Annotated in this window: 50 protein-coding genes and 1 pseudogene (1 of these 51 running past the window's edge); 42 read left to right on the forward strand and 9 right to left on the reverse strand. The window is 43.9% G+C overall.

Going from position 1 to position 57,671, the window contains the following annotated elements; genetic code table 11:
* Positions 1-426: 426 nt before the first annotated feature.
* Positions 427-596, reverse strand: a pseudogene (locus tag MD535_RS13805) (IS110 family transposase); the annotation flags it as partial.
* 626 nt (positions 597-1,222) lie between these two features.
* Between MD535_RS13805 and MD535_RS13810 the strand changes: the two are divergent.
* The 5 genes from MD535_RS13810 to MD535_RS13830 all read left to right on the forward strand — a co-directional run bounded on the left by MD535_RS13810 (position 1,223) and on the right by MD535_RS13830 (position 4,589).
* Positions 1,223-2,017, forward strand: a complete 795-nt coding sequence (locus MD535_RS13810) for a phosphotransferase (RefSeq protein ID WP_265675610.1) — start codon at positions 1,223-1,225, stop codon at positions 2,015-2,017.
* 107 nt (positions 2,018-2,124) lie between these two features.
* The gene (locus MD535_RS13815; protein ID WP_265675611.1) at positions 2,125-2,730 is read left to right on the forward strand and encodes a LysE family translocator; all 606 of its coding nucleotides are present in this window, start codon (positions 2,125-2,127) and stop codon (positions 2,728-2,730) included.
* A gap of 119 nt (positions 2,731-2,849) precedes the next feature.
* On the forward strand, positions 2,850-3,332 hold the full coding sequence (locus tag MD535_RS13820; protein ID WP_265675612.1) for a hypothetical protein: 483 nt from the start codon (positions 2,850-2,852) through the stop codon (positions 3,330-3,332).
* A 251-nt stretch (positions 3,333-3,583) separates the two neighbouring features.
* Positions 3,584-3,847, forward strand: coding sequence for an NAD(P)H-dependent oxidoreductase (locus MD535_RS26315; RefSeq protein WP_390902934.1), 264 nt, complete (start codon positions 3,584-3,586; stop codon positions 3,845-3,847).
* A 193-nt stretch (positions 3,848-4,040) separates the two neighbouring features.
* Complete coding sequence (locus tag MD535_RS13830; protein ID WP_265675613.1) at positions 4,041-4,589, forward strand: sugar O-acetyltransferase; 549 nt, start codon at positions 4,041-4,043, stop codon at positions 4,587-4,589.
* 77 nt (positions 4,590-4,666) lie between these two features.
* On the opposite strand, the gene MD535_RS13835 is transcribed toward MD535_RS13830, so the two are convergent.
* Complete coding sequence (locus MD535_RS13835) at positions 4,667-4,849, reverse strand: hypothetical protein (protein ID WP_265675614.1); 183 nt, start codon at positions 4,847-4,849, stop codon at positions 4,667-4,669.
* 408 nt (positions 4,850-5,257) lie between these two features.
* Between MD535_RS13835 and MD535_RS13840 the strand changes: the two genes are divergently transcribed.
* The 6 genes from MD535_RS13840 (at position 5,258) to MD535_RS13865 (ending at position 9,037) form a co-directional block, all read left to right on the forward strand.
* Positions 5,258-5,545: a carboxymuconolactone decarboxylase family protein gene (locus tag MD535_RS13840; protein WP_265675615.1), complete on the forward strand. Its 288-nt coding sequence runs from the start codon at positions 5,258-5,260 to the stop codon at positions 5,543-5,545.
* 142 nt (positions 5,546-5,687) lie between these two features.
* Entirely contained in the window at positions 5,688-6,026 is a 339-nt protein-coding gene (locus tag MD535_RS13845) for a hypothetical protein (RefSeq protein ID WP_265675616.1), read from the forward strand.
* A gap of 143 nt (positions 6,027-6,169) precedes the next feature.
* Positions 6,170-7,405 carry an MFS transporter gene (locus MD535_RS13850; protein ID WP_265675617.1) on the forward strand — a complete coding sequence of 412 codons (1,236 nt, stop codon included), beginning with the start codon at positions 6,170-6,172 and terminating at the stop codon, positions 7,403-7,405.
* Positions 7,396-7,947 (forward strand): GNAT family N-acetyltransferase, encoded by a 552-nt coding sequence (locus MD535_RS13855; protein ID WP_265675618.1) that lies wholly within the window; start codon positions 7,396-7,398, stop codon positions 7,945-7,947. Before MD535_RS13850 ends, MD535_RS13855 begins: the two co-directional genes overlap by 10 nt.
* Positions 7,948-8,007: 60 nt before the next feature.
* The gene (locus MD535_RS13860; RefSeq protein ID WP_265675619.1) at positions 8,008-8,592 is read left to right on the forward strand and encodes a uracil-DNA glycosylase family protein; all 585 of its coding nucleotides are present in this window, start codon (positions 8,008-8,010) and stop codon (positions 8,590-8,592) included.
* 40 nt (positions 8,593-8,632) lie between these two features.
* Positions 8,633-9,037: a VOC family protein gene (locus MD535_RS13865; RefSeq protein ID WP_265675620.1), complete on the forward strand. Its 405-nt coding sequence runs from the start codon at positions 8,633-8,635 to the stop codon at positions 9,035-9,037.
* A gap of 167 nt (positions 9,038-9,204) precedes the next feature.
* Here MD535_RS13865 and MD535_RS13870 read toward each other — a convergent pair whose 3' ends face one another.
* Complete coding sequence (locus MD535_RS13870; RefSeq protein WP_265675621.1) at positions 9,205-9,537, reverse strand: PBPRA1643 family SWIM/SEC-C metal-binding motif protein; 333 nt, start codon at positions 9,535-9,537, stop codon at positions 9,205-9,207.
* A gap of 204 nt (positions 9,538-9,741) precedes the next feature.
* Here MD535_RS13870 and MD535_RS13875 point away from each other — a divergent pair, with 204 nt between their 5' ends.
* Both MD535_RS13875 and MD535_RS13880 read left to right on the forward strand, forming a co-directional pair.
* Positions 9,742-10,017, forward strand: coding sequence for a putative quinol monooxygenase (locus MD535_RS13875; RefSeq protein WP_265675622.1), 276 nt, complete (start codon positions 9,742-9,744; stop codon positions 10,015-10,017).
* A 71-nt stretch (positions 10,018-10,088) separates the two neighbouring features.
* The gene (locus MD535_RS13880; RefSeq protein ID WP_250619430.1) at positions 10,089-10,385 is read left to right on the forward strand and encodes a YkgJ family cysteine cluster protein; all 297 of its coding nucleotides are present in this window, start codon (positions 10,089-10,091) and stop codon (positions 10,383-10,385) included.
* Positions 10,386-10,709: 324 nt separating this feature from the next.
* Here MD535_RS13880 and MD535_RS13885 read toward each other — a convergent pair whose 3' ends face one another.
* The gene (locus MD535_RS13885; RefSeq protein ID WP_265675623.1) at positions 10,710-10,898 is read right to left on the reverse strand and encodes a hypothetical protein; all 189 of its coding nucleotides are present in this window, start codon (positions 10,896-10,898) and stop codon (positions 10,710-10,712) included.
* 789 nt (positions 10,899-11,687) lie between these two features.
* Here MD535_RS13885 and MD535_RS13890 point away from each other — a divergent pair.
* Together MD535_RS13890 and MD535_RS13895 are read left to right on the forward strand one after the other, a co-directional pair.
* Positions 11,688-12,920, forward strand: a complete 1,233-nt coding sequence (locus tag MD535_RS13890) for a DUF819 family protein (protein ID WP_265675624.1) — start codon at positions 11,688-11,690, stop codon at positions 12,918-12,920.
* Between the two features lie 169 nt (positions 12,921-13,089).
* Positions 13,090-14,205 carry a phosphoserine transaminase gene (locus MD535_RS13895; RefSeq protein ID WP_265675625.1) on the forward strand — a complete coding sequence of 372 codons (1,116 nt, stop codon included), beginning with the start codon at positions 13,090-13,092 and terminating at the stop codon, positions 14,203-14,205.
* Positions 14,206-14,312: 107 nt separating this feature from the next.
* Here MD535_RS13895 and arsB read toward each other — a convergent pair whose 3' ends face one another.
* Both arsB and MD535_RS13905 read right to left on the reverse strand, forming a co-directional pair.
* Positions 14,313-15,371, reverse strand: a complete 1,059-nt coding sequence (gene arsB, locus MD535_RS13900) for an ACR3 family arsenite efflux transporter (protein WP_265675626.1) — start codon at positions 15,369-15,371, stop codon at positions 14,313-14,315.
* Positions 15,372-15,494: 123 nt separating this feature from the next.
* Positions 15,495-15,836, reverse strand: coding sequence for an ArsR/SmtB family transcription factor (locus MD535_RS13905; protein ID WP_265675627.1), 342 nt, complete (start codon positions 15,834-15,836; stop codon positions 15,495-15,497).
* Between the two features lie 363 nt (positions 15,837-16,199).
* Here MD535_RS13905 and gloA point away from each other — a divergent pair, with 363 nt between their 5' ends.
* The 3 genes from gloA (at position 16,200) to MD535_RS13920 (ending at position 18,267) form a co-directional block, all read left to right on the forward strand.
* On the forward strand, positions 16,200-16,583 hold the full coding sequence (gloA, locus tag MD535_RS13910; RefSeq protein WP_265675628.1) for a lactoylglutathione lyase: 384 nt from the start codon (positions 16,200-16,202) through the stop codon (positions 16,581-16,583).
* 11 nt (positions 16,584-16,594) lie between these two features.
* Entirely contained in the window at positions 16,595-17,692 is a 1,098-nt protein-coding gene (locus MD535_RS13915) for an alkene reductase (RefSeq protein WP_265675629.1), read from the forward strand.
* Between the two features lie 176 nt (positions 17,693-17,868).
* Positions 17,869-18,267: a VF530 family protein gene (locus MD535_RS13920; RefSeq protein WP_265675630.1), complete on the forward strand. Its 399-nt coding sequence runs from the start codon at positions 17,869-17,871 to the stop codon at positions 18,265-18,267.
* Between the two features lie 254 nt (positions 18,268-18,521).
* On the opposite strand, the gene MD535_RS13925 is transcribed toward MD535_RS13920, so the two are convergent.
* On the reverse strand, positions 18,522-19,250 hold the full coding sequence (locus MD535_RS13925; RefSeq protein ID WP_265675631.1) for an SDR family NAD(P)-dependent oxidoreductase: 729 nt from the start codon (positions 19,248-19,250) through the stop codon (positions 18,522-18,524).
* A gap of 212 nt (positions 19,251-19,462) precedes the next feature.
* On the opposite strand from MD535_RS13925, the gene MD535_RS13930 reads away from it, so the two are divergent.
* The 18 genes from MD535_RS13930 to MD535_RS14015 all read left to right on the forward strand — a co-directional run bounded on the left by MD535_RS13930 (position 19,463) and on the right by MD535_RS14015 (position 48,118).
* Entirely contained in the window at positions 19,463-21,160 is a 1,698-nt protein-coding gene (locus MD535_RS13930; protein ID WP_265675632.1) for an RluA family pseudouridine synthase, read from the forward strand.
* A 458-nt stretch (positions 21,161-21,618) separates the two neighbouring features.
* Positions 21,619-22,083, forward strand: coding sequence for an aspartyl/asparaginyl beta-hydroxylase domain-containing protein (locus MD535_RS13935; protein WP_265675633.1), 465 nt, complete (start codon positions 21,619-21,621; stop codon positions 22,081-22,083).
* Between the two features lie 185 nt (positions 22,084-22,268).
* Entirely contained in the window at positions 22,269-23,537 is a 1,269-nt protein-coding gene (locus MD535_RS13940) for an SAM-dependent methyltransferase (protein WP_265675634.1), read from the forward strand.
* Between the two features lie 11 nt (positions 23,538-23,548).
* Complete coding sequence (locus tag MD535_RS13945) at positions 23,549-24,499, forward strand: methionyl-tRNA formyltransferase (RefSeq protein WP_265675635.1); 951 nt, start codon at positions 23,549-23,551, stop codon at positions 24,497-24,499.
* A gap of 80 nt (positions 24,500-24,579) precedes the next feature.
* Positions 24,580-25,197, forward strand: coding sequence for a phage tail protein (locus MD535_RS13950; protein ID WP_265675636.1), 618 nt, complete (start codon positions 24,580-24,582; stop codon positions 25,195-25,197).
* Positions 25,198-25,315: 118 nt separating this feature from the next.
* Entirely contained in the window at positions 25,316-33,271 is a 7,956-nt protein-coding gene (locus MD535_RS13955; protein ID WP_265675637.1) for an Ig-like domain-containing protein, read from the forward strand.
* A 402-nt stretch (positions 33,272-33,673) separates the two neighbouring features.
* Positions 33,674-34,276, forward strand: a complete 603-nt coding sequence (betI, locus tag MD535_RS13960) for a transcriptional regulator BetI (RefSeq protein WP_265675638.1) — start codon at positions 33,674-33,676, stop codon at positions 34,274-34,276.
* Between the two features lie 50 nt (positions 34,277-34,326).
* Positions 34,327-35,781: a betaine-aldehyde dehydrogenase gene (gene betB / locus MD535_RS13965; RefSeq protein WP_265675639.1), complete on the forward strand. Its 1,455-nt coding sequence runs from the start codon at positions 34,327-34,329 to the stop codon at positions 35,779-35,781.
* A 76-nt stretch (positions 35,782-35,857) separates the two neighbouring features.
* Complete coding sequence (gene betA, locus MD535_RS13970) at positions 35,858-37,552, forward strand: choline dehydrogenase (protein ID WP_265675640.1); 1,695 nt, start codon at positions 35,858-35,860, stop codon at positions 37,550-37,552.
* Positions 37,553-37,752: 200 nt separating this feature from the next.
* Positions 37,753-38,730 carry a choline ABC transporter substrate-binding protein gene (locus MD535_RS13975; protein WP_265675641.1) on the forward strand — a complete coding sequence of 326 codons (978 nt, stop codon included), beginning with the start codon at positions 37,753-37,755 and terminating at the stop codon, positions 38,728-38,730.
* Between the two features lie 108 nt (positions 38,731-38,838).
* On the forward strand, positions 38,839-39,687 hold the full coding sequence (choW, locus tag MD535_RS13980) for a choline ABC transporter permease subunit (protein WP_265675642.1): 849 nt from the start codon (positions 38,839-38,841) through the stop codon (positions 39,685-39,687).
* A gap of 2 nt (positions 39,688-39,689) precedes the next feature.
* Positions 39,690-40,886: a choline ABC transporter ATP-binding protein gene (gene choV, locus MD535_RS13985; RefSeq protein WP_265675643.1), complete on the forward strand. Its 1,197-nt coding sequence runs from the start codon at positions 39,690-39,692 to the stop codon at positions 40,884-40,886.
* A 182-nt stretch (positions 40,887-41,068) separates the two neighbouring features.
* Positions 41,069-41,323 (forward strand): DUF2999 family protein, encoded by a 255-nt coding sequence (locus MD535_RS13990; RefSeq protein WP_265675644.1) that lies wholly within the window; start codon positions 41,069-41,071, stop codon positions 41,321-41,323.
* A 452-nt stretch (positions 41,324-41,775) separates the two neighbouring features.
* Complete coding sequence (locus MD535_RS13995) at positions 41,776-42,603, forward strand: EAL domain-containing protein (protein ID WP_265675645.1); 828 nt, start codon at positions 41,776-41,778, stop codon at positions 42,601-42,603.
* A gap of 136 nt (positions 42,604-42,739) precedes the next feature.
* A complete protein-coding gene (locus MD535_RS14000; RefSeq protein WP_265675646.1) occupies positions 42,740-43,405 on the forward strand; it encodes a helix-turn-helix domain-containing protein in 666 nt (221 codons plus the stop codon).
* Between the two features lie 450 nt (positions 43,406-43,855).
* A complete protein-coding gene (locus MD535_RS14005) occupies positions 43,856-44,242 on the forward strand; it encodes a thiol-disulfide oxidoreductase DCC family protein (protein ID WP_265675647.1) in 387 nt (128 codons plus the stop codon).
* Positions 44,243-44,434: 192 nt separating this feature from the next.
* Positions 44,435-45,565: a site-2 protease family protein gene (locus tag MD535_RS14010; protein ID WP_265675648.1), complete on the forward strand. Its 1,131-nt coding sequence runs from the start codon at positions 44,435-44,437 to the stop codon at positions 45,563-45,565.
* Between the two features lie 309 nt (positions 45,566-45,874).
* Positions 45,875-48,118, forward strand: coding sequence for a peptidase U32 family protein (locus tag MD535_RS14015; protein ID WP_265675649.1), 2,244 nt, complete (start codon positions 45,875-45,877; stop codon positions 48,116-48,118).
* Positions 48,119-48,269: 151 nt separating this feature from the next.
* On the opposite strand, the gene MD535_RS14020 is transcribed toward MD535_RS14015, so the two are convergent.
* Positions 48,270-50,081, reverse strand: coding sequence for an ABC transporter ATP-binding protein/permease (locus MD535_RS14020; RefSeq protein ID WP_265675650.1), 1,812 nt, complete (start codon positions 50,079-50,081; stop codon positions 48,270-48,272).
* Positions 50,082-50,358: 277 nt separating this feature from the next.
* Here MD535_RS14020 and MD535_RS14025 point away from each other — a divergent pair, with 277 nt between their 5' ends.
* Positions 50,359-51,018, forward strand: coding sequence for a glutathione S-transferase (locus MD535_RS14025; protein WP_265675680.1), 660 nt, complete (start codon positions 50,359-50,361; stop codon positions 51,016-51,018).
* A 7-nt stretch (positions 51,019-51,025) separates the two neighbouring features.
* Here MD535_RS14025 and MD535_RS14030 read toward each other — a convergent pair whose 3' ends face one another.
* Positions 51,026-51,463: a hypothetical protein gene (locus MD535_RS14030; protein WP_265675651.1), complete on the reverse strand. Its 438-nt coding sequence runs from the start codon at positions 51,461-51,463 to the stop codon at positions 51,026-51,028.
* Between the two features lie 517 nt (positions 51,464-51,980).
* On the opposite strand from MD535_RS14030, the gene MD535_RS14035 reads away from it, so the two are divergent.
* The 5 genes from MD535_RS14035 to MD535_RS14055 form a co-directional block, all read left to right on the forward strand.
* Positions 51,981-53,396 carry an undecaprenyl-phosphate glucose phosphotransferase gene (locus MD535_RS14035; protein ID WP_265675652.1) on the forward strand — a complete coding sequence of 472 codons (1,416 nt, stop codon included), beginning with the start codon at positions 51,981-51,983 and terminating at the stop codon, positions 53,394-53,396.
* Positions 53,380-54,684, forward strand: coding sequence for an outer membrane beta-barrel protein (locus MD535_RS14040; RefSeq protein WP_265675653.1), 1,305 nt, complete (start codon positions 53,380-53,382; stop codon positions 54,682-54,684). Before MD535_RS14035 ends, MD535_RS14040 begins: the two co-directional genes overlap by 17 nt.
* A gap of 152 nt (positions 54,685-54,836) precedes the next feature.
* Positions 54,837-55,346, forward strand: a complete 510-nt coding sequence (locus MD535_RS14045; RefSeq protein ID WP_265675681.1) for a polysaccharide biosynthesis/export family protein — start codon at positions 54,837-54,839, stop codon at positions 55,344-55,346.
* Between the two features lie 13 nt (positions 55,347-55,359).
* The gene (locus MD535_RS14050) at positions 55,360-57,561 is read left to right on the forward strand and encodes a GumC family protein (RefSeq protein WP_265675654.1); all 2,202 of its coding nucleotides are present in this window, start codon (positions 55,360-55,362) and stop codon (positions 57,559-57,561) included.
* On the forward strand, positions 57,561-57,671 hold the beginning of the coding sequence (locus MD535_RS14055; RefSeq protein ID WP_265675655.1) for a lipopolysaccharide biosynthesis protein. The gene runs 1,101 nt beyond the window's last position; the window shows 111 of its 1,212 coding nt (coding positions 1-111); it begins with the start codon at positions 57,561-57,563; the stop codon falls past the right edge of the window. Before MD535_RS14050 ends, MD535_RS14055 begins: the two co-directional genes overlap by 1 nt.

Below are 57,671 nucleotides of genomic sequence, written 5' to 3' on the forward strand. Positions count from 1 at the left end.
GCAAGTTAATCGTTAGCGCCACTTAGCAGGGCGTTAGTTGCACTTAGAAATTTAGTGGTCAAATCATTGTCCCTTTAGCTATGCAGCGACAAGCCCCACTGCTTAACTTTCTTTCCGGTGGCAGCGCGAAAGCGTCATTCGCTTTAGCCCTCGAGGTTTCGCGGAACTGCTTTTTGTGTCCGTCCGTGAGCAACGAAAGTAACATCTTCCTCAACCCGTTTTTCAGTGACTTTGGTGGTTTCTTTTTCGCGCCAACTCGCATTAATCGAAAGATGTCAGTTCTGTCAGCTATCAAGTACTGCGTGGTGATAGTAATTTAGTTTGCGGCAAGCAATGAGCATCTTTGGTGCAAATAAGAGAGTAGGGGCGTAGGCAACTAACAAGAGACTATGGCGTCAATCGTTAATTATTGGCGCTGCTCTCGTCTCACATAACCCCATCTCTCAGCATAGAATTGAGAGTCACAACCATCTTTCTCATACCGGCAACTATTGCTCCTTTTCTAGGTTTACCGACGGCAAGTAATCGTCCAGAAGCTACTTTGTAAATAGGGCTGCATTGTCTCGCTGACATCTTGCCATGTACATGACGGTCCTATCCACTCTGTACTACTCGCTTGCCCAATGGTGAGCACTAGAGCAAGTCCCCATACCGATAAGGAAGAGATGTAAATTGGTGAATGTGTCTAAGAGTTTGTTCTTTTTAAGAGTTTTGCGTAGGACGTACTTGCCATATGCATCAGCGCCGTGAATACTGAACACATTCTTGGCGAAGTCAATGCCAATAGTTTGAATGCTGGACATAGTAGCCTACAGTTCTTTTGCGTGTATTGAGTAAATATGGCACGCAGAGTGTCGGGTAGAGGGAGTCATATCATTCGCTAGACCTCAGTACTTTGCGTAGTTAGGGAAAGGAGCCAGAACTAACATAAATAGTCTGTTTAGGTTCACAGCTTTTGTTAACTATTTTATAGAGTTACGCATTGATGTTTATGGAGGGTTTCTGATGGGGACTATAATTGGTTTCGTAATTTTAGCTGTTGTAGATTGGTATCTTGTTCGTAAAACGGGGTTTCATATTCATCAATGGGTTTCTAGAAAGTATGAAGCGTATTTACAGGGCAAGGAAAACAATAAATAGTGTTTGCTTAATATAGCGATCACACAGGCATAATAAGGCGCTTAGTGTTTGTAAGTGCAAGATACATGACACAAGGATACCGATGGAAGAGCTTCAAGGCGGACGCAAAGGTCAGATCTTTCGTTCAAATACTATGATTTATCGACCACGTGGCAAGTGGTCTGAAACCATACATTGCTTATTATCGCATATCGCTAAACGTGGCTTTCATGCAGCGCCTCAGCCTTATGGTTTCGATGGTAAAGGCAATGAAATGCTGTCTTATATCGACGGTGATGTTTTCAATTATCCGCTGAAAGGTCGCATTGCTACGACTCAAGCACTGACTTCTGCGGCTAAACTTCTTCGTTTATACCATGATGCATCTAGCTCGTTTTTATCAAAGTATTCGAATGAAACATTAGCGTGGCCGCTCCCTAGTAGAGAGCCAATGGAAGTGGTCTGTCACGGAGACTATGCGCCATATAATGTTTCACTGTCCGGCTCAGAAACGGTGGGTATTATCGACTTTGATACTGCGCATCCCGCGCCGAGAGTTTGGGATATTGCTTATGCTGTGTATTGCTGGGCTCCATTCAAAACGCATGAATATGATGCGATGGGGAACATAGAGTCTCAGTCTATACGAGCCAAACAGTTTTGCGATGCTTATGGTTTGCTTGACGTCGATCGTCGGGTTTTAGTGAAAGCAATGACTGACAGAATTCAAGCTTTGGTAGACCATATGCACAATGAAGCGAGTAATGGTAACCAAGCTTTTATTGAAAATATCGAAGATGGGCATCACTTGGCTTACCGAGCAGACATTCAATATGTCAAAATCCATGAGCCGTATATTACCAATATATTGTTGGGTGAAAGTGTGTATAACAAGTAAGTTAACGGCGACTCTGTAGTTGATCCGAGACGAGCGGGTATTTTCAGTTCCATATTGGATTTGTGTTTAAAGCGCAATATTTTAGTGTTAGGTCTATGGAGGGCCCTGTGACTATTACAGCAGTAATGACTTTATCTATTGCAATGATCCTATCAGCTGCAATACCGGGGCCTAGTGTACTCGCCGTGGCATCTCGTTCGGTATCTTATGGCTGGAAGCAGGGGCTTCTCGTGGTACTTGGCGTGCTTTTCGCAGATTATGTGTTTATTTTTCTTGCGCTTATGGGGCTATCCGTAGTTTCAACTTTGCTCGGTGAGTTTGCGAACGTGTTGAAATACATTGGTGCTGCGTATCTTTTTTGGCTTGCTTATAAAACTTGGTCTGACAGCGGCGATTCAAATTTTAGAGAAACCAATAACAATGGTTCAAGTGTCGTCGCTGGTTTATTGATGACTCTTTCTAATCCTAAGGCCATTCTATTTTATATGGGCTTTTTCCCTGCATTCGTAGATTTGCAATCCATTAGTGTGATTGACGTGCTCTCAATCATTATAATATCGACATTATCCGTTGGTGGCGTATTAAGCGGTTATGCCATCGTGGCGTCTAAAGCGGGAGGGCTACTGAAGGGTAACCACTCAAAGGTATGGTTAAATAGGATTTCAGGCAGTGTATTGGCAGCGTGTGGTACAGCGTTAATAGTTAAGACATAACCAATTATTTAAGTGGAACCGTAAAGCTTGGCGGATTTGGTTGGAATCTGCGTGAGATTGGTAGTATCAGTCGTCAGCGCTAGGTATTAAGTCGGGAATGGGCGCGTAAAGGGAAATTTATGATAAAAATTATGGCTAGAGTAATGGTGGTGCTGTTTGTAATTGCAGTGATTGGTGCCATTGGAATGGCGTTTTTGCAAGTTTATGTGCGGTTTAAAGGGGCCGAGCAAGATGCTATTGCTCAAACTTACATTAAAGATGTGGTTTGGAGCTTTAATACAGAGGACCTAAGCGAATTTAAACTGCACCTTCACCCGGAGCTTGTCGAATATTTGGAGACTAAAGAAGGGGCTCAAGCAATATCGTTACTAAGTAATATGGGGTCGCTTAAAACGATCGAAGAATCAAAGTGGGTATCTTCGAAATCAGCCGCTTCGACGGCTAAAGGTCAGTATGAGTTCTCTAACTATGAAGTTCAAGCTACTTTTGAAAATGGAAAAGGGGTAGTAAAGGTATCGACTATTCCAAATGGCGATGGATACTATGTAACCAATTTTCAGATATTTTCAAACCACTTTGCCACGCTTATGTCGTCAAATTGAGCTTTATAAGAAAATATATGTATTTTTTCCCAAGTGTTGAACGATAAAGCTGGCTTTAAATTTAAGGGATATAAAGTCTGCCAACAAAAAAACACGCAATGATTGAGAGAGAAATCGACGAGTTAAAATTTAAAAAAGCGCGTATTAAGAATTATCGGAATTCCATTGAGAGATGTATTTACGGCCTTGACTCTGACCTATAGGTTAGAGTTTACACTGAACTTTCTTAATCAGTATGGATAGTAAAGTGTATGAAAAAGGTACTAGTGATCAACGCGAATCCAAAGCGTGCAAGTCTATGTAAATCATTGGCTGAAGAATATGTTGCTGCTGCAACAGGCAAGCATGAAGTGCAACAAATTGACATCCGAGATTTAAACTTCGAGCTCAGTTTAAATGATGGTTACGACAAGACTGTTGCATTAGAGCCAGATTTAGTCGATTTTCAGAGCAAGATAAAATGGGCTGAGCATGCTCGAAGGCTGAAGGTGAGTATGTCGCAGAGATGGTTTTAGTCTATCAAGATGGTCGGTTTTTGGTCGATCATGTCATGGTGTTCTAATGTGATAACTTAATGGCTCAACACGCAGAGTGCCTTAAGTAAGTGTCACTCTTACGTCAATTAGTGGTGATGAGTGACCCATCGCAATGTACATAATGACCAATTCGTTATATTGACGTTGTAATAACCGACCTGGTAGTAACGATATGAATGAATTTGAAAAGATGTGCCTTGGTATTGAGTATGACGCCTACAGCCCAGAGTTCGATATTTTAAGAAAACGAGCATTCGACCTATTGCAAAGTATCAATCAACGACAGTTTGAGCCTGCAAGGCCATATGTCGAACAGTTGTTGAAACAATTGGGTGAGAATAGTGTTGTTTGCCCACCATTTTTATGTGAATACGGCAAAACTATTTCAATTGGTGAAAATACCTATATAAATATGGGTGTGACGATGTTGGATAACGCTCCCATAAGTATTGGTAATAACGTACTCGTCGGTCCAAGTACTCAGTTTTACACGCCAACGCATTCTCTTGATTATCGTGATCGTCGAAAATGGGAGGTGCAATCTCTACCGATTACTGTTGAAGATGATGTCTGGATTGGTGGCAATGTTGTGATCTGCCAAGGTGTGACGATTGGAGCCCGTTCGGTTATCGCCGCAGGTTCAGTCGTCACTAAAGACGTTGAACCAGACTCTTTATTTGGTGGTACACCAGCAAAATTCATTAAAACTCTCAACACATAGCTTAAGGGATTAGGTGTGGTGGATGCACGGTTTGGAAGGGGAAAGAGCTCTAATTATTGAGCTCTTTTGAATAGACACTACACGTGAACGACGAGTTGTTCGTCTTCAGAAATGACTAAGCTGGCTTTATTCTGCTCAATTAATTGCGCGGCATATGAAGGTGTAACAGCTTGGATTTTTCCTTCGGTTCTTAGAGTTAACGCTTCCCAAGCCTGATCTCTATATTTGCCAGCTTGAGTATATTGAATAAGTACTTTCATTTTTTCCACTTCATGTGATTAACGTGCTACTAACAGTAGTGGGTTTGTGATGGTTGCGCATCTGTTAAATGTGAAACATAAGTTTAACCAAATGTAAGGTGCGGAAAAAGTAAGGTGGTCACGGCGCGTATCATTACTCAGACAAGCGCTTTATGGCACGGGTACATTTATTGATATTGCTGGAGGCAGATAATAGCATTCACTATTCACTATTCACTATTCACTATTCACTATTCACTATTCACTATGCACTATGCACTATGCATGAGATAACTAAGTGATGAGCCCAATTAACAAGGCTTTGGTAACAGTTTGTCAAAACCTTCGTTTTCTCACAGAGTGCGAGTGAAGCATTCAGTATGATAGTAATTAATGGTCCTGATTTTCAGGATTGAATATGGAGATTATATGCTAGGAAAGCACCAAGACGCTTATGGCGCATTTTATCGTTCGACTCATAATAACGATCATTTAGATACCAAAACCGAGTTATTAGTGGGTTTATCTGCCGCAATGGCAATGAATTGCTTGCCTTGTACTCGTTATTATTTACTTGAAGCCAAAAAGGCGGGAATAACGAAAGGCGAAATATCAGATGTGACGGCAAAAGTGATGGCGGTTGCTGCTGGTCAGAAGAAGCTACAGATGCAAGAAGTCTTGGATAAATACCATATTGATATCGATAAATTTTCGTAATGCCAGTGTTGTAATCGGCCAGATAAAGGAAACGGTGCTCGCGGCGTTATAGGTTTATATATTTGCAGATTTCTTCGTGCCTGTCCTGTTTGGCGTGAGGCGAGTAACGACGTACATACCGATGAATCACAGTGAGATGACAATGTCCAAGATTTTCATTTTTATAACGCTCTCCAATGCTGCCTCATTACTATTGGTGTTTCTATTTCAGCTGACAACGGGATTGGTTAGGCTCAACTTTGCTAGTGATTATGCTTTCTATACTATGTTAATTTTGTTTGGGCTTGGCGCGTTTTTTTCTTTTTCTGGTCATAAAGTTGGATACAGTGACCCCAATAATGTTGCCGGCGTCGCGGCTAGTCAATTAATAGAAAATACAGATCCTAAGTCTTATATTGTCACCAAATTAGTACGTACAACGCTAAGTACGAAGTTTTTTCTTGCCGGTGTATTTCCGTTGGTATTTTGTGTTTTATATTAGCTTTTCTGTGCTAAATCGCTGTTTCGTTTTGCCGTAAATCCTAATGGTAAAGTACGAATGGCTTTGTTCGGCCCCGTGACGGTTGAGTAGGTTTGGGAGAATGTGACTATTAGAAGTAATATAGATGATTAGAGACAATTAGGATGTATCGTAAATTAACAAAATCCATTTCAATGTATGCAGGGCTTCCTCACTCTGTTTATTATATTGCAATAGCGCGAGCTATTTTAGGAATGGGCAATTTTATTATCCCATTTTTGGTGCTATTGCTTACCGAAAAGCTGGGTTATAGCGCAACCGTCGCCGGCTCTTTGGCTATGCTGGTGACCGCCGCATTCTTAATGGGCGGATTTATTGGTGGAAAGCTCTCTGATCATTTTGGTCATAAGAGGGTTATGGTTGTCGGTGAAGGTGTTGGGTCACTATTTCTGATGATATGTGGTTTCTATCCTGAATCTGTCACTTTAGTGCCCACCTTGTTATTGATGGCGTATTTCTGTCTTGGTATAGCCCTTCCCGCGAGTAATGCGCTAGTGGCCGATCTCTCTTCGCCTACTAATCGAGACGCTGTCATATCATTGAGTTACCTGACTTACAATTTAGGCTCTGCAGTTGGGCCGATCATCGCCGGGTATCTTTTTTGGGCACATACTCGCTGGATTTATTGGGGTAATGGGATAGCGACCTTGGTCGGTATAGCCGTTGTAGCTATGTTGGTTAAAGTCCCTCAAATAGAGCATGCAATTGGGAATAGTGATCTTGAAAAACCCGTTGAAGGGACGGTTTGGTCTGTGCTCAGAGAGCGCCCAAGATTGATTGTTTTTACGTTGTTATGTGGATTGTTGTGGTTTGCGCTAAATCAAATGACGATGGCGAGTCCGCTCTACCTCAGCGCTCTTTACGGTGCTGATGGCCCGGTTATATTTGGCCAGCTTATGACATTCGCTTGTGTCGTGGTTGTGATTTTGACACCTTGGTTGATCACACTAACGTCGTCGAAAACAGAAACGATGAGTTTAGTCTATGCCGGGTTTATGTTTGCGTTGGGTTACGCGTTAATTATGGGAGCCTCGAACATCCCAGTAATTTTTGTCGCTTGGTTTTTCTTGTCGGCTGGTGAAGTGCTGTTATTGACAAAGGAAGGGGTGTATTTGGCGAATCAATCCCCTGTTAGCCATAGGGGACGGATTCAAGGCGTACTAATGACAATGCGCAGTGTGTTACTGATGCCAAGCTTCATTCTAGTCGGTTATTCTATTGATAAGTTTGGGTATGAGTTTACGTGGTATGGGGTGATTTTGGTTGCGTTGTTAGCGGTGGCAGGTTTCATTAGAATGAACGGAAAAGAAAAACCATCGAGGGAAAAAGTATGTTTGTGATGGAAGTGGATGACAACTTAGATCTGGCGTTAGTGGAGCCCAAGTTTGCTCAGTTGTATTTGGATATTGTCGTTTGTGAACGTGATTACTTATCTCAGTGGTTAGCTTGGCCGATACTCGCCCATGATGAGGCTTTTTTCTTAGGTTTTATTCAACGTTCGTTGCACGATTATGCTGAAGGGAAATCTATGACTTGCGCGATGATTTGGCAAGGTAAAGTGGTTGGCAATACTAGCTTTAACACCATTAATCGGAGTTTAAAAAAGGTTGAGATTGGGTATTGGCTTAGTGCGGAGTATCAAGGCAACGGTATTGTCACAAAATCAGTGGCTAAACTGATAGAGATCGCTTTTTTAGAGTTAGCGATGGAAAAAGTGGAAATATCGGCTGCGATAGAGAATGAGGCTAGTCGAGGTGTCGCTGAACGTTTAGGTTTCGTACATGAAGGAACTATTACCCGTAGTGAGAACTTGAACGGTAGAATTATTGATCATGCGGTTTATGGTCTAAGCCGAACAGCATGGGCTTTACATAGACATTGAGCCCATGTCGCCTGCAGTTGTAGCGGGATAATTTGATGATTTGTAGGGGGAGGCGACATCATGAAGTCAAACGAAATACTGATTCGAGATATCCAGCAATGTTCAGTTTGCATTGATTCGTTGCCTTTAGGCCCTAACCCTATTATTCAAATGAGTGAGACGTCGCGAATTCTTATTGCTGGTCAAGCGCCAGGAAAGCGCGTGCATGAAACCGGATTGCCATTTAATGACCCAAGTGGTGAACGATTAAGGGAGTGGCTGGGTGTCTCTAAGGAGACGTTTTATAACCCTGACTGCTTTGCCATTGTACCCATGGGGTTTTGCTACCCAGGGACAGGAAAAACAGGGGATTTACCGCCTAAACCAATTTGCGCCGCGACGTGGCGAGCGTTAGTGTTGGCGTCATTACCTAATGTCGAGCTAACCCTTGTGATTGGTCAGTATGCGATGGCTTATCACCTCCCTTCGTCGCGTAAGACTTTGACAGAAGTCGTCAGTCACTGGCAAGACTATTGGCCTGATGTGCTGCCATTACCTCATCCAAGCCCTAGAAATAATCGATGGTTAAAGCGCAACCCGTGGTTTAAAGATACGGTGATTCCACGGCTTCGACAGAGAGTGACAGAAGTGTTAACTCATAATTAGTTGATGGGTAAAATAAGATAACTTTAATATGGGAACGAAAATGACAGCATCTATTAAACAGCAGATTGGTAATGTGGCATTAGTTGTTGAGAGTTACGACGATGCTATCGAGTTCTATACAAAAAAACTGCAATTCACAGTTGTTGAAGACACCGATTTAGGAGGGGGCAAGCGTTGGGTGCAAATTTCGCCACCTAATTCAGACGGAACCAATCTGTTACTTGCGCAAGCAAGTGGTGAGCATCAGCGCCAGGCTGTAGGCAATCAAAGTGGTGGCCGTGTGTTTCTATTTTTACAAACGAATGATTTTTGGCGAGATTATGAATTAATGAAGCATAACGGCGTGATGTTTCATGAAGCTCCTCGTGAAGAAGAGTATGGTATTGTTGTGGTTTTTGAAGACTTATACGGAAATAAGTGGGACTTATTACAGCTTGCTCATTGAGCTTAACTAATGATCATAAAGACGGATTACGAGTTAACCGTGTTGTTATGGGGGTACTTAGCGTGATACATGAAGGTACTTTCGCTTAGATAACCATGATTCTAGTATATTTAAGCGAAAGACAAATCATCAATAGACTCTATTCTATGATGGGAATGTTCAGGGTGTTACGCACAACACTTTTTATATTTTTTGCCACTGCCGCACAAACATGGATCGTTACGGTTCGGTGTTTTCTCAAATGTCGTGGTTTTTGGCTTATTAAGTAGCGTTTCAAGCTCAACGATATTTTCTTCAGCTGATGCATCAAGGGTAATGTTGGCGACAATCTCAGCTTCTGCCAACTGCAGTTCCACTTCCGTTTGGCGTTCTGCAGTATTCACCACGATTGAGATTGGCGCTTCGTCCGTGCCTGCTTTTACGTCACGATTGACGTTATAGCCAGACATAACATGATTGTGTCTGGTATCGATTCGACCTTTAAAAAACAACTTTGACATTGGAGACTCGCTTACAAATGGGGGAGTGATATCACTAGGGCGGCGATTATACCGATATCTAGCCATTGATAAAGTAACAATGCGAGTGAAGCGATGTTATCGATCATGAAAGCGTTGGTATTATAAGAAATGTATAAGCGTCATTGCCGATTGGATTAGGATGACCGCATCTGTAATTTAATTAAGACAATAATGAGGATAGACGTGTCAAAAGTAATATTGAAAGGCCACATTGTCGTGCCAATTGAAACGAGAAAAGAGGTGGTAGAGGCGTTAGTGATTCATAAAAAACTGACACTTAAAGAAGAAGGGTGTTTAGTTTTTGAGGTAGAGCCAGATGAGCACGACCAAGCTCGCTTTCATGTTTATGAAGAGTTCCGTGATCGCTTTGCATTTGAACGTCATCAAGCTCGTGTTAAAGCCTCTGAATGGGGTAAGGTGACCGTTAATGTGATAAGGCACTACCAAATTATTGAGTAATACCGATAAGACAAAGTTTAAGGTATTATGCGCATCACTATAGATTGCAGAATTATTGATCGCAGAATTTTATGACCATTCAAATACAGAACATCACAGAAGAATCGGAAGTGACTTGTTCAAACTGTCACGCTTGCTGTTGCCGCTTGGAAGTGATGATCATTACTGATACCGGTGTTCCCGAAGAACATATTGCTTATGATCAATGGGGAGCGGAAACGATGTTACGGTTGGATGACGGTTGGTGTTCGGCGCTTGATCGTGAGACTTACATGTGCACGATCTATGAAAATCGACCTTGGATATGTCGTGAGTTTGAAATGGGTTCATATGAATGCAAGGTGGAGCGTAAAGAACAGATGCCCTAACATATGTTGGTTAAGACCCCGTCTGAACCCATTCCAGCATCATTCAAATTACAGGCTTAATGATCCCACTTACACAAGCGATGCCAGGTAAGTGGGTTGGTCGTATACGATGATAATCTCGCCATTCGACACCCGATTCTATGATCAAGTGGTACTTAGTGCTGCACACCCTGTCTATTCCCATACGCTGTTCTATCTAAGCTTTTGCAACATACGGTTCTTTCCATCATACCAAATGTGTTCATATACCCGATTACCTCTAAATACCCGATGACCTCTATATCCATGCAACGTTTCTAATTAGAGCAAGTCAATCTTAGCGGATTAAATGTTATCGCTATAACGGCTGTACAGTTCTGATAGCGTTTTGGGCTTGCGCGATGATTGGCTGTGATGACCTTGATATTCTGAGAGGATAGCCTGTCTATGCGCTTCAGCCGACTGAACAAAACTCGGATCAGCCATTGCTTGTTTACGCAGCTCATTGATTCGATCTAGTCTTTCTTGCAACATAACAACACCTCGCTAAATACTGTATGTACAATCAGTATATTTCATGGCTGTATAAATATCCAGTACTCGGTGAATTTAGTGAGACTACGTTTCGAGAAAGGCTCGTTGATTAGCGTTGTATACCGAAATGATAAAGATGACAGAGCAAAAACGGATGATAGGGAATGGGCAGCAGAGTAAGCGCTGAAGACTACGCTCATTATTATGCATAGCGTATGGGTGCGGTTATTGGCGGGTTTACTCAGTAGCGATTTGTCAGAATCAGAAAAAACAGTCACTAATGTAAGAACGCCGTTTCCAAGTCCGTCATTTCATCGTCAAAAAGGTGCTCAATTTGTGTTGAATTGTTGGTGGAATCGCTGCTTTTTAGACATGTCTGTCAATTTTTGTACGTAAACACTTATTTTTATGTGATGAACATCAAATTAATGTCATCCAAAAGATGATTAACAAATAACCGTTGTGGGCGGTTTCATACCAATTAGTCAGCAAAGCTGACAATCGTATCATAGCCCGTACTCACGAATATTAATGCAAATATGTTTGTTGTTCTATTCAGTTAACATACTGATTCTCTGCTGTTTTATTTGGGCTTTACTCACTATCGAATGGTTGATTAGGTAACGAGAAACACGGTTTGATCCCATTTGCGGGTGTTATGTGGTATCTGGCAAGCATTTTTTTTCAAGCTATTTGTTACAATTTGTAGCACATTCACCTTGCATGTATAGTCTCCGGCCAGTTGATAAACGATGTTCGTAAGAACAGAACAGATGGAGATCTATAACAATGGTCACAAATGATGCAGTAATAATGGGTATGCTTGCCTTAATCTTGGGTGGGGTATTCATTACGGAAAGCAGCCAGAATCCGTTTTGGAAAAAATTCTATACTTTTGTTCCTGGCTTATTGCTTTGCTACTTCGTCCCATCATTGTTGAACACGACCGGTGTCATTGACGGTTCAAGTTCAAACTTATATTTTGTCGCGAGTCGCTACCTTCTTCCTGGCGCGCTCGTATTATTGATTGTCTCTGCGGACTTAAGAAAGATCTTTGGTTTGGGATCAAAAGCAATCATTATGTTTTTAACTGGGACACTTGGTATCATCATCGGCGGTCCTATTGCATTGCTGATTATCAATGCGGTGAATCCAGACTTAGTCGCGGGTGATGTATGGCGTGGTCTAACGACCGTTGCGGGATCTTGGATTGGCGGCGGTGCAAACCAAGCAGCGATGAAAGAGGTCTTTGAGGTCGATGACAAGCTGTTTTCTGCGATGATTACCGTTGACGTTATCTGCGCTAATATTTGGATGGCAATTTTACTGATAATGGCGGGTCGTCAAAAGAAAGTTGACGCTTGGTTAAAAGCGGACACGTCTTCTATTGATGAGCTTAAAGAAACCGTCGCACATTATGAAAAAGAGAACGCAAGACCCATTACGACTACCGACATGATGAAAGTCGTGGCGATTGCCTTTGGTCTAACTGGTCTAGCACACTTCTTCGCCGACTTAATTGCGCCGTGGATTGAGACTAATGCACCGGAGCTAGCGAAATACAGCTTAACGTCTGGTTTCTTTTGGTTAATTGTGTTGGTGACTACGTTTGCACTTATTGCCTCAACCTTTAAAAGCGCGCGCACCTTAGAGCACGCCGGTGCATCAAAAATTGGTTCTGCATTTATTTATATCCTAGTCGCTACTATTGGTATGCAAATGGATGTCACTGCCATACTGGATAACCCAGGTTACTTCTTTATTGGTATTACTTGGTTAACTATTCATGCTGTGTTGATGATTGGTGTTGCTAAGCTAATTCGTGCTCCGTTGTTCTTTATGGCAGTGGGCAGCCAAGCCAACGTTGGTGGTGCGGCGTCTGCGCCAGTCGTTGCTGCTGCGTTCCATCCTGCACTAGCGCCAGTAGGCATTTTGATGGCGGTACTCGGTTATGCACTGGGTACATATGGTGCGTATATCTGCGGCATTATTATGCAGGCAGCGGTGAGCGTTGTTGGTTAGATTTCCCCGTTCTCTAATATCGGTTAGAGTCGGAGCAAGCTAAGATTGATTAAGGGTAATACCGTTTGGTGTTACCCTTTTTTGTCTGAGTCGCTGTTTCAAGGTTGATTAATTATTCAATTGAGAGAGAATGCTAGCCTAATTTATGCGTTCACAAGCAGGGAGGCTTATGAAACCTCAAGTGTTACCCCACAATCCCAATTTTTCTTCTGGACCATGCGCGAAACGCCCTGGTTACGATATTAACCGTCTTAATCTTGCAACATTAGGTCGTTCTCACCGATCTTCTGTCGGTAAGGCTGCGCTTTCAGAAGCAATTCAACAAACCAAATTGATCCTCGGCATTCCGGATGATTATCGAGTGGGTATCGTCCCAGCTTCTGATACCGGCGCGATGGAAATGGTGATGTGGTCGATGTTGGGGCAACGTGCGATTGATGTCTTCTATTGGGAGTCATTTGGCGCAGGTTGGCTCAATGATATTGTAAAACAGCTTAAACTTAGCGATGTGAATGCGTATTCGGCGGAGTATGGTCAACTGCCTGATTTATCGCAAGCTAACCCTGAAAATGACGTACTGTTTACGTGGAATGGTACAACGTCGGGCGTAAAGGTTCCTAATGGAGATTGGATTAGTGAATCAAGAACAGGGTTGACGATTTGTGATGCGACGTCTGCCGTTTTTGCGATGGAGATGCCATGGGAAAAACTGGACGTCACCACGTTTAGTTGGCAGAAGGTGCTCGGTGGTGAAGGGGCTCATGGTGTGGTTGTGCTGAGTCCAAAGGCGATTAAGCGACTCGAGTCTTATCAGCCACCTTGGCCGTTACCTAAAATCTTTAGAATGACGCAATCTGGCAAAGTCATAGAAGGTTTATTTAGTGGGGCGACGATTAATACACCATCCATGTTGTGTGTCGCAGATTATCTTGATGCACTAAGCTGGGTATCCGATATTGGTGGTGTGAGTGCTGCTATTGAAAAGTCGCACGCAAATTTAGCGGTATTGACCAACTATGTCGCCTCTCGGCCTTGGATTCACTTTTTGGCTAAGGAAGAAACTCAGCGTTCAAACACTAGTGTTTGTTTTACATTAGATGCGAGTGAAGCCCAAATCAAAGCGATGGTCGCTTTATTAGATAAGGAAATGGCGGGGTACGATATTGGTGCATACAAAGATGCGCCATCAGGATTGCGAATTTGGGCGGGTGCAACGGTTGAGAGCCGAGATCTAGAAGCATTACTGCCTTGGCTTGACTGGGCGTATCAGCAAGTGACCCAATAACGATTTCACCTAATCCATTATTAAAACGTCGGCTGCATAGCGCAGCAAGAGAGTGTGAAAAGGGCAGCTAACTAAGGAGGCTGCCCTTTTTTGAATGGATAAACCGTCTACTTATGGTCGAGAGCGGCAGATTTCTTTTGATCGTAGCGAGTCTTCATTTTTAGTGCAACATTCACCAAGTAGATTAGCACTGGAACTTCAATCAGTGGACCAATGACGCCCGCAAAGGCTTGATCTGAGCTAATCCCGAAGACTGCGATTGATACAGCAATCGCTAACTCAAAATTGTTGCCTGTCGCCGTAAACGCAATGGAGGCATTTTTGTCGTAAGGGATGCCCAATCTTTTACCGATGAAGAAACTAATGAAAAACATCGAGATAAAATAGATGGTCAGTGGGATGGCAATTCGCACCACATCCATCGGCAATTCAACAATCATTTCTCCTTTAAGACTGAACATCAAGACAATGGTTGCCAGTAACGCGATGAGTGTTAAGGGCGAAATTTTCGGGATGAATACGGTGTTGTACCAGTGCTCACCTTTCATAGATACAAGGATTTTACGGCTTAAGAACCCAGCGATAAACGGAATGCCAAGGTAAATTAGTACACTGTGCGCGATGTCAATCATGGAAATATCGACGACCATGCCTTCATAGCCAAAGACAGGAGGAAGGACACTGATAAAAAGCCATGCCATAAAGCTGTAGCTGAGAATTTGGAATGCACTGTTTAATGCAACGAGCGCAGCCCCATATTCTTTGTTACCACCGCCAATATCATTCCAAACTAATACCATGGCAACGCAACGAGCCAGACCGATTAAAATAATACCAACCATATAGCCAGGATGATCCCCCAAGAACACTAAAGCCAGTACAAACATTAATATAGGACCGACAATCCAGTTCATGATCAGTGACAGTGTAATGGCTCGCTTGTCTTTCATGGTCGCCCCGAGCAAGCGGTAATCGACTTTAGCCAGAGGAGGATACATCATGACAATAAGCCCAATCGCTAGGGGGATGTTCGTGCTTCCGACGGTGACAGCTTCGTTCCATTGTTCAATTTGTGGGAACTGAATCCCTAGAAAAACACCGATCGCCATAGCAGAAAAAATCCACACGGTTAGGTATCTGTCTAAAAAGCTCATGGTTGGTTTCATGGTTCTCTCCATTATCGTTCATCGTCGAATAACGATTTGAATGGTTAAGTTATACAGTAGGCGACATGTCGGTGTAACTGTCATGACGTCGCGTTTATGGCTTAGAGCCAGCATGCTTGAGGATTAATTTAGGATGTTCTTGCTCATTGCATCATAGCTTGCAAAGGCATCTCTATTTATGCGGTAACACATTTTAGGTGGAATGGATTCTGCACTAATAAAACCCGCGAGTCGCAATATGCGCAGATGCTCGGAAACCGTTGATTGGGCAAGACCAAGCTGAGATACCAAATCGCTGTTTAAGCAACCACCGGATTTATCCAATATGGACAGAATACTGATGATTCGAATTCTTGCCGGGTGTGAGAGTGCTTTGCACATCGCAGCAAACTGGTGTTCATCCTGCTCTCTTTCCGCCGTTGGAGTAAAGTCGGTTTGCAGAGTGGGTTGGCAAGTAGAGGTCATCAGGTATCTCTAATCGTTAAAAGACGATTAATGGTAGGCGGAATAATAAGAGAGGTCAATGGTTTATTTTCGTCATATCAGCAGAGTTAAGAGCAGGGTGCTAAATAACATTATTATTTAGCGAGTTAGTGTCTGGGTTTTAAATGATGGCTTTCCATGCTGTACGACGCGTTGTTAACAATGCTCCCTCACTAGCGGTTAGCTTTTCAAGCTTCAACAGTTAGATAACAAAATATTATGATTTTCAAAATTAATGATAATTATACACTTGTCGTAGTGCCGTTAAAATAGGGTGTATGAATTTGGTAACGTTTTACGGTTGGTGCTTTCACCACTTGAACGTCTTGATAGAGAATGACGAAAATGAAAATCCTGCACACTATGTTACGAGTAGCCAACCTTGAAAAGTCCATCGAGTTTTATACCCAAGTGTTGGGGATGTCGGTATTAGATAGAACCGACAATAAAGATTACCGCTACACATTGGTATTTGTCGGGTATCCAGGACAACCAAGCAGTTCGACGATTGAATTGACGTTTAATTGGGATACTAACCAATACGAAATGGGCAATGCCTTTGGTCACATCGCGCTTGGAACGGATGATATCTATGCCATGTGCGACGCGATTAAGCAGCAAGGCGGTCAAGTTACTCGTGAGCCCGGTCCGGTAAAAGGTGGCAGTACCCACATCGCTTTTGTCGTTGATCCAGACGGCTACCAAATTGAACTGATCCAAGTTAACTAAAGGAAATCATAATGAAAGACACGTTATTTCAACCGTTACAACTTGGTTCTCTTACACTAAAGAATCGTATCGTCATGCCTCCGATGACGCGTTCACGTGCCACACAACCGGGCAACGTCGCCAATGATATGATGGCGACATATTATGCACAGCGCGCCAGTGCAGGGTTGATAGTTGCAGAAGGCACTCAAATTCACCCTCAAGGTCAAGGTTATGCTTGGACTCCGGGGATTTACTCGCCTGAACAAATTGCAGGCTGGAAAAAGGTAACGAGTGCGGTACATGACAACGGCGGCGTTATTTTTGCTCAACTCTGGCATGTCGGCCGTGTGACTCACCCAGATAATATCGGTGGTGAACAACCTATTTCTTCTTCAGCGATTAAAGCTGAGAACGTAAAAGTATTTATTGACAATGGAACGCAAGCGCCGGGGTTTGTGGACGTTGTCGAACCGCGAGTCATGACCAAATCTGATATTTTGAATGTCATTGGCCAGTATCGTCAAGCTGCCGTCAATGCATTAGAATCGGGGTTTGATGGTATTGAACTTCACGCTGCTAACGGATACTTAATTAATCAATTCATTGACTCAGAAGCCAATAACCGTACGGATGAGTATGGTGGTTCTGTAAAAAATCGTTTGCGCTTTATGCGTGAAGTCGTCGAAGCCATGATTGATGCGATTGGGGCTGAGCGAGTAGGTGTTCGCCTTGCACCATTTACATCGCTAAATGGTACGGTGGATGCGAATCCAGTGGAAACGTATACCGCGGCAGCAGCGTTGTTGAATGAGCTGAATGTTGTGTACTTACACATTGCTGAAGTGGATTGGGACGATGCACCGGGCACGCCAGTTGCTTTTAAGCAAGCGGTACGTGATACGTTTAAAGGTGTTCTCATTTATGCAGGGCGTTATAACGCAGAAAGCGCGGAGCAAGCGATAGAGGAAGGCATGACCGATCTGGTTGGTTTTGGTCGTCCTTTTGTTGCGAACCCGGATTTACCCGCGCGAATTCAGCATCAATATCCGCTAGCAGAGCATGACCACAATACGTTGTTTGGTGGCAATGAAGAAGGTCTGAATGATTACCCAGAGTATGGAAAGTAACTTCAGATAATGAGCATTGCATAATGCAGTGAATGAAAACCGCACGGCTACCGTGCGGTTTTGTCGTTTATGCGTCCGAAAAAAAGATTTTTGAATCGGGATTGAAGTTTTTTTATCAAGGAGCGAATTAACATCGTATACTACGCTTGATATTACCACTGTACTGTAGGACTCCCATGTCATTAGAAGAACAACAAAATAACCCTCTCCATGGTCTAAAACTTGAGGAGATGGTGACTGAACTTGTTGATTATTATGGGTGGGACATTTTGGACGCAGCGATGCGTATGAACTGTTTTCACACCAACCCGTCTATCGCTAGTAGCGTGAAGTACTTGAAAAAAACAGAATGGGCACGAGAAAAGGTGGAAATCTTCTATCTTTCTCGTTTCAAGCGTATGCCTAAACCAAGAGAGGATGAATATGACATCCCACCTCGTAAGCGTACCTTTGCGATTGGTATTGAGCCCAAGGAGCCAATGCAGTTGACGGTTGAATCTATTCATGCGTCACAAGCTAAAGCTGCATCAACGTATAAAGCACGTACGTCAGGTGGTCGCCATCGGGGTCGTTAATCGGTCGATTCGGTGAAAGCCAAAACGTTTCAGGTAGCAGGGAAAGCACCTGATTACGATTCTGGTAACCTAATGCGAGTGAATTAATTCGTTGTGTAGTGCGTCTAGCGCCTTGCTCCGATCTTACTCCCTTCCTTCATCCTAGTCTTGCAAAGACACATCTTCTTGCTCCTCACTGCTTATACCAAATTACCCGGGCTAAATATTTAGAACGCCAACAGGGTTTGATGCGTTTATAAAACCATCGAATGTGGTTACCAAGGGATTTCACTGCCATCAAAGCTAAAGAATTTTCCGGTATCACTTGGTGTGACCGTATTGATTAACGCCACCAACTTCTTGGCCACAAAGCTTGGAGCAAAGAGTTTGTGTCTCGGAACCTTATTTTGGAATGGCATGGACAGAGCGGTATCCGTGGTCCCAGGATGAAAAGAGAACACACAACAGCTCGGGTTTTTGTACTGCCACTCAATGCTAATCGTTTTAATCGCCATATTTAACGCAGCCTTAGAGCAACGATAGCTGATCCATCCGCCAAGTTGATTATCCTCAATACTGCCAATGCGCGCTGAAAGCGCGATAAAGTAAGTTGGCTTTTTTGAACGTAGAGATTGAGCAAAGTGTTTTGCCAGAAGCAGGGTAGACGTGGTGTTGAGTTGTATATTCTTATTGAAGAAACTAGGGTCAAATTGGCACACGGATTTTTCTGGTAGGTATTTTTGATGCTGATGCTGTGGATCACGTTGGTGCAAAAACCCCACTGCATTGATCACCACATCGATGTTTGAAACGGCTTTCGCTAAAGCCTGGATGTGCCGTTCCGAAGTAACATCGACTTGATGCCAGATGAGTTTGGTCGATACAAACTTGGGTAAGTGTTGACAGAAAGTCGCGTAAACCATGGTTGTGTGACTTGCAGAAAGAAAGTGCTTTACTAAAGCCAATCCTATTCCGCCGGAGCCTCCAACAATGAGTATGTTCATTTTTGCCTCCTAGTTTATCTATGTCGAATCCCGACGACATGACTTCTACGCAGTATCTGACTATATGAGGCAATGAGTGTGGAAATAAAGTTGCTGACGCTTTTGGTTCCGGCTTTATGCTATCATCGCCGTTACTTCCACTCCATGAGACACGTAAGTGATAGGCATTTTTAGTCTATGGCGAGCGATAGTCGCAGACGATACTAATTTAGATGAAGCCCAATAATTCTAACGTCAAACATCTTCTCCCATTCATAACGGATATCAGTGACTACACGCTGCCGATCGCCTTTACTTTTCCATATTATTATACGCCACACCCTTTAGCTGACATTGCAATGACTGAGCTGCAAGACTACCTTGAAACACAAACCGAGTGGTCACATGACTTTACGCAACGGGGAATGATGTTTGGTGTGTTAGTGGTGAAAAATGATGTGGGTGACATCGGTTACTTGTCATCATTTTGTGACGAAGTCACGGAGTCGAACGGTAATCATTTTTCCCCAGAGTTTTTTGTTGATGCGATTGCTAATGTCGATATGTCGAAAATACAACGCTTTGAGCGTCAGCTTATGTCACTTAAACTCGATATTCGTAAGCTAAAAAATTCGAAGAATTACATACAGCTAAAGCAATCTTTACAGGAACAACGACTAGAGTCCGAGCGGCAGATCGCAGAACATCAGCAGCGTAACATCGAGGCGAAAGCAGAGCGGAAGCAGCAAAGGCGGGACATGGAAGGCCACCTTGGGCAATCTATCGATGAAGCCAGTTTGCAGAGCTTTATTCATGAACTAGGTGCGCAAAGTAGCCGAGAGAAAAGAGCGTTTAAGGCGCTAAAGCAACAATGGCAGAGTCAAATTGCCGCTCTTGATGAACAATTAGAGCAAGAGCAATGCAAGATAGTAAGAATGGAAACCGAATATGCAAGGTTGCAGAGATCGTTTAATATTCAACAGCAGAAATCTTGCCAGTTTTTAAATCGAGCAGGGGTCAAAAAAAGCCTGTACGAGCTGTTTGAACAACCGAATCAAAGTGATGCTCAGCAGCCTCTTTCACATTCGTCTGAACAAAATTTGCCTAAATTACTGCAAGCGGCCTTTTTGCAAAACCTTACACCGCTCGCGTTAGGTGAGTTTTGGTGGGGCGCAGCGCCTTATGAGCAGATTCGGCAACACAAAAACGTATACCCGGTTTGTCAAAGTAAGTGTTTTGAAGTGTTGCAGCACATGTTGGAAGGTCTAGTGATAGATCCTAGCCCGCTCGAGCAGACCCCGTCATACGATAAATCATTAGAGATTGTCTATGAAGATGATGTGCTGGTGGTCGTCAATAAGCCCGCCGAATTTTTATCCGTTTCTGGCAAGTATATTAGTGATTCGGTACAAGCTCGAATGCAAGCAAGGTACCCACATGCCACAGGGCCTTTGATTGTTCATCGTTTAGATATGTCGACGTCTGGCTTGCTGGTGCTCACTCTTTCCACTGAAGCCAATAAGCATGTACAGAAGCAATTTATTGAACGCCGAGTAGAAAAGCGTTATACCGCATTACTTGAAGGCAAGATCCAACAGGATACGGGGGTGATCACGTTACCACTTCGGGGTGACTTGTCGGATAGGCCAAGACAAATGGTGTGCCATGAACAAGGTCGAGTGGCGGAAACCACGTATCGGGTGATCGATGTCATCGACAACCGAACCAAAATTCACTTATTTCCAAAGACAGGGCGAACCCATCAATTACGGGTGCATTGTGCTCATCAAGCTGGTCTAAATACGCCAATTGTTGGCGATGACTTGTATGGGTTTAAGGATTCGCGTTTGCATCTCCACGCTGGGTATTTGAAATTTCAACACCCAAGTACTGGAAATACGATGGAGTTCGAAGTCACCGCCGATTTTTAGTATTAAATCGAAACACCAAGGCAGTGCTATTTATGTCGATAAAGCGAGCACTGCTGGTCCCCAACACTTGGCGTTCGTAAAGCTAGTTTTAACAACGCATTGATTTTAATAAATTTTAACTTTTCTATTAATCCTGTATTTCTGCGAGTAGCGCGACACCAAAATCAAAAAATGAACCACAGTAGTTCTTTTTAAACGCCATTCATCACTTGAAGTTATCAATACTTGATCTATAACAATATAAGCAAATAGTTTATATGCATGCGAGCGCAATTAAACCATTTGATTATTGTTTTTACTGTCAATAGTGAGGGTGTGCCGTTATCGTCATATTTGCAAAACTCCCAATTAAATTTAACGTATCAGGGCTAGTCGCTGAGTGTCGCCAATTAAGTAATGATGATTGGGTCAGTCATGTCAATCAAGCTGCTTATTTGGGTGGTTGGGATGTGTTACCTATGCGCGTATTGCAGAAATATGTGTCAGCGCATCCCATTCTACAGAGCTTTTCCATTGAGGGGGATGGTCGGTGGGAAAATGGTAGTGTCATGGAGCGCTGTCCGAACATTTCTGCTTTGCTCGCGCGAATTCACGCGCCTATTCAATCGGTTCGCTTAATGCGCCTTCATCCCCGTTCTCATGTTTTGCCTCACCGTGATAAGAGCCTGTCGTTAGAGCATGGAGAGGTACGTTTGCATATTCCCATTACAGGTGATGAAGGGGTGGATTTCTTCGTTAGTGATCAAAGAGTGCCGATGGCGAAAGGAGAGGTTTGGTATATCAATGCAGACCAAGAGCACCAAGTCGTGAATCAAAGTGAGCATCCAAGAATTAATCTCGTGATCGACTGTAAAGTCTCACCGTGGTTGAGAAAACAGATAGCCGAAAGCCATGAAATGAGCCAGATGACATTATGTCAGTGAGTGTGGTGTCTAGCCAGCCGCAAGTCGATACTTTAGCGGGGAGTTTCGGGTCAATTGGTGGTATCGCTATATCAGCTGATCAGGCTGGCAAATGTTTAAAGGAATACACACGAGCCCAAGTGCTCTTTAAAGGCACTTAGCCATCACATTATTGGAAGTGGAATAGAAAGATAAGGATAGGGTAAGTGAAGGAAGTAGGCATATTATCTCAGAAATTGACACTCACAGATCAACGCCAATCATTATTGGGCTTCGCTGAGCCCAAAGTGGATCCGTTATTACAGCACTCCATTCGCGAGCAGCTAAAAGCGTTGACGACTGAAAAATTGACGGATTGTCAGCGACGAGCCAACCTATGCGAAAGCATGAACTTAGTTGTTGCTACATTGCTACAGCAAGAGACAGCGAAGCACGAAGTTCTCACGAAAATTTTCCAAGAACTGTATGAACACGCGTTGCAATCCATGGCTAAGGCGGACATCTCGCAGCAGAACCTAACCCATGAATACCTGAGTCCTACAGGGTATGTAATGTCGCCTTTAAACGGTCGCACAACAATCAAAGATATTTATCGCCTGCATCGTTTTATCAGAGGAATAGATAAGGCGATTACGGCTCGACTAAAAAACGATACTGTTATCCGTATTCTTTATCCGGCGTGTGGCCCGTTTGCTCCGTTGCTCTTACCATTAATTCAGTATTATCGAAGCCATAACCTAGCCACCGAACAGCAGATTCAAATCACCCTTGTCGACGTCCAGCCCGGTGCCATTCAAGCGGTGACCCAACTGGTTTCTGATCTTTCTATTCAAGGTTTTATTGAAAATATTGTTGAAGCTGATGCAACGCTTTATGAGCCTGAACAGACCTTTGACCTTTTAATTTTGGAAGCGATGCAGCATGGCTTTACCAAAGAGGGGCAATTGAGCATAGCCAAGCACTTAATTCAGTTTTTGAGCGTTGATGGTGTGTTGATTCCCCAGCAAATCTCAGTGCAAGCCATGATGGTGCATGGAGAGAATGAGTTTAACCAGCAGTGGAAGGAATCCGCATTTTCTCATTCGACAAACCTTGATAGAGAAGTGGTTCAAGATCGTGTCGAGCTAGGCGAAATTTTCCAAATTAGTAAATCGAGCTTGCTGGCGTTGGAAGAGGTGATACTTCCTTCGAAAATCAAAATGGTTAGAGCAAATCGTATCTCGTTGCCAACGGGTATTGAAGATATGAAAGACAGGGTTTTGGCTATTTATGCCACGTTGAATGTTTATTCAAACGAATTCATTCGCGAGTATGATTCAGGAATTACTCACCCCAAACCCGATATGACGTTCTACGTAGATACCCCCCCTAGAACACCGCAACCTGAACATTTTTTGACGTTTAGTGGCGGTGACGTTCAGTTTTATTATCAACTGACTGGTTTGCCCGGTTTTGTTGCATTACAAGCGGATTAGGAGGCGTGGTTATGGAACCCAAATTTGCAATATTTACTGGCAGTAGCATGGCGATACCGATGATTGCAGCTTTGCACCACAGACAACAACTCGCTTGTGTGGTGTTGCCTGACGGTGAGAACAACCCAGATTTATTGCAACTCACTCAAGTGCTTGCTCAGAGTGATATACAAGTAATTCAATATCAAAACGGTAATGAAGCCGACTTGGTTGCGCAGCTCGACGGTGTGCGCGCCAACGCTGGGCTGGCTTTCTTTTTCAGGCATAAATTTACTGATACTGCTATTCACTATTTTGGCGACAAGTTTTTCAACTTACACCCTGGCCATTTGCCCGGCTACAGAGGTCCATCACCGATCTATTGGCAAATACGAAATGGTGAGCAAGAACTGCTTCTGACCCTACATCGAATAGAGCGCGATTACGATGCGGGCGCTATTGGTGCGCAATCAATGGTCAATATTCATCCCTTTGACACCCTACTTAGCGTGAGCCAAAAAGTCGCGCAATCTGCCCCTTATTTACTGTGTGATTTTATTGATGCTTGGCGAGAGGGGAGGATTGAGTGGTGTGCTCAAAGCCAACAAGAGGTATCGAGTTCATGGCAGGGTAAACGGGTAGAGAGTGACGACTTGGTTATTGATTGGCTCCAGCATAGCAGCAAGATGGTGGTAGATATGGCACGGGCGGGTAACCCTCTTTATGGGGGAGCGTTGACTGAGTCTGCTTACGGGCAATTTCAATTACTGCAGTCAACCGCAGTTGACGGTGTTTTTGTTGGGATTAAAGCCGGAACGGTGGTTGAGGTGAGTTTAACGGCAGGGCTGGTTGTACAGACTATTGATGGGCAAGTACGGATAGATATTGTGTCTACGCCTCAGGGAGTAATGAGTGGATATCGGTTTGCGCAGCTTTGGCAGATTAATGCGGGTAGTGAGCTGGGTGCTTCGGCTTGCCGATAATGAGATTAGCAGAAAAATGTAATGGTCTTGCGGATTGAATTCGCGATGAGTGCTTCAAACACAGTGATAAGGATATAACGATGGCAACGGAACCATTTTTAGGAACAATGATGCCTTTTGGCGGCGACTTTACCATTCGTGGTTGGGCGATGTGTAGAGGCGCATTACTGGATATAAATCAAAACCAAGCACTTTATGCCGTACTCGGAACGTACTACGGCGGAGATGGTCGAGTCAATATGGGGCTGCCCGATTTGCAAGGTCGGAGCCCAGTTGGTTTTGGTGTTCGTCCAGGAGGGTATCGCTACTTACTGGGTACTGCTCAAGGAAGAGAAGAAATAACGTTAGCGGAGCGTGATTTACCTCGGCATACCCACGACGCGACATTTAGTCCAAGTGGCAATGTACCAGTAACCGCGAGTTTTAGTGTTGTTGCGAGCGGAAGTGGCACCAATGAACCCACAAGTGATAGCTACCTTGGCGCGAATAGTGGAGCCTCTATGTACTATACACCAAGCTTTGGTGACCCGACATTAACTGAAATTAAGGGGCTTGAAGTATCTGGTGGAGGCAGCAATGGTGGGACTGTTGACGTTGCGCATACAGGGGCAGCCACAGCCAGAATTAATGTTCTAAACCCTCAATTGGCAGTGAATTGGCTTATGGCCATAAATGGTGCATTTCCTACTCGGAATTGATGTTGAATGTAGAGAGTGTTGAAACGTTCTGATGGCAAGAGGTCAAAGTGAACGTTGAAGCACTCGAATGAAAAGATGTATCTATTGGAGTATGGACAGGAAGACAATGGAGTTAAGGATGATTCGAAAGCAAGCAGAATACCCGCGTAGGGTAGCACGAGTTTTTGTGCTGTTTTTATTGGGTATGACTTGCTCAAGCAGTGCGTTATCTAGCACGTTTACATTTGACTCGAGCAGTGGCCAGGGGACACCAACCCTAACTACGACGGCTGATGGTGTGACATTAACGGCGACGCAGTCAAATGGAAACGACATCAATGTTAACACGGGTTTTTTACACCCAATGGTTTCATTACAAGTAAGTGATACGTGGACAATAGCGTTTGACTCACCATTGAGTATTAGCCAGTTTCAGATAGGTCAATTCGCGGCAGCAGATAGCAATGGGAGTTATATTTTTACTCCTGATAACGGAAGAGCGGTCAGTATTAGTAGTAATCATGAGGACTTAAATGACGGTCTTGCGATTTTAATCGTGGACGATTGGACATCGGTAAGTTCTATTACTATGAGTGTCGATACTATTGATAACCATCGTGTTGGTATCAACAATATAGAATTTACCATCGCTGTGGCGGCAGACATTACGCCTCCTTTATTCGAAAATGTGACTCCCAGCTTAAGTTCAGTCTCAAATTCAGGTGCTTCGCTATCCATCGATCTTGATGAAGATGGTACCGCGTACTACGTTGTCGTCGCTGATGCTTCCACTGCGCCTACAAGCAGTCAAGTAAAAGCGGGGCAGGATGCATCGGGAAACAGCGCACTCACGTCTGGCTCAATGATCACAACGAGTACCGTCGGCTTGGCGACGATTAATGGCTTAAATGATGGTGACAAGTACGATGTGTACGTTGTTGCCCAAGATAATGCGAATAACCTACAAACATCACCGACTACACTTGATCTGGCAACACTCGATACTGCTCCTAATGTTTCCTCCATTACGGTTTCAGGGTCGCCTGCATCAAACGCGACGAGCATAGACTTTATCGTCAATTTTTCCGACTCCGTGGAGAATATTTCGACAGATGATTTCACAGCGAAACTAGGCGGTGCAATCAGTGCAGGGCTGTCGGTCTCTTCTGTGTCTGCAAGTTCCGGTAATACGGTGACGGTGACGGTGGCAGTGAATAATGTTGCAGGAGACGTCCGACTTGATTTAAACGGCAATACCAACATAGCTGATGAGAGCAGCAATACTCCTGCGGCTTATAGCGCAGGAGCGACTCATACAACCGATGCTACAGTTCCTACGGTAACCTCTATTGCCCGTAAAACGCCAAACACTGAGTCCACGAACGTCGATAGCTTACTGTGGACCATCAGTTTTTCTGAAGCGGTGAGTAACATTGATACCAGTGACTTCGTTGTTTCCGGTACCACTGCAACCATTAATAACGTGTCAGTAAGCTCTGGTGCCAGTGTGGATGTGACCGTGTCGGGTGGCAATTTATCCACTGTGGATGGAACCGTTGCGCTAGCACTTTCTGACAGTAATGATGTTATTGATGCTGGTGGAAACGCTATCTCCGTGCGCACTCCAACAGGCGTTAATGAAAGTTACAGTCTGGATAATTCTGCGCCGAGTTTCAGTCCTGTATCTGATAGCAGCAACGGGAAATACAAAGCAGGTGACGTTGTCACTATTAGTGCTGGGTTGGGCGAAGCAGGCTTAACGGTCACCGCTAATTTATCAGTCCTTGATAGTGACTTTGCTACTGATGTCGCGCTTAGTAACCTTGGCAATAATACGTACTCGGTCACCACGCCAGCGCTAAACCTTCAAAGTAATATGCAAGAAGGCAGCGGTATCACGGTGACCATTACCGCAAGTGACGCGCTAGGCAATCAATCGACGGACAGTTCTTTATCCTTATGGCTAGATAAGACAGCCCCAACTTTTAATGCTTCGGGCTCTACTCCGTTAGATAATGCAAACGGGATCGCGGTTGCCAATAATCTCGAGCTAGACTTTAGTGAAGCGGTGGCGCTTGTTGCGACTAAAACCATCCAACTTTATGACGTGACCAATTCCGCGATTTTCGAAACCTACACCGTTGATGATACCGCTTCTGCGACAGGATCATTAGGGGGGACGCTAACACGCTCCGGTGACACGTTGACCATCAACCCTAGCAGTGATTTTTTGGTTGGTACTGAGTATGCGCTGGTGGTGGATTCAGAGGCTATTATTGATGGTGTCGGTAATGCTTTTGCTGGGATCTCGGATTATGCCGTCTACAATTTTGTGACGCTTCCAGAGCTTTCCATTAGCGTTGCTCAAAGTAATATTATTGAAAACGCGGGCGTAACGACCTATACGGTTGCATTGCTGGATGGCAAAGGTAATCCATTTACTGCCACTGAAGCGTTGATCATTGATATTCAGTTTACCGGTGTCGCGACGCTGGTGGACGATTATACCGTTACTGGCTTGAATGGCTCTAACCAAATTACGGTTGATCAAGGTAATTCATCGGCCACCTTCAGCGTTACCGCTGTGTATGACGATGCGGTGGATGATAATGGAGAAACGATTATTGCAAGCCTTGATTCAGTATCGTCAGGCGTTGCAAACATAGGCAGTGGTAGTAGTGCCACGGTCACGATTAATCAAAACTCGGTACCTGTATTTGCAGGGCTCGATTCGACACCTGCGTATACCGAAAATGGTTCGGCGGTAGTGATTGACAATGATGTAACTATCTCGGACGCGGAATTAGATGCACTTAACTCGGGAAGCGGCAATTATGATGGCGCTTCTCTTACCATTTCACGCAGTAGTGGTGCTAGCAGTAACGATGTGTTTGGTCATTCGGGTCTAGTGGGGGCATTAACCGAGGGAGGAAATCTCACCTACAATAGTGTCGTTGTGGGTACGGTGACGGTCAATAGTAATGGCTCGCTAACGTTGACCTTTAATAGCAGTGCCAGCTCGGCCATTGTTGATGGCGTGCTGCAAAGTATTACTTATGAGAACAACGCGAACGAACCTGCCAGTTCTGTTTCTCTGAAATTTGTATTTAATGATGGGTTAGAAACCACTTCGGGATCGAATCTCGTTGTTGCGTCGATCACTGAAATCAACGATGCTCCCACACTTACTGCGCTTGGTCTTAATCCCGAATTTATAGAGGGAGGCAGTGCCGCGCAAGTATTTAGTGGCAGTAGTGTCAGCACCGTTGAGGCGAATCAAAACATTAATGGATTGACGATGACCGTCAGCAATGTGTCCGATAGTGGCGCAGAAAAATTGTCGGTCGATGGGGTCAGTATCATTCTTGATTCGGGACAGTCTGGCACGACATCAAGTGGCTTAAGCTATACGGTATCAGTTGAGTCGCAAATTGCGACGTTAACGTTAACTGGTGGGTCACTGACCGAAGCTGAATCTCAATCGCTCGTCGATTCAATTACTTATCAAAATGACAGTCATGATCCGAATACAAGTAGTAATCGTACTGTATCCCTCACTAATATTTCGGAATCAGGGAGTGAGAACACTAAGTCTAACTTAGCTATTGCTTCAGCGGTAACGATAACCGCCGTTGATGATGAGCCGACAATTACCGCTAACGCGCAAAATCCTACCTATAACGAAGGGGCATCTGCGAGTTTACTCTATTCTTCGTCAGTTATTGATACGATCGAGAGTGATCAGTCACTGACAGGTGCAACGTTTACAGTGTCAGGGGTCGTTGATATTGGTAGTGAAGCGATGGTTGTCGATGCTACGGAGGTGTTATTAAGTGATGGACAAACAGGGACAACGGCGTACAACAGCGTCAATTATTCCGTGTCATTATCGGGAAGTGTAGCAACCGTTATTCTATCGAACGTTAATGGAACCGTGACGCAAGCGCAGTTATTACTTGATAATTTGGCATACATCAATACATCGGATGACCCGACGGAAGGTGACCGTGTTATTACACTTACGCAGATTACGGATAGCGGCTCTCTAACCGGTGATAATGATAATGTGAACGACACCTTGACGTTGGCTTCAACAGCAGCAGTGAAAGCGGTTAATGACGAGCCAACATTAGTGTTAACACCACAAAACCCAACGTTCACAGAAAATAGCACATCGGTTTCACTGTACGCATCTTCTACGTTGAGCACTGTAGAAACAGGGCAATCAGTTAAAGCGTTGGCATTGAGTGTTGCGAATGTAGTGAACGGAAGCCGTGAATACCTAGTTGTTGATGGTGAGGATATCGCACTGGTAGATGGTACGGTAGGCATTACTCAAAGCAATAGCTTCCAATATCTAGTGCTGCAAGTGGGAGAGTTACTGCTTGTAACCGTTCAAAAAGAAGACTCTGAGGCCGCCTATCAAACCCTTGTTGATTCTGTGCAATATAAATATGAGGCAGAGGACATTACATCGGGCTCTCGAACGGTTGCGGTATACGGATTAACGGATAACGGGCAAAAACAGAATGGAGGAGACGATAGCAATACGCAGCTGAATTTATCTGCAACAGTGACAGTGGTTGGCGTGAATGATGATCCAACTATTACTATTAGCTCCACGCTCACCACCGACGAAGACAACAACCAAACCTTGAGCTTTAGCTTCAGTGATGTAGATGGCGACACGGTGACGGCGAGAGAGAAAACCGCGCCAAGCCACGGGGCGATAGCCATCACAGGCGAGGACATTGTCTATACGCCAGAGGCTAACTTCAACGGCAGTGACAGTTTCACGATTACGCTGACCGATGGTAATGGATTCACCACGGATAAAACGGTGAATGTCACCGTCGATAGCATCAATGATGAGCCGACGATCACCATTAGCTCCACACTCACCACCGACGAAGACAACAACCAAACCTTGAGCTTTAGCTTCAGTGATGTGGATGGCGACACGGTGACAGCGAGCGAGAAAACCGCGCCAAGTCACGGCGCGATAGCCATCACAGGCGAGGACATTGTCTATACGCCAGACGCGAACTTTAACGGTAGCGATAGCTTCACCATTACGCTCACCGATGGTAATGGCTTTACCACTGACAAAACCGTTAACGTTACCGTTGATAGCGTCAATGATGAGCCAACCATCACCATTAGTTCTACGCTGGTGACAAATGAAGATATTGATGGAACGTTAACTTATACCTTTGAAGATATTGATGGTGACGTGGTCAGTGCTACTGAAAAGCGAGCGCCGGAATATGGTTCGATATCTATTAACGGGGCAAGTATTGTCTATACACCGACCAATAATTACAACGGCAACGATAGCTTTACGATCACATTGACTGACGATAGTGGTTATCAGTATGACCATATCGTTGAAGTGACCGTCAATACGGTAAATGACGAGCCTATCGTTGAAAATGAAGTGCTGAGTATGGGGCAAACCTCTGAAGGTATTTATCAGTTCAGTGTTCTTGATAACGATGTAGATCCAGATGCGGATAGCTTGTCTATCGCTTGGGTAATGTCGGATGAAGGGTTAGTCAGCATCAATAATAATCAAATTGTATTAGAGCTCGATCATAATGGATTGGTGGCGATCAAATATGGTGTGACCGATGGGAATGGGGCGCAAGTTATTGGTCAGGTTCAGCTCGAAATTATCACCAACGGAGGGCCTGAAATCACGGCGCCGAATGATGTGGAGGTTAATGCGACGGGCCTCTTTACTAAGGTCGACTTAGGGGTGGCGATGGCCGAGAACGCGAGCGGTGAGCAACTTGCTGTTACACTTGTTAATAGCGATACGTTTTTTGAGCCAGGCGTACATAAAGTGTTCTGGAAAGCCACCGATGCATATGGCGAACAAGCGCAGGATCATCAGATCGTCATAGTTCATCCATTGGTATCGATAGGAAAGAATGATGGTGTCGCTGAAGGTAGCCGTCAAACGATCAAAATATACTTGAACGGAATCGCTGCACATTATCCCGTCACCGTTCCGTTTACGGTTGGAGGCTCGGCAAATCAAGAAGACCATGATCTGGTGGCGAGTGAATTTATCATTAATGAAGGGACTGAAGGCGAGGTAACGATCAATATTTTTGATGATGGACAAACGGAAGGCGATGAGACGGTGACAGTAACGTTGGATGACTCATTTAACTTGGGCAGTAAATCGACCTATACATTGACCGTGTATGAGTCGAATGTCTCACCAGAAGTGACGTTATCTATCAAACAAGACAATCAAATTCGCTCAGTACAGTCAAAGTCTGATGGCAATATTATTATTGCCGCGACAGTCTCAGATCCCAACTCGGAAGATACTCATAGTTATCACTGGATCAATGATAGGGCAGAGATTGCGAATGTTAGCGTGCTAGACAGCCAGTTCGAATTTGACCCGAGCGAAATGGCAGCAGGGATATACCAAATTAGCTTGCAAGTGACAGATAGTGCAAATGGTAGTGTAACGGTTCCTGCTTATGTTGAAGTGGTTGAAGTGCTGACATCACTAGGTATGGAAGATAGTGATGGTGATTTAATTCCCGACGTGCAGGAAGGATATTCAGATTTAGACAATGACGGTATTCCAGATTTTCAAGATGCCATCGGTGAGTGCAATGTTATCCAACAATACGCTTTAGAATCTGAAAACTACTTAGTGGAAGGCGATTCCGGAGTGTGCTTACGCAAAGGTTCAACCATTGCAGAAAGTCAATCAGGAGGCGCACTACTAATGAACTCGGAGCTACCTCAAGATAGTGGTGCGAATAACGTTGGCGGTGTGTTTGATTACATCGCTTATGGATTACCAGAAGCGGGTCAGAGTTATCAAATAGTGATCCCTCAGCGCTTACCTGTGCCTAGTGATGCCGTTTATCGGAAATACAATGACGTGGATGGCTGGAAGGATTATTATCTTGATGACAACAATGTTGTCGCTTCTACGCATGGTTATGAAGGTTATTGTCCGCCACCTGGAGATGATGCTTGGCAGGTAGGATTAACGGAAGGTCATTGGTGTGTTCAGCTTACTATTCAAGACGGTGGACCAAATGACGACGACGCCACCGCCAACGGAACTATTGTTGATCCGGGAGGCGTTGCGACACTGTCAAAAAATAATCTACCTGTCGCCAGTAATGATGAAGCGAGTGTTGTCATGGGCGGTACCGTTCGAGTGGATGTTCTTAGAAATGACAGCGACGTTGATCAAGACAACTTAACACTCACCGGGGTGAGCGCTAATTTCGGCGAGGTGTCGATTATAAATGATGCAATATCGTACCAAGCGCCTGCAACTTTTTATGGTGAGGATGAAATTAAATATAGCGTGAGTGATGGTAACGGCGGTACCGCGTATGCGAAAGTTGCCGTGAGCGTAAATCTGCCGGCAACCGGAAACGCTTATAACTCCGCTAGTGGTGGTTCATTTGGGGGATTATTGCTGGGTCTTGTTTCGTTTGTGGCTCTGCTACGAAGGAAGCAAGCAGGGTTGTTAGTGCTCTCGTTTTACATCGTGTGTTCACCGCATGCGGTAGCGGATTGGTATGTAAAAGGTGAATTAGGACAAAGCAGAGCTGAAGACCGATTATCGGAAGATATTCAAGTGGTAAGCCTAGAGGATACGGATGTTGCTTGGTCATTTGGGGTTGGGTATCGATTTGATTCTGACTGGGCGTTGCAAATGAGTTACGTTAATTTGGGGCAATCCAGTGCGACATTAAGCGCGGATGCGAATACAACGCCTGAAGAGTATCATTCGAAAGTGTCTCAAGCGACACCTGCACTGGGGAATGGAGTAAGCCTCGGTGTGGATTATGCGTTTTGGTCTAATGAATGGGTGAGTGTCAATGCTGCTGCTGGTGCTTATGCGTGGAAAACCGATTTTACCAGTGAGTATCAGAATAAGACCATCACATCGAGTGAGACAGGCATTGACCCTTATCTAGGCGTTTCATTTAACGGCAAGGTAACGAGCCAGTTTTCGGTCGGTGTTCAGGCGACTCGATATTTTATTCGCCTTAATGACGTGACTGTTTATGGCGCAGTTATGGAGTATAGCTTTGCTCAGTAATAATGCCTCTTATCGTATAAGCGCCCCTGACGAGCACTAGCCATGGTGCGATAATTATCGACGGCATAAAAAGAGGGAGTAGATCGCGATTGGTCTGCTCTTTTTTATGGACTAAATAATATGCATTGACTCCCCGCCATAGGCTAAATGTTCACATTAATTATGAATGCAGCGTTTTTACTTGACACGAAAATCGCGTGCTAGCGTTGCGAATGAGTTGAATTTTTACAAAAACGATAAAATAAAATAAATGTAATTATTTTCATGATGTTATAAGTCATTAGCGGCTGTTTGTTGATGTGCGATCGATTGGTTGCTTCAATGTTCCTTTGACTTCTTATGTGTTAAATGTAATTTTATTTTTAATTGAACGTTCAATTAAAAAACATTCAGGTAACATTTATGCCAAAAATAGGAATGCCAGAGATCCGTCGCCCACAACTTGTAGAGGCAACAATGGCCGTGATTGATGAGGTAGGGTTGTCCGGTGCGAGTGTCGCATTAATCAGCCGAAAAGCAGGCGTGTCAGCCGGTATTATCAATCATTATTTTGGTGGTAAACATGGTTTATTAGAAGAAACCATGCGCTCGGTATTGCGTCAGCTCTCTGCTACGTCAATCAAACATTTAAGCGCGGTTGATGGCCAAGATGTGAGTGCCAGAGTGAAAGCCATTGTGGCGGCTAACTTCGATGGCTACCAAGTCGAAAGTAAGGTGACAAAAACCTGGCTCGCTTTTTGGGCGCAGTCAATGCATGACAAGGATCTTTATCGACTTCAACGTGTCAATGAACGTCGCTTATTGTCACACCTGCGTCGAGAGTTAAAGCATGCGTTGCCTGATCAACAGGCAAAGTTTGTCGCGCAAGGTATTGCGGCATTGATCGATGGTATTTGGCTGCGCGGCGCACTTAATCCACAAGGTATTTGTGCCCAAAACGCACAGCTGATTATTTCAGATTATCTCGAAAAGCAGCTACCCCCAACGCCACTGCATCAAGTGTAATTGGACGGTTTACGTCACATTAGATGAATTATCAAGGAACATGGACATCAATGAAGTCTCTCTATATTCACGGTAAGAACGCACAAGCCTCATCAAACGAAACCTTTCTAACGCGTAACCCAGCAACGGGCGAACCATTAGCGGAATTAGAACAAGCGAGTGTCCAAGACGTTGATCGCGCAGTAGATTCAGCGAAACAAGGTTTCAAAATATGGTCGTCAATGAGTGGCATGGAGCGAGGGCGAATTTTGATGCGCGCTGTCATGTTACTCCGCGAACGCAACGATGAACTTGCCGCACTGGAAGTACAAGATACAGGTAAGCCTATTCAAGAAGCGATGGAAGTAGATATCGCGACGGGCGCAGACGTTATTGAATATTACGCTGGGCTGGCATCGAGTATTCAGGGCCAACAACAAGATCTAGGTCATGGTCAGTTTTTCTACACTCGCCGAGAGCCTCTGGGTGTGTGTGCGGGTATCGGCGCATGGAATTATCCTATTCAAATCGCCATGTGGAAATCCGCACCCGCTCTTGCTGCGGGTAATGCAATGGTCTTCAAGCCTTCAGAAGAAACGCCTTTATCGGTGCTGAAATTGGCCGAAATTTATACCGAAGCGGGCGTGCCTGATGGCGTATTTAATGTGGTTCAAGGGGACTATCGCGTTGGGCAGTGTCTTTCTCGTCATCCTGATATCGCGAAAGTTTCCTTTACTGGGGAGTCAGGTACTGGGAAAAAAGTCATGGCAGACGCAGCGGGGACGTTGAAAGATGTGACCATGGAATTAGGCGGTAAATCACCACTAATTGTGTTTGGTGATGCCAAGTTAGATAACGCAGTGTCCGCCGCCATGCTAGCCAATTTTTATACCCAAGGTGAAGTTTGTACCAATGGCACACGCGTGTTTGTTCATGATTCACTCTACGATGAGTTTCTTGAGCAGCTGACTCAAAGAACGCGGAAGCTGGTCATTGGGAATCCAGCGGATATGACGACTCAAATAGGTGCGTTAATTTCCGCTGAGCATTTGGAAAAAGTATTGGGATTTATTGAAGCGGGTAAAGTGTCGGGAGCGAGATTGGTTTGCGGGGGGGCGCGTGAAACAAGCCATGGCTTAGATAAAGGCTATTTTGTTCAACCGACAATCTTTGCTGATTGCACCGATGACATGCCCCAAGTCCAAGAGGAAATATTTGGTCCTGTGATGTCTGTGCTGCGTTTTTCAGATGAAGATGAAGTGATTCGCCGTGCCAATGATACTCAGTATGGGTTAGCCGCGGGTCTGTTTACGCAAAACCTGTCGCGAGCACATCGCGTGATTGCGCAAATAGAAGCCGGGATTTGCTGGGTGAATACGTGGGGAGGTTCTCCGGCCGAAATGCCTGTGGGTGGATACAAGCAGTCTGGAATTGGCCGTGAAAATGGTATCGAAACGCTTAATCACTATACCCAGAATAAGAGCGTTATGATCGAACTCGGCGATCTGGAATGTCCTTATGAATAGAAAATCTGCATCTTCACTAAGAAGGTCCGCTGAGTCGTAATGCGCATTCTTACAATTGAATTCAAAGGGAAGGGAAATGAATACCAAGTATGACTACATCATTGTCGGAGCAGGCTCGGCTGGCTGTGTGTTAGCCGATAGGCTTAGTGCGTCGGGTGAGCATCGCGTGCTGTTGCTTGAGGCAGGAGGCAGTGATAAGAGTATTTTTATTCAAATGCCTACGGCACTGTCCTATCCAATGAACAGTGACAAATACGCATGGCAATTTGAAACGCAGCCAGAAGCTGGCTTAGAGGCTCGCCGTTTACATTGCCCTCGTGGACGAGTGTTGGGTGGCAGTTCATCCATCAACGGCATGGTGTATGTAAGAGGTCATGCTTGTGACTTTGATGAGTGGCATGAGCAAGGCGCAACAGGTTGGAGTTATCAAGAGTGTTTGCCCTATTTTCGTCGTGCTGAATCGTGGATGGGTGGAGAAGATGCCTACCGTGGCGTGGATGGCCCTGTTGGAACCTGCAATGGTAATAATATGACACTGAATCCGCTGTATGACGCATTTATTGATGCGGGGCAGCAAGCGGGGTATCCAAAGACCGACGACTACAATGGTTATCAGCAAGAAGGTTTTGGCCCAATGCACATGACGGTAGACAAAGGTGTGCGAGCATCCACATCCAACGCTTACTTACGCCGGGCAATGAAACGTCCTAATGTGACGCTCAAAACAGGTGTCGTCACTCGACGAGTCCTATTGCAAGATAAGCAAGCTGTTGGTGTTGAGATAGAAAAAAACGGTCGTGTTGAATCACTATTTGTTAATAAGGAAGTGTTGCTTTGCGCAGGCTCTGTTGGTTCAGTACAGCTGTTACAATTATCGGGAATTGGACCCAAACAGGTGCTAGAGCATGCTGGTATTGACGTTGAGGTTGATTTACCTGGCGTGGGCGAAAACCTACAAGATCATTTAGAAATCTACTTTCAATACGCGTGCCATCAGCCAATTACCTTAAACAGTAAACTTGGTTTAATTAGCAAAGGCTTGATTGGCACTCGCTGGGTATTGCGAAGGGATGGATTAGGCGCGACGAACCACTTCGAGTCGTGCGCGTTTATTCGTTCACGCGCAGGGCTAAAGTGGCCAAATCTGCAATATCACTTTCTACCTGCAGCAATGCGATACGATGGCCAAGCGGCGTTCTCTGGGCATGGTTTTCAAGTACATGTAGGGCCGAATAAGCCGCAAAGTCGTGGTCGGATTTTTGTCACATCAAATGATCCTCATCAAAAACCACACATTGAATTTAACTATATCAGTACAGAACAAGATAAACAGGATTGGCGAGACTGCATTCGTCTCACTCGAGAAATTTTAGCTCAACCAGCGATGGACGCGTACCGTGGCGAAGAAATTCAACCTGGTAGTGATGTGACGAGTGATGACGCGATTGATGCTTGGGTTCGTCAAAATGTTGAAAGCGCCTATCATCCGTCATGCTCATGTAAAATGGGCGCAGATAACGACGCGATGGCGGTACTTAATCCCGAGTGCCAAGTTCGCCACGTTGGGGCCTTACGCGTGGTCGACTCATCGGTGTTTCCCACCATTCCGAACGGAAATTTGAATGCGCCAACGATCATGGTGGCAGAAAAAATTGCGGACGTAATCTTAAATCAAACGCCGCTCAATAAGTCTCAAGCACCGACATGGATTGCGCCCAATTGGCAAACGACGCAGCGTCTTGGCGTTGCTAAACGTCCAATGTTCCCCTGACATAATCCAGCGAACCACCTCTACTGAGTTAACACCAATATTATCACTCTAAATCATGTAATAGGGCGCGTTTGTGCGTGTCCTAAGGGTTGCGACAACCTAAAAAATGGCCGTTTACTACGGCCGAACGCATGCAAATGCTCAATAACAGCCATGCTTAATACTGAAACCGTCGCAAATAAAAAGGGAAAATAAAAGTCATGAAGACGAACAATCACAAGTCAAACGTAAGAAAAAAGACATGCGTTAAAAATAGCGCACTACGAAGCAGTACATTGTTACTGACGCTCGCGGCTTCTTCTGTGTACGCCAATCAATGTGAGACCGTGCGTTTCTCGGATGTGGGCTGGACAGACATTACGGCGACGACCGCCGTCACGACTCAGGTGCTTAAAGGCCTGGGGTATCAAACGTCTACCCAATTGCTGTCGGTACCAGTGACGTATTCTTCCATGGCGAACCAAGACATTGATGTGTTTTTGGGCAACTGGATGCCAACGATGGAAGCCGACATTGCGAAATACCATCAAGACGGGTCAGTTGAAACGGTGAGAGCTAATTTGGAAGGAGCGAAATACACCCTTGCCGTACCTAAATATGTCTACGAAGCCGGCGTTCGCAGTTTTGCCGATTTAAGTAAGTTTGAAGACGAGCTTCGTGGACGTATTTACGGTATAGAACCTGGGAATGACGGCAATCGTCTTATTCAGGACATGATCGATAAGAATGCTTTTGATTTAAAGGCGTTTCGTCTAGTTGAATCCAGCGAAGCAGGCATGATGTCACAAGTAAAACGTGCGGTGAAGCGCGAGCAGTGGATCGCCTTTCTAGGCTGGGCACCGCACCCGATGAACAGTAACTTTGACATGGTGTATTTGGACGGTGGCGATGACTACTTTGGCCCTAATTATGGTGGTGCCAGCGTGTACACCAATGTCCGCCAAAACTATTTACAAGAGTGCAGCAACGTGGGTCAACTATTACAAAACTTAAGCTTTAGCCTTGAAATGGAAAATGAGCTGATGGGCAGCATACTTAACGACAATGCGAAGCCAGATGCCGCGGCAAAAGCGTGGTTAAAAGCCAACCCAGAAGTGCTTAATCAATGGTTAAAAAAGGTCACGACGCGTGATGGTGCTGATGCAACCCAAGCAGTAAAAGCGTATTTAGACATTTAATCGAACGGATCACGTTCGCGACTGCGGTTATGAATAATCGCAGTCGCCCAAAACTAGGGAGACTGATTCTGCCTAGTTATTTAAATAAAAGACCATTAAGGAGTAACAGTGGACTTTATTACAGAGCATAAGATCCCGCTTGGCGATTGGATGGCAACCTTTGTTGATTGGCTAACTTATAACGCGGCCGGATTTTTTGACTCGTTATCCTATGGTTTGGAATCAATGATCATGATGTTGGTGGATTTATTTAAGTGGTTTCCACCGTCCGTACCCATTGTCATGACAGCGTTGATCGCGTGGTTCCTTCACCGTAGTTTATCACTGGTCATATTCGTGGTCGCGGCATTACTGCTCATCATGAACTTAGGTTATTGGCAAGAAATGCTAGAAACGTTCGTTCTTGTGCTGACTGCTACGGCAATCTCGGTGCTCGTTGGGGTGCCTATTGGGATCATTGCCGCACATAAACCATGGTTATATACCGTTCTAAGACCAATCCTAGATTTAATGCAAACCATACCCACTTTCGTTTATCTCATTCCAACGTTGGTGCTTTTTGGGCTCGGCGTAGTCCCTGGACTTATTTCTACCATCATCTTTGCCATTGCAGCGCCAATCCGTTTGACCTATTTAGGGATCAGCCGAGTTCCGGAAGAGCTCGTTGAAGCGGGTAAAGCGTTCGGAGCGAGCCGAATGAAGCTGTTATTCAACGTCGAGCTTCCCGCAGCAATGCCAAACATCATGGCAGGAATCACCCAATGCATCATGCTGTCACTATCAATGGTCGTCATTTCGGCGTTAGTTGGGGCTGATGGCCTTGGTAAGCCAGTCGTACGAGCACTTAACACCGTCAATGTCGCACAAGGTTTTGAAGCAGGTCTTGCGATTGTCTTGGTCGCGATAATTTTGGATCGCTTGTGTAAAACACCAAAAAGTCATAATCGGGAAGGATAACGATGAGTGTCATTAGTATTAGAAATTTAGATGTGGTGTTTGGGGCTCAATCCGCAGTCTCTTTTGATATGTTGGATAGGGGTAAAAGCCGTCAGGAGATTATTGATGCAACCGGCGATATTGTTGGGGTGCATGATGTCAGCTTGAACATAGAAAAAGGCGAGATCTGCGTATTAATGGGGTTATCGGGTTCGGGAAAATCGAGCTTACTGCGTGCCATTAATGGTTTGAATACGGTGAGTCGAGGCGCTCTAGTGGTGGATGACGGGGAGCAGAAGATCGATTTGGCGAACTGTGATAGCGCAGAGCTGAAGCATTTACGAACCAACCGCATTTCAATGGTGTTTCAGAAATTTGCGCTCATGCCGTGGTTGTCGGTCATTGATAACGCGGCCTTTGGCTTGAAAATGCAAGGTGTAGGTAAATCTGAGCGCCGTCGTCGCGCGCAAGAATGTTTAGACATGGTCGGCTTGGCCGAGTGGCAAGACAGCTTTCCACATGAACTGTCTGGCGGAATGCAGCAGCGGGTTGGTTTAGCGCGAGCATTTACGATGGACAGCGATATTCTTTTAATGGATGAGCCTTTTTCTGCGCTTGACCCGCTTATTCGTAGCCAGCTCCAAGATGAACTATTGGAACTGCAGAGGAAGTTAAACAAAACGATTGTTTTTGTTAGTCATGATTTAGATGAAGCACTCAAACTCGGCAACAATATTGCCATAATGGAATCAGGTCGGCTGATTCAACACGGTAAACCGGAAGAGATTGTACTTAACCCCAATACGGACTATGTAGCGGAGTTTGTGGCTCATACGAATCCACTCAATGTACTTTGTGGACGCTCACTAATGACTCAAGCGGAGACAATGGACGTGCAAGATGGTGAATTGGTACTCAGTCACCATGAGCAAACATTTGTCGGCACCAACGAGCAGGGACAAGTGACCTCCGTGACACGCCGGGGAAAATCGTTACCATTGCAGGTTTGGGAAGATGGTAATTGCCTTGAAACATTACAACAGGATGACCAAGTGATCACGAGCCCAGATATTTCAATGCGTGAAGGCCTAGAGATTCGCTATCGGACTGGGCAGCCAGTACTGCTAGCGGATAATGGAACACTGGTTGGCGTATTGGCGGATAACGATTTCTACCATGCTTTATTGGGTAAACACTTCACTGCTTCAGTGAGTGCATAAAGTAAACTCACCGTCTCGGTTATGGTGGTGGCGGTGGGCTTTCTGACAGAGTGCTGAATTTGCGGCAAGGCATAGCCAGTGATGGTGTTTTGTCTCCATTGGTGAGCAAAGCGCTTCACAGAACATGGGGTGATGGTAGAATGCACGTCTACTTGATTTAATAGAACCTATGAGGTGGTACTATGAACCCGATTCTAGCAATTTTAAAAGAAAATAATATCAGTGATAAGCAGGTCAGTGAACTGTTTCAAACCTTAACTCAAAATCCACTTGCCGCAATGGCAACGATCGGTCAATTGGGACTTCCTCAAGAGCAACTGCAACAGCTGATGACACAAGTCATGCAAAACCCCGCTTTGATTAAAGAAGCGGTTGAAGAGTTGGGGTTAGACTTTGCTAAAGTGGAAGCGGCAAAAGCTCAATTGAATCAACAATAGTAATGGTTTAAGTGTTGAGATATTGAATAAGAGCGTAGCAGCGTTGAGTTAATCGATGCCTCTACGACTCTTTAAAGACAACGCTTTGAAAATAAAATGTGCCGCTTTACTTATTTCTAAAACCTCTTTACTGTTATATTAAAATTAACCTTATCAATAAAGTAATAAATCTAATTTATGTTGGTTAATCTGACGCTTTTGCATTTCCTGCTCGTTACGGTTTTAAACGATTAAGCTACGATCTTGATGGAAAATTACTTTTCATTTATAGATTAATAGGCGGTCGTACTATTTGCGTCACAAATTTGACGTAATAGAGTTCTTCTTTCAATAAAGCACTATTTTATGTTCAACGATTTTTTTTCATTAAGTTATGAGCTACTTCTCGTTATCATCCCAATTCGTTAGGAGTTACTTCTCCAGTATCAATGGAAATTTAAGGAAATAATGATATGTCAGTCGCCATTCAACAAGCAGATTCAAGTAGTCGATTTTTGGCATATTCAACGATTGATTGTGCAGTATTTGCAGAGTTTGAGTTTAAAGTTCAGCCGATAGTCCACCCTATGAGTGCAACGGTGTACGCTTATGAGGTGCTTACTCAAGTCAGCGATTGTAGTGGCGAGCAAATCAGTGGTGAAGATTTTTTTTCCCAGATCAATGATCAGTTTCTTCAACGACTCATGTTTGCTCAGCTTGATTACTATAGGGATTATATAAAGAAATACGATACGTTGATGTCATTTAATCTCCCCCTTTCCTGTTTGAATAACGACCATTTTGTCAACAATTTGCTCGCTGTCTTGGACTTTCCAATCGCGATTGAAATTACTTGTACACAGTTATCGTTGAGCCATCAAGCGTTGGCAAAAAACATCAAAAAATTAAGGCATCATGGTGTCGAGTTTTGGTTAGATGATTATTGCCACAAAGACAGAAGTAAGACACATGCATTACAGTATTTTACATGGGACGTGATTAAACTCGATAAATCCTATTTGCTCTATCATGATAATGACGAAATTATTAATATGCTTGCTGAATTGTTAAGCTTATATGCACCTAGGCTTATTATTGAAGGTGTGGAAACCGCGATTCAAAGGAAAATGCACTTAATGGAACATGTCTACATGCAAGGTTATTACTATTACTACCCAACTAGTATTGATAACTTAATTCCCCTGCTGGAAGAAAAAAACAATCGTAGTCCTAACTCTGATATTCGACAAAAAAAGAATCGTCCATCCATGTCACTCGCAGTAGGTTTAGCCATTGAATAGCGTAGAGGGGTTGTTTCGTTCAATTCGATTTCGGAGTGCAACGTTAACCTCATCTAATCTAGTGACAAAACATAATTTGGTTATGGTCGAGAATGCGAAAGGTTTCATTTGTATCAATGGAAAAATGCATGAGAGTATGGGCTCCACAGTTATATTTATTCCAGCGTACTCTAATGTTGGTATTTCACTTAGTGCTGTCGATACCGACCTAACGATTAATATGCATCGGTTTTCTATTGAAGAGAATGATTTTCGACCACTCATTAATAGTTTTGATATTGTTGGGATAAGAAGCAATAAATCTAGTAATGAATTGGAAATTATAGATGGCTTTAGATCGGCTCTATTCATATCATCTAATATGAATGATAGTTATGCCTTGTATTCGTTATTTTCAATGACGATGATTCAATATATTCGGCGTGCTTCTAATAATGAGCTGGTTAATATTATCTCTTTTCCTCACGAGATAGATCGTATAGCCAATGCCATGAGGATGGACATTACTAGAAAGTGGTCTGCAGATGAATTAAGTCAATCGGCTGATATGAGCTTTACGCAGTTAAACAGAGTGTTATATAAAGAAGGTATTACTTTTAGTCAACTGCTAAATATTATTAGGTTGAAGCACTCTCTCAAATTGCTTTATGGTGGTAACTCAATCAAAACCAGTGCGTATAACAGTGGTTTTGATTGTCCAAATTATTATAGTAGGGTATTTAAAAAATACTATGGGTTTAGTCCTAGTGAGTTTAGAAAAAGTAAAGAAATTTCAAGAATGGTGCCAGAGTTAACACTTTAATTTGGTCGCGCACTAGGGAGGTAATACTCTCTAGTATTACTGTGTGTCGACCGTACGGTGTATCTGTAACATTGTCATTGTCATTGTCATTGTCATTGTCGTTAACTCGTTGGCGTTTTTATCATGTAAGCAACGATGGAAATCTATTGCTATATGAGATAGATAACGCGTAACTATGCTGTTACGAAGGCTTTTATGTGACTAGATATATTGATGTGCTGACGCCTTTAAGGAATATAAGGGAGGAGTGAACTTCCATACTGCTATGTCTCCAACCTATATTCCTTTCAACTATCTGGCTGTGTTCATGAAAGCCTGTGTGTCAAATTCTACACTCTACACTCCACACTCGTTACACCGCTTCATCATGAAGTGGTCTAGGTGCTAATCTCAGCGATCGAACATCGGCAAGTCACGTATATACTTTAGCGAGCATTCGATGGAGGCTACATGCAAACACTTACCTTATTTTATGATGGAACATGCCCATTATGTAAAAAAGAAATGGCTGCACTTAGAAAACACGATATTTATAAAAGAATTGATACGGTGGACATTTTCAGTGAAGATTTTCATGACTATCCACAGATTGATCCAAAAAAAGCGAATACCATTTTACATGCTATCGATGAAAGTGGGCGCCTTTGGTTGGGACTTGATGCAGTTTACCATGCGTGGAATTTAGTTGGCAAAGGGTGGATGTATGCGCCGTCACGTTGGCGTTTGATCAAGCCTACTGCAGACAAGCTTTATTACTACTTTGCTAGGAATCGTTATCAGATTTCACTTTGGCTCACAGGAAAATCGCGCTGTAGTAACGGGTCCTGCTCTCGATAAGGAGAAGTCATTTTGGTGATGGCGACGGAGTGGTTGTAGCGTGGAATTATTTGAATGAGTAAACCTTAATCAACATCAAGAAGCAAAAGTCTCTCTACAAAAGTAGAGAATGCCGACTTTGAACTGTATATTGCCCATATCGGCGTACGAAGCGTAGTTTGTCTTCGACTATAAAAATATAAAGAGTGTACATTGGAACTATTAAACATCGATTGTTTGGGTAAGTCTCTTCGTTTAGAAGGATCTATGGCAGGTTGGCAGCAACTTTTTTGGGGGGGAGAGGTGGTCTCGGTTATTCCAGCTTCGACAGATTATCAGGGGATAAAAGAACACCAGTTTCAACTCTCAGTGCAACCCGCTCAACCAGTCTCCTCTTTGGACGCGAATATGGACACCTCGGTCGCGCAATCTATTACCGTGAAGTTAGTTACTGACTTAACTTGGCAGCCCTTTACTATTCGTTACCAACTGTTTGTTAATGACGAACAAGTGACAGAAGGCGATAGAAACACAAAAGATATTGAACAACAGGTCCCGGTCACACCGCTTGAAAAACAGAACAAGCTGAGCGTCATCGGTTTGGCATCGTTGGGATTTAAGTTGCTGAAAAGCGCTAAAGTGATCAAAGTTGTTCTGATGGGAGCGAGCGTTGCGGCTTACTCTTGGTTGTTTTCTCTGCAGTTTGCATTAGCGCTGATTGCGTGTTTGGTTTTCCATGAGTATGGGCATATTCGCGCCATGAAGTACTTCGGGATGAAAACTAAAGGAATATATTTAATTCCATTCATGGGCGGACTCGCGCTCAGCGATGAAAGGATTAATACCCGGTGGCAAGATGTGGTGATCTCCATTATGGGCCCAACGTTTGGTTTGTTTATGTCGTTACTGTCTTTAGTGGCGTACTGGATCACAGGAGCGGATATCTTTGCCGGACTTGCTGCGTTTAATGCGCTACTCAATCTGTTCAATTTGCTGCCCATTCTGCCGCTTGATGGCGGACATATTTTAAAAAGCATCAGTTTTTCCATGAATTCTCTAATTGGGCTTGTCATGTGTATTGCTGGAGCGGCTTTTGGTATCTATCTAAGTTACACGCTGAACCTGACTCTTTTAGGGTTGATGCTGCTGATAGGGAGTGTCGAAATAGGCTTTGAGTGGCGAGCTCGACATTACAGTCATTTATTGCCGCTTGATCGCTCTGGACAGATTGTCTCTGCGGTTTGGTATGCGACTACCGTAGCGAGCTTAGTCGGTATTATTTGGTACTTGGCGGGCTCGGGCGACGACATGCTGGGGCTCCCTCTATTGATCCTACAGAGCTAACTTTCTTTCCTTCAGACAAAGGGCCTTAACATGGCCTTTTCAATCTTAGAGCCGTAATTACTTTGTCTTGATGGTGATTTCATTTGTTGTAATCAACAGGTGGAATCACCAGTATTTCTCGCCAAATTACACGCGAATCATTGAGCATGATCACATAGGTTTGTGCCATTAATCCATGTTTATATTAAGGCTATTAACATGGTTTTAAATTAGTTGTTACATAGCGAGTATCGTGAGTGGTAATAATAGTGTGATCTAGGTAGAATACGCCCTCAAAAAATGACAAGTCTAGCAAGTGAGCACTTTCGAATGAGCAGAAAAATTGAGTTATTGGCACCGGGCGGCGATGTAGAAGCCATCAAAGCAGCAATCGTTGCAGGCGCGAATGCCGTCTATTGTGGGTTGGACACTTTTAATGCTCGTAACCGAGCGTCGAACTTATCGCTTGATGAGTTAAATGGTGTCATTCGCCTCGCTCATGAATATGGCTGTGAGGTGTTCCTTACTCTGAATGTCGTTCTTCTTGAGTATGAGATTAAGAGCATTGTTAAGCTGCTTAATCAATTAGTGAACACGAAAGTTGATGGCATTATTGTTCAAGATTTAGGCTTGTTTGATTTGGTCAAGAAGCATTTCCCAACGTTAGATGTTCATGCTTCTACGCAGCTAACAACGCACAATGAAGGTCAAATTAAGTTCCTTTCTAAAATTGGTGCAACCCGCGTAAACCTGTCTCGCGAGTTAAATTTACCTGAAATAAAAATGCTGACGCAAGTGGCTCATGACCATGATGTTTTGACCGAAGTGTTTGTGCATGGTGCGCTGTGTATCGCGTTCTCTGGACAATGTTATTCAAGTTCAGTGAGTGTGGGTAACTCAGGAAACCGTGGTCGTTGTAGCCAAGCGTGTCGTGATGAGTATGAAATTACCAATGCGGGCAACAAATTCCCACTTAACTTAAAAGACAACTCGGCCTATTACGATTTACCAGAATTGGTTGATGCAAAAGTTGATTCATTGAAAGTTGAAGGCCGCATTAAAGGCGCGCACTACGTTTACACTGTGATTGATACATGGCGTAAACAGATTGATAGCTTTGTCGAAAAGGGGCTATTGATTGAAGACGACTCTAACTTGCACAAGGTATTTAACCGTGACTTTACTAACTCTTTCTTAAAAGGCAATTTAACGAAAGACATGTTTATCGACAACCCTCGTGATAACAGCGCTAACTATGCAGCTGAAAAGAAAGGGGCGATATCGGTTGTTCAGATCCAAGAAGTGAACAGTGAACTTCATGCGGATAAGAACGCGCTCGGCCAAGAAATGCGAGAAAAAATCGAGTTCTTAGACATTCGTAAAACACCTGTTACGTTAGTCTTTAGCGCTAAAGTGGGTCAACCGTTAACAGTGACGGTGAACTCTGATGCAGAAAGCTTTGCTGTGACATCGACATCGATTTTATCCGCTGCCGATGAGAAGTCGATTACTCAAGAGTTCTTACAGAAACGTTTTAAATCTCTTAAAAGTGCTGTTCATACTATTGAATCTTATGATTTCTCAGCTGTTGATGCGAACCTTTCCATTCCGTTTAGAGAAGTATCGGTAGTTAAAGATGAGATTGACTTTATTTTGAATGGCTCGGTAGCCGTCGTTAAACATGTCGATGTGCCAGCGTTGGAGAAGTTTGCAAAAGTGAATGACAAGCCGACGTTGTCAATGTTGATTGCCGATGAAAAAGATCTGCATTTATGTGATGTGACAGATGCTGATATTTACTTCAAATTGCCTGAAAGCTTCAAAAAGCGTAACAATAAATATATTGATATTCTTGCCGCTAACCCACGATTGATTCCTTGGTTCCCTGCTGTATTGATTGGTAAAGATTACGATGAAGCGGTACGTGTGTTAGAAGAAGTAAAACCAGCACGTATTGTGACTAATAACACGGGTATCGCGTATAAGGCCTACGAGATGGGTATTGAATGGGTGGCAGGTCCATTTATGAACACCACAAACTCCCACGCGCTTATTACATTAAAAGAAGAGTTGAACTGTGCGGGTGCGTTTATCTCTAACGAAATTAATCATGGCCAGATTCGTCATATTTCGCGTCCTGAAAACTTTAAGCTTTTCTACAGTATTTATCATCCAATTCTGATGATGACGAGCCGTCAGTGTTTCTTCCAACGCACAGTGGGTTGTAACAAGGCCGCGATAGAAGATGGCTGTATGCTTAAGTGTGAAAAAGCGACAACCATTACTAATGTGAAAGGTATCTCGTTCGCCGTTGATAAGCAGAAGGGCGGCTATCCAAGTATCTATAATCATGAACAATTCTTAAACTACGATATTGTGAATGACTTGTCTGGATTGTTTGACGAGTTCTTTATCGATCTGACTAATATCGGTGCGGGTTCAAAAGAGCGACAAGATAAAGTTGAGTTGATCAAACACTTCGAAGGTTTACTGGCGGGTGTTGAGGGCTCTCAACAACAGTTAGACCGTTTAGTTGAAGTTCGCACTAACGCTCAGTATGTGCAAGGGCTATAAGAAAGGGCTCGAGAAGCAAAACGGACGGGTTGTCGGTATTGTCTTATGTCCTAGTTCCTAGCGTGAGTGATGGCGATAACGACGAAGTCTTATAGAGCCCCTAATCAGAGTTGTCTGTTTGGGGGCTTTTTTGTGGTGAGTTAAGCTGTTATTAACGCTCTAACGGTTTGAATTGCAACTCGACCAGTCGTTGATATAGCTCGCAACTTTTAAACAGTGATTGATGATTCCCCACATCAACTAACTGTCCGTGCTCGAGTACCGCAATATTATCTGCATGTTGGATCGTTGATAATCGATGGGCTATGATAATGGTCGTTCTTCCCCGCATTAAGGCTTCAAGAGCTTGTTGTACATGGTGCTCACTTTCACTATCTAATGCGCTGGTCGCTTCGTCGAGTAGCAGTATATTTGGATCTTTTAAAATTGCGCGCGCGATGGCAATGCGTTGTCGTTGTCCTCCAGACAGCCTAACTCCTCGTTCTCCCAGAAAACTATGATACCCCTCGGGCAGGTTGATAATAAACTCGTGCGCATGGGCTTTTTTTGCAGCTTCAATCACTTGTTCGTCAGTGGCATCTGGGTTGCCATAACGTATATTATGGAAGACATCATGACTAAATAGGGCAGGTTGCTGAGGGACTAGCGCCATTTGTTTGCGTAGTTCGATGGGGTCAAAGTCACGAACGTCCAAGCCTCCTAATGTGATGGAACCTTGTTGAGGATCGTAAAAGCGTTGCAATAGTTCAAACAAGGTAGTTTTCCCAGCGCCAGAAGGACCGACTAACGCCAATACCTTGCCTTCTTCGGCATGCAACGTTAAATGGCGCGTGGCCGGTTCGTCGGGTCTAGAAGGGTAGTGGAACGTAACGTCATCAAAATGGACATCAGAAGACAGAACCTGACTCGTTAGAGCGTGGTTTATTGGCGCTATGATGTGGCTTTCCACTTGTAAAATCTCAATTAGCCTTTCAGTGGCACCTGCGGCGCGCTGCAGTTCTCCTAATACTTCGGAGATGGTCGCAAGTGAAGAGGCCACCATGATGGCGTAGAAAACAAACGCGCCAAGATCGCCTGCCGACATTGTGCCATTAATCACGTCACTTCCGCCGACCCAAAGCATGCCAGCAATCGCACTAAACACAATGACGATGACACCAGAGATCAAAATTGCTCGCTGTTTCACTCGTTGACGGCCAATTTCGTAGGCCTTTTCAACCTCTTTGGCGAACGCCGACCGTTCTTGTGCTTCATGACTATAGCTTTGCACAGTCTTAATATGCTCGATGGCTTCTCCTGCATAGCTACCAACATCGGCCATGGAGTCTTGGCTTTGACGAGATAATGCACGCACTCGTCGACCATATAATAAAATCGGGATTAGTATAAAAGGAACGGAAGCTAAAACAATCAGTGTTAATTTAATGTTGGTGGCAAACAACATGACAACCGCACCGATACACATGAGCGCACTGCGCATAGCCATTGAAAATGATGAACCAATGATACTTTGCAGTAAGGTCGTATCCGTTGTGATACGGGACATGATATCCCCACTACTATTGGTCTCGAAGTAACTGGGGTGCAGGGTGATAACATGGTTAAACACCGCCAAACGGATATCGGCGCTGACGCGCTCTCCAACTGAAGAGACCAAATAAAATCGGAAAAATGTGCCGATAGAAATGAGTAAAGTCACGATAAGAATGAACTGGATCGCGTACCCAAGATCTAGTATTGACTGTTGAGAAAACCCTTCGTCAATCAAGATTCGGACACCATGACCGACAGACAGCGTTAACGAGGCAGTAAAGACCAGCGCTACTAATGCTGCGATTACTTTCCATTTATAGGGGCGGATAAATGCCATCAATTCAAACAAAATTCCCAGATTTTTGCTCTTTGGCTGAGCGGGATTTTTGGCAACATTAACGGTGTTGGTAGATGCATCAGAAGATTGCATAGCGCGCCTTTTATACTGTCTTTGTTAGATAAGTTATTGGGGTGAAAGCCTTAAATAGCAAGTTCTAATTAACGGTTACTAATACAACGTTGATTTTGAACCCTAACGCTTATTGTGCAACACTAGTGTCAACAAGAGGAACCGTCATGAACGACTCTCATGTTTATAGCGATGAACTTCTTTCGGGTGAATGAGGCTCAGAACGGCCTTACTATGGGTGGCTTTAATATAAAAGTGGATATGAGATATGCCCTTGCAGGATGTAAAAACCGGTGCGATGCCCATACTGTATTCATTGCAGCACTGCCCCTATGCAATGCGAGCACGAATCGCGATATTTAGATCGCAGCAGAGGGTACTAATTAGAGCGATTAAGCTTAACAATAAACCTGAAGAGATGTTGTTAGCATCACCAAAGGGCAGTGTCCCTGTTTTGGTGGTAGGGCAAACCGTGCTTGAAGAAAGTTTGGAGATCATGTTGTGGGCGTTAGCCCAAGGCGATCCCGATGATTTACTTAACGTGATACAACCTCCATCATTACCAGAGATGCTCGGTCTGATTAGCCAATTTGAAGCAGAATTTGTCCCAGCGTTAGAGGCCTACAGCTGCGCAAAGCGATATCATGATGACAATTTAGAAGCTTGCCGTCAGCGCTGTGAAATTGTGCTATCCACACTAGAACAAAGGCTGTCAATGCATTCGTTTTTATTTTCAGAGTCTGAAAGTATACTCGATATCGCCATTATGCCTTTCGTTCGAAAATTTGCTCGTATTGAACGGCAGTGGTATTTGCAAAGCCCTTACCCGAATTTACGTCGTTGGCTGGACAGCTACTTGCAAAGTCGTATGTTTTCTAAAGTAATGGCAAAACATGAGTTGTGGTTAGAAAACCGACTCGACCTATATTTTGGTGATGATATCAATGCGAGACGTTAGATCTTGTTTATCTGCGTTTTAGTTTCCGTCCATCACGAATGTTGAGTGTCATTAGAGTTAAGTTGGTAAACCCCGCAACCAATTCGGTGATTTGCACAATATAAAAGGTGGTATCAAATTGTCCAAGTTGCGCAAGGTGATGCAAATAGACGGCGCAAGGTAGCAGCACAAATAGCCCATTTATAGCGATAAATGGCATGCGCTTTTTCTTATTACCAATTGGACTAGAGACCACTTTGGACGCCATCTTATTACCTGTTATTCCGGTGATAGCCATAGTAGGGATGAGTAGCCAAACCGCGTATAAAATAAAGGTTTTGACAGCTAAAATACTGTCAGTTGAAGCAAATAATTCGACGAATAAAGTGCTAAGGAAAAACGTCAGAATAATGCTAAAGCCAGTAATGGCTGCGATACGATGGATTATAGGTAGAGGGAATGTCATAACGTCGCCTTGTCGTTGTGGTGTACAGCTGAATAGATGAAGTGGTCTAGATTTACTCAATATTCTCTAATCATACACAAGAATTGCTGCGTACGCAATGGTTGCGCATGCATCTTTTGTGCTGTATCGGTCAGAGAAAACGGCGATTTGTAGGGTATAGCTGACACAAGGCGTGTTTCATTTAAGTAACCAAAGATTGCGTACAGGTATTCATTTTGTGAGCTTTTTAGATGTAAGTGAAAAATTCATTCACAAAATCAATACCTTCTGAAAATGTGGTTTATACTAATTTAGATAACTAGTGTGCAGTGAATGTGATTTTATAGAGGCTGGGTTTTAGGGCGGGCGAGTAATACGTTAGGCTCACCGTTAGAAATACATCAATGAAACCCAATGGGACGAGCAAAGTTCGCCCTTTATTCTATAGAATCATTCAGTTACGAATCCCCTTACGGTATGAGGATTGAAACCCTTATACTTTGCCTAACATCCTATGCAACGAGAGCTTTTTTCGCTTATGAACACAAAACGAGCCCTAAAAATTGCAGAAGACGGCTATGCACCATTATTTAAAGCCACGGACTTTTTGCTCATAAACTTATCTTTAGCAATGATTATTAATATGACGTTTGTTGGTGAGACAGCCATTGACGTAGCGGCCGGTTTTTTTGTCGCGACGTTCTTTTTGTTGTTTGGTGAGTATTGCCACTTATACCGTACTCACATTCGTCGACGCCTTGATTCTTCAATTATTCGCCTTATCGCGACGGCTTTTCTCACTTTGATTGCGATGGAAATTGTTAAATATAACGTAGAGGATTTAGCGGGAAGTCGAATAAGTCATTTTCGTGATGGTTTGTATTATATCTGGTTTTCCAGCGCGATATTATCCACCATTTTAATTCGAGTGATTGCCTTTACGATCTACCGACAGTGTTTTAAAAAATACAAGAAGGTAAAGCGAATCGCGATTGTCGGCTTGTCGCCAGCAGCGATAGCCTTGGAAAAACAACTGCTGACTTTCTATCGGCGTCAGGACATTGAAATTGAACTGTATGATGACCGAAGAGAAGAACGATTTGGCTACATGATTAAGTCTCGCTACGTAGGCAAAGTCGATGTGCTGGTTGAAAAGGCGCAACACAACCAAATCGATGAAGTGTATATCGCATTACCTATGGTCGCCAAAGCACGAATAATCAACTGCCTAACGCTTCTTTCTGATACCACCGTTGATACTTTTATGGTGCCTGATTTATACAGCTATAACCTCTCTGCCTCGCAATTTAAGTCTGTTGGTAATGTTCAAACGCTAAGTATTTTCGGCACACCATTTGATGGAATCGGTGGTGTGATTAAGCGTGTTGAAGATATTGCTTTGGCAAGTCTCATTTTACTCGTTATTACTCCAGTGCTTGCGTCCGTCGCGGTCGGCGTGAAATTAAGTTCTAAAGGTCCTATTTTGTTTAAACAAGATCGCTATGGTCTGGGCGGTAAAAAAATAAAGGTATGGAAATTTCGTTCTATGAATGTGATGGAGAACGGAGAGGATTTCAAACAGGCAACGCAATCGGACCCACGAGTGACTAAGTTTGGTGCGTTTATTCGTCGCACATCATTAGATGAGCTTCCGCAGTTTTTCAATGTGTTACAAGGTTCAATGTCTATCGTCGGACCGAGACCTCATGCTGTTGCACATAATGAGCAGTACCGAAAGATCGTCTCTAACTACATGATTAGGCATAAAATAAAGCCAGGGATAACAGGTTGGGCACAAATTAATGGCTATCGTGGGGAGACAGAAACCGTCGATAAAATGAGTAAGCGGGTTCAGTATGACATCGTTTATTTGCAGAATTGGTCGCTTTGGTTAGACATAAAAATCGTATTTCTGACGGTATTTAAAGGGTTTGTTAGTGAAAAGGCGTACTAGCCTATTAAGTATCAGTACTGTGATTTCACTCGGTTTGGTGAGTCACCTTTGTCACGCTGAGCTTACTCCCAAGTCGCATATTACGGTAGCGGGTATTGATGTGCAGTCACAGGTCGGCGTTGAGTATGGTCAAGATTCAAACGTGACATACCAAATTAACCCTATGAACGAGGTTGACTCCGCTTATACAAGGGTAATGCCTTATTTGCGTGCGGTAGGTGAGCGTGGAGAGGACCGGTATATGTTGGTGTACTCTGGTGATTATTCTCGCTATGACACTGCAAGCGATGATGATTACAGCGATCACTTTTTAATGTTTCAATCTTCGTTGAGGTTTGGCCTTAAGCATGGTGTTGATTGGTTTATCCAACAAGACTGGGCCCATGAAGAAAGAGGCACGGAGCTAACGGAAGGTTTCACTCCTACTCAATTTAATGCTTTCGGGGTGACAACACCGTTACAAAATCAGTTCCTAAACAGCGAATTACGATATAGCTATGGGGCGCCTGAGGGGCGAGGGAAATTAGACGTTGCTTGGCAAATTAAAGACATAACGTTTGATAATCTGGATGATGTACAAGGTGCGGATAGTGACTTTTATCATTATGTCAAAGAGCAAGAGTGGCAAGAAAATACCATCACGGCTGAGCTATTTGATCAGTACTCATCGCGTACACGGTTTCGATATAGTCTCATTAGCAATTTACGCAAATACGAGACAAATCCGGGTAAAAACTCTACCGAGCATTATGCCCTTGTCGGTTTGAAGTCTCATAGAACTGGAAAACTGATAGTCGAGGCCGATGTGGCGTGGTTGTATAAACGCTTTCCGAATAACAGCGAAGCACAATCCTTCAGCGGTTTAAATTGGGACGCCAATATTAACTGGCAACCAGTCAAACATTCAGAATGGTCGCTTTATGGTTGGCGAAGAGTCAAAGATCCAACGGAAGAAGGTGGTTATATTCTTCATACTAAAGTCGGTGTGTCGTGGAAACATCATTGGTGGGTTAAGCGGTTAAGTACTACGTTTGATTATGGGCGAGAAGCGGATAATTATCGGATACAACAGAACGATAGAAAGGATGATTTGGATATTGCGTCGTTCACCTTAGGGTATGATTTTCGGCCATCGATTCGGTTTGAGTTGAACTACCAATTTGCCCGCAAACGTTCGAATTACGACGAAGTGTTGTTTTTTATTGGCGATAGTTCTCAACGCCCCGTGATACGCCAGCTTGGTTATGACAAAAATACAATTGGATTGACACTAAAGGTACAGATTTAGAGATGAAGAAGATAAAACTACTGCTTGTAGGTTGCTGCGTGTTTATTAGTAGTATCTGTTTCGCTGCAACTGCAACTGCAACTGCAACTGCAACTGCAACTGCAAATGAGGCTACTACAGTGTCTGAGAAAGGCGTGCCAATTGCTGCACCGATGGCACAAGATAACAGTCACCAGACTCATGCTGCGTCAACACAGAGCGAGACTCGAGAGTATCTTTTAGGGCCTGGAGACATGATACGTATCTGGGTCTATGGGGAGAAAGAAATGTCTATGTCTTTGAAAATAGGTAAGCGTGGCGCTATTAATTTCCCTTACATTGGTTTAGTACAGCTTTCTGGAAGAACGACAGATGTGGTTGAGCATGACATTGAAACCCGTTTGAAAGCAGGGTTTGTCCGATCGCCAATGGTGACGGTCACCATGGAAGCGTTCCGCAAATTTTTCCTTCTTGGGGAAGTTGAAAATCCGAATGGCTATGAGTATGAGCCGCAACTCACGGTTGAACAAGCGATCGCGATGGCTGGTGGCTTCACCGACAGGGCAGACAGAGGTGATATCAATATTCGCCCGTCGGGGCAAAAAGAAATGATTAAGAAAGTCGACATGACCCATCCGGTGTACCCCGGTGATGTTGTTATTGTTGAGCAAAGCTTTTTCTAAGGTGAGTAAATTAATGGTAGAACGTGGTCAACCCCTAGAAAGCAACGTTAACTTTGCGCCGTTTCTAACCGCGCTGAAAACTCATGGGCTTAAGTTAATACTGATTACAGCAGTAGTCACAGGGTTAAGTCTGCCAGTGATTTGGTCGATGACGGCTAAATACGTATCAACAGCGACGGTGTTGATCAAAGCGCAGGTAGATAATGCCTCACCGATCGAGCCTATCGAAAATTACGACTCTGCTCGCTCTCAGTACTATGAAACGCAGTTTAACCTTATGCAATCCAGAGTCGTGTTGGTCAAAGCGGTCGAAGCGCTAGAGTTGCAACAAAATGAACAGTTTAATGGGTCAACACTAGCGAATAACGGCGATTGGATATTGCCTAGAGAGCAGCGCATTAGTCATGCGGTGAAAGAGCTGCAGCGTCATTTGACGTTTACTTCAGTGCGTTTAACTCAATTGGTTTATGTGTCTTATGAATCGGCGGATGCACAACAAGCTTCAATGCTCGCGAATGGGGTGGCACAAGCGTTTATTGACTATACGGTAGAACAAAAAATAGCAAAGACCCAGCAAGCTAAGCTTTGGAATCAGCAACAGCTTAATGTATTGAAACAGCAAATTCGTCAGCAAAAGCAAGAAATAGATGCATTCTTACAAAGCGAAGGCCTACTAACTTTCCGTGGTGTCGATGGCTTTGAAACAGAAGAACTCGGTATTATTACCAATAAATTGGCAGATGCCAAAGAGAGGCGTTTAGCTGCGCAAGCCAATTACGAGTTAGTGAATAAATATATGAAAGGTAACACGGCTGATCTCACGTCGCTGCCGGATTTTTCTTCTCACCCTCAGCTACAAGATCTGAGAATTGCACTGATACAAGCAAAAAGAAAATTGTCTGATCTCAATCGACGATACGGACCGAAATACATCAAGGTTCTTGAAGCTAACGCTGAAATTGAGGTGATTCAGAAACAAACCGTACAGTTGCTTGATGAGTTAAAGCTAGGGCTTCAACAAAAATATCAAGCTGATCTCATAAAAGAAAATCACTATAAAGCCTTACTGGCGCTGCATAAAAAGGACTTTTTTGCACTTGCTGACAAGCGTGAGCAATATGATGGTTTGATGGCCGATCTTAATCAAAAGCAATCGTTGTATGAGCAATTGTATTTACGTACGACTGAGCATGAGCTTAATACGACGTATAGGGAGCAAGACGCACAAATTTATGACCCAGCGGTGATCAGCGAGCGTCCAGCCAAGCCCAATAAACCGTTATTGGTCGTGATGATAAGCATTATGACAATGATAATTGGTGCTCTGATTGTCATCATTCGAGCTGCGACCAAGCAAACAATAACAACACTGGCAGAATTGAAAGCAAAGCTAGGCTTGGTTCCACTAACAGATATGCCCACATTTACGAGTGAGCCGATGTCGGCATGGGCGCTAAGTAAGCAAATTCGTGCTAATCAATATGCGAAGGAGATTGGAAATGGTGCGTATACGGCCTTGTCTTTAGCTCATCCAAATAGTCAATGCATTGGCGTCGTATCGTCGTATCGTCAAGAAGGGGTCACGACGACGGCATTGTTGTTAGCTTCTGCGGTGAGTGAAGTGAAGCCAACCTTATTGCTTGATTTGGATTATCGTCGAGAAAGAGAGTTCGCTAGGGATCTTATAGCGGACAGTCATAACGCGCCCGTTAAGTTTAACGACAAAGAACCAGTGGCCGGATTTAGTCAATTAGTGTTGAGTCACTCGAACTCGATGCAAAGAGATGCAAAAAACCGCTCTTCATCACTCGATATCGATCAGATTGTTATGCCAATATCGCCGGGGCTGTCTTACCTTGCTCCGGGTGATCTGGATGAATCGCCATTAACTTTTTTTGCTCGTTTAGAGTGTGAGTCAGTATTGTTGTCACTTTGTCAGCGATTCGAGACTGTCGTAATCAAACTCCCTGCGTTGAATGATAGCAAGGATGCACAGCTTCTCTTACGTTTCTTAGACAGCCTAGTGGTCGTGGTTAAATCTGAGCAACATACCGCCAATGATATAAGACAACAACTGAATAAGCTGTCGCCGTTGTTAAACAAACCTGCTTTCGGTGTACTTAATCAAGTGAGTGACGACTTGGTTGTTGGTGAAGAGTCTCTGCGTTTTATTGCTCAGGGTAGTGTGGATATACTTAAGCATGAGGCGTCTTAGTGAGTTTGCTTAAAAGCATTTCAACTATTGCGACATCATCGATCCTATCTCAGTTAATTGGGGCAGGTTCGATATGGTTGATATCGCACTGGTATGGGATGTCGGAAGTG

Origin of the sequence: Vibrio qingdaonensis, from assembly GCF_026191675.1 — a bacterium.
Lineage (GTDB): Bacteria > Pseudomonadota > Gammaproteobacteria > Enterobacterales > Vibrionaceae > Vibrio > Vibrio qingdaonensis.

Excerpts from the sequence above, each read along its gene's own strand:
- MD535_RS14045 (WP_265675681.1), top strand. The coding sequence starts at position 54,837 with ATGGCACAAGATAACAGTCACCAGACTCATGCTGCGTCAACACAGAGC.
- MD535_RS13945 (WP_265675635.1), top strand. The coding sequence starts at position 23,549 with ATGGAACCCAAATTTGCAATATTTACTGGCAGTAGCATGGCGATACCG.
- MD535_RS14015 (WP_265675649.1), top strand. The coding sequence starts at position 45,875 with ATGAGCAGAAAAATTGAGTTATTGGCACCGGGCGGCGATGTAGAAGCC.
- MD535_RS13870 (WP_265675621.1), bottom strand. The coding sequence starts at position 9,537 with ATGTCAAAGTTGTTTTTTAAAGGTCGAATCGATACCAGACACAATCAT.
- MD535_RS13915 (WP_265675629.1), top strand. The coding sequence starts at position 16,595 with ATGAAAGACACGTTATTTCAACCGTTACAACTTGGTTCTCTTACACTA.
- MD535_RS13895 (WP_265675625.1), top strand. The coding sequence starts at position 13,090 with ATGAAACCTCAAGTGTTACCCCACAATCCCAATTTTTCTTCTGGACCA.
- MD535_RS14035 (WP_265675652.1), top strand. The coding sequence starts at position 51,981 with ATGAACACAAAACGAGCCCTAAAAATTGCAGAAGACGGCTATGCACCA.
- MD535_RS13990 (WP_265675644.1), top strand. The coding sequence starts at position 41,069 with ATGAACCCGATTCTAGCAATTTTAAAAGAAAATAATATCAGTGATAAG.
- MD535_RS14000 (WP_265675646.1), top strand. The coding sequence starts at position 42,740 with ATGGGCTCCACAGTTATATTTATTCCAGCGTACTCTAATGTTGGTATT.
- arsB (WP_265675626.1), bottom strand. The coding sequence starts at position 15,371 with ATGAAACCAACCATGAGCTTTTTAGACAGATACCTAACCGTGTGGATT.
- MD535_RS14020 (WP_265675650.1), bottom strand. The coding sequence starts at position 50,081 with ATGCAATCTTCTGATGCATCTACCAACACCGTTAATGTTGCCAAAAAT.
- MD535_RS26315 (WP_390902934.1), top strand. The coding sequence starts at position 3,584 with ATGAAAAAGGTACTAGTGATCAACGCGAATCCAAAGCGTGCAAGTCTA.
- gloA (WP_265675628.1), top strand. The coding sequence starts at position 16,200 with ATGAAAATCCTGCACACTATGTTACGAGTAGCCAACCTTGAAAAGTCC.
- betA (WP_265675640.1), top strand. The coding sequence starts at position 35,858 with ATGAATACCAAGTATGACTACATCATTGTCGGAGCAGGCTCGGCTGGC.
- MD535_RS13880 (WP_250619430.1), top strand. The coding sequence starts at position 10,089 with ATGACCATTCAAATACAGAACATCACAGAAGAATCGGAAGTGACTTGT.
- MD535_RS13930 (WP_265675632.1), top strand. The coding sequence starts at position 19,463 with ATGAAGCCCAATAATTCTAACGTCAAACATCTTCTCCCATTCATAACG.
- MD535_RS13840 (WP_265675615.1), top strand. The coding sequence starts at position 5,258 with ATGCTAGGAAAGCACCAAGACGCTTATGGCGCATTTTATCGTTCGACT.
- MD535_RS13975 (WP_265675641.1), top strand. The coding sequence starts at position 37,753 with ATGAAGACGAACAATCACAAGTCAAACGTAAGAAAAAAGACATGCGTT.
- MD535_RS13855 (WP_265675618.1), top strand. The coding sequence starts at position 7,396 with ATGTTTGTGATGGAAGTGGATGACAACTTAGATCTGGCGTTAGTGGAG.
- MD535_RS13905 (WP_265675627.1), bottom strand. The coding sequence starts at position 15,836 with ATGACCTCTACTTGCCAACCCACTCTGCAAACCGACTTTACTCCAACG.
- MD535_RS13830 (WP_265675613.1), top strand. The coding sequence starts at position 4,041 with ATGAATGAATTTGAAAAGATGTGCCTTGGTATTGAGTATGACGCCTAC.
- MD535_RS13950 (WP_265675636.1), top strand. The coding sequence starts at position 24,580 with ATGGCAACGGAACCATTTTTAGGAACAATGATGCCTTTTGGCGGCGAC.
- MD535_RS13890 (WP_265675624.1), top strand. The coding sequence starts at position 11,688 with ATGGTCACAAATGATGCAGTAATAATGGGTATGCTTGCCTTAATCTTG.
- MD535_RS13850 (WP_265675617.1), top strand. The coding sequence starts at position 6,170 with ATGTATCGTAAATTAACAAAATCCATTTCAATGTATGCAGGGCTTCCT.
- choV (WP_265675643.1), top strand. The coding sequence starts at position 39,690 with ATGAGTGTCATTAGTATTAGAAATTTAGATGTGGTGTTTGGGGCTCAA.
- MD535_RS13935 (WP_265675633.1), top strand. The coding sequence starts at position 21,619 with ATGCGCGTATTGCAGAAATATGTGTCAGCGCATCCCATTCTACAGAGC.
- betI (WP_265675638.1), top strand. The coding sequence starts at position 33,674 with ATGCCAAAAATAGGAATGCCAGAGATCCGTCGCCCACAACTTGTAGAG.
- MD535_RS13925 (WP_265675631.1), bottom strand. The coding sequence starts at position 19,250 with ATGAACATACTCATTGTTGGAGGCTCCGGCGGAATAGGATTGGCTTTA.
- MD535_RS13810 (WP_265675610.1), top strand. The coding sequence starts at position 1,223 with ATGGAAGAGCTTCAAGGCGGACGCAAAGGTCAGATCTTTCGTTCAAAT.
- MD535_RS13955 (WP_265675637.1), top strand. The coding sequence starts at position 25,316 with ATGATTCGAAAGCAAGCAGAATACCCGCGTAGGGTAGCACGAGTTTTT.
- MD535_RS13860 (WP_265675619.1), top strand. The coding sequence starts at position 8,008 with ATGAAGTCAAACGAAATACTGATTCGAGATATCCAGCAATGTTCAGTT.
- MD535_RS13835 (WP_265675614.1), bottom strand. The coding sequence starts at position 4,849 with ATGAAAGTACTTATTCAATATACTCAAGCTGGCAAATATAGAGATCAG.
- MD535_RS13885 (WP_265675623.1), bottom strand. The coding sequence starts at position 10,898 with ATGTTGCAAGAAAGACTAGATCGAATCAATGAGCTGCGTAAACAAGCA.
- MD535_RS14025 (WP_265675680.1), top strand. The coding sequence starts at position 50,359 with ATGCCCATACTGTATTCATTGCAGCACTGCCCCTATGCAATGCGAGCA.
- betB (WP_265675639.1), top strand. The coding sequence starts at position 34,327 with ATGAAGTCTCTCTATATTCACGGTAAGAACGCACAAGCCTCATCAAAC.
- MD535_RS14005 (WP_265675647.1), top strand. The coding sequence starts at position 43,856 with ATGCAAACACTTACCTTATTTTATGATGGAACATGCCCATTATGTAAA.
- MD535_RS14030 (WP_265675651.1), bottom strand. The coding sequence starts at position 51,463 with ATGACATTCCCTCTACCTATAATCCATCGTATCGCAGCCATTACTGGC.
- MD535_RS13995 (WP_265675645.1), top strand. The coding sequence starts at position 41,776 with ATGTCAGTCGCCATTCAACAAGCAGATTCAAGTAGTCGATTTTTGGCA.
- MD535_RS13865 (WP_265675620.1), top strand. The coding sequence starts at position 8,633 with ATGACAGCATCTATTAAACAGCAGATTGGTAATGTGGCATTAGTTGTT.
- MD535_RS14050 (WP_265675654.1), top strand. The coding sequence starts at position 55,360 with ATGGTAGAACGTGGTCAACCCCTAGAAAGCAACGTTAACTTTGCGCCG.
- MD535_RS13820 (WP_265675612.1), top strand. The coding sequence starts at position 2,850 with ATGATAAAAATTATGGCTAGAGTAATGGTGGTGCTGTTTGTAATTGCA.
- MD535_RS13920 (WP_265675630.1), top strand. The coding sequence starts at position 17,869 with ATGTCATTAGAAGAACAACAAAATAACCCTCTCCATGGTCTAAAACTT.
- MD535_RS13845 (WP_265675616.1), top strand. The coding sequence starts at position 5,688 with ATGTCCAAGATTTTCATTTTTATAACGCTCTCCAATGCTGCCTCATTA.